The following is a 45,262-nucleotide window of genomic DNA, read 5'->3' as shown; positions in this document are numbered from 1 at the left end:
TAGAGGTAGAAAGGGCTCTGAGGGTACTTGATGGTGCAATCCTTGTGCTTTGTTCTGTTGGTGGTGTGCAATCTCAATCTATTACAGTCGATCGTCAAATGGCGCGTTATAAAGTACCTTGTCTGGCATTTGTAAATAAATGCGATAGAAGTGGCGGCAATCCCCTCCGGGTGGTTGATCAGCTCAAAGAAAAACTCGGTCATAACGCAATCGCCATGCAGATACCTATAGGGGCAGAGGCTGGTTTTGAAGGTGTGGTCGACCTTGTGTCTATGAAGGCCTTATATTTTGATGGTGCAAACGGTGAGATGGTAAGAATAGAAGATATTCCAGCTTCCTTAAGGGCCGAGGCCGAGACAAAAAGAGAGGTATTGATTGATGCGGCATCCATGTTTTCTGATGAGCTCATGGAGGCCGCAATTGAAGGCCATGTAACAGAAGACATGATAAGGGACGCCGTGAGGCGCGGTACCCTTCAAAGAAAGATTACCCCTGTATTTATGGGGTCGGCCTATAAAAACAAAGGGGTTCAACCCCTTTTGGATGCGGTTACTTATTATCTACCCAGCCCGGCCGAGGTGGAAAATGTTGCTCTTGATATGTCTAGGGATGAAGCCCCTGTCATCTTGGAATCTGACCAGGAAAAGCCACTGGTGGCCCTCGCCTTTAAGCTCGAGGAGGGTAGGTATGGCCAGCTTACATATATCAGGGTGTATCAGGGCACCCTTTCAAAGGGCGATATGATTATGAATTCCAGGACGGGTCGCAAGGTAAAGGTTGGCAGAGTGGTGCGTATGCATGCCGATCAAATGGAAGACATAGATTCCATTCCTGCAGGTTATATAGGCGCACTTTTTGGTATAGATTGTGCCTCTGGAGACACCTTTACCTCACCCGATATAAACTATACTATGACCTCTATGAACATACCGGAACCTGTTATTTCCCTTGCTATAGCCGCAAAAGACAGCAAGGCCCAAGCGAATCTATCCAAGGCCTTGGCTAGATTCACAAAAGAAGACCCCACTTTTAAGGCGTATATAAATCACGAAACTGGTGACACTATTATATCTGGTATGGGCGAACTACATCTTGAAGTCTATATAGAACGTATGCGCCGTGAGTATGGAGCCGATGTCACCACTGGAATGCCACAGGTCGCCTATAGAGAAACCATTACCCAACGCGGAGATTTTAATTATACACACAAGAAACAAACAGGTGGTGCAGGTCAATATGGCCGAGTGGCCGGTTATATGGAACCTACAGAAGATGGCGAGGAGTTTGTTTTTGACAACCAGATAGTGGGTGGCGCCATTCCTACCGAATTTATATCTTCATGTGAAAAGGGTTTTAGGGCCGGTATGGAAAAGGGTCCGCTCCTAGGTTTCCCTGTGACTGGAGTTAGGGTGGTTATAAACGATGGTCAATCCCACTCGGTCGATTCGTCCGATATGGCCTTTCAGGCCGCCGCAAAAGGTGCGTTCAAAGAGGGATATATGAAGGCAAAACCTGTAATCCTGGAACCTATAATGAAGGTTGTTGTTGAGACACCGACTGAATTTCAGGGTGCGGTCATGGGTTCCTTAAACCAGAGAAGGGGAATAATACTTGGAACCCAAGATGAGGGCGATATGTGCATCATTGAGGCCGAGGTGCCCCTTGCCGAGATGTTTGGTTATTCCACAATTTTGAGATCGGCTACACAAGGTAAGGCACAATTCACCATGGAATTTTCAACCTATCGCCAGGTGCCGAGGAATATAGCTGAGGAACTCATGAAAAAGGCCGCTGAACAGAAGAAGAAGGCCGCTTAGAATGGTGTGTGCGAATATTATTTATCTAAACAAGAGGTCTGTCGCGATGCTTAAAAAGGACTTGATCATTAGGAACCCATTGAGACTTCTAGGGGAGAGCACAGGACAGATGCTTACAGAAGGCTGGTTCGGTGCAGTGTTGGCAAGGGCTGGTGTAGGTAAGACCTCGTTTCTTGTTCAGCTTGCGCTTGATAGTCTTCTTGGGGGGAAAAATGTCCTTCATATAAGCCTGGGGCAAGCTGTAAAAAAGGTCTGTTTGTGGTATGAAGAGGTATTTCGCAACATAAGCCGTGAGTATCAATTGGAGAATAACAATGAGTTATGGGAAGAGATATTACCTCATCGTTTTATCATGACATTTAATGCCGAACGTTTCAAGGTACCGCGCCTCGAGGAGAGGTTGGCCGATCTTACTGAACAGGGTATATTCTTTCCCCAGGTGGTATTGATAGATGGGTTGCTTTTTGATGATGCGACAAGGGATGTTTTGAGTGAACTGAAATTGGTCGCCAGGGATCATCATTTTCCGGTTTGGTTTGCTGTCAAGACGCATGGAGATGACGAAATTGAACCTGACGGCATCCCGCTGTCTGTCGCCCACACATCAGATCTCTTTGATATCATGATACAGCTTACGTCAAGGGGCAAAGGTGTTCATGTGGAACTTCTTAAGGGCAAAAAGGGTAGGATGGATACACATCTAATTCTGGATCCTGCAACATTTCTCATAAAACAGTCATGAAGTGAACCATTCCATTCTTACAGTAAGTGGGCTGGATATAGAGCTAAAAAGGAGCGGGTGTTTCGTGCCATTGGTGCGGAACACCTCTTTTTTTGTTGGGAGCAGCGAGTCTGTTTGTCTTGTTGGTGAATCAGGAAGTGGCAAGACGGTGACAGCTCTTGCCATTATGGGGCTTTTGCCATTATCTTTTCGAATAAAATCAGGCTCGATCTTATTTGATGGGATTGAGCTTGCACGCCTGGATCAGAATAAATTAAACAGGATTCGTGGGAGGCGTCTGTCTATGGTTTTTCAAGAGCCAATGACCGCACTTAATCCTGTATTTACCATAGGATCACAGATAAAAGAAGGCATAGCCGCCCATGAAAGGCTCACCTCAAAGGAGTTGAACCGCCGGACGCTCGATATACTGGAACGGGTTGGGATGCCAGATCCCCAAACGGCGTTCAATGCCTACCCTCACGAACTCTCCGGGGGGTTGAGGCAGAGGGCGATGATCGCTATGGCGCTTTCTTGCCATCCTGATATGTTGATTGCCGATGAGCCAACCACTGCCCTGGATGTGTCGTTGCAGGCCCACATCCTTGGTCTGCTCTCGGAGTTGAGGCGTGGCTCAGGCCTTGCCCTTCTGTTTATAACCCACAACCTTGGGGTCGTGGCTCAGGTTGCAGAGCGGGTGATTATTGTGTATGCAGGAAAGATTGTGGAAGAGGCCGGGGTTTTTGACCTGTTTGACTCGCCGCTGCATCCTTATACAAAAGGACTCCTGGAATCCATTCCTTATTTTAAAGATGGTAGTGGTGGGGTTGATAGAGAAAGGCGGCTAAAATCCATTCCCGGCAATATCCCACCACTTGAAGCCATACCCCATGGATGTCCGTTCCAAGACAGGTGCGGCGAGGTGATGGATGTCTGCAGGAGGATCGAGCCCACAGAGGTAAGCACTGGGAGGGCCCACAAAGTGGCATGTCATCTCTACGGATAGCTATAGTTCATGACTGGCTTGTTTCAAGAGGCGGGGCGGAAAGGGTCCTTGAGGAGCTTTTGCGCTGTTATTCTGATGCAGACCTCTTTACCTTGGTGGACCAGCTTCCTAATAAGGAGCGAGATTTTATCCAACAAAGATCTGTTACCACCCATTTTATAAACCGTCTGCCGTTTGTAAGGGTCTATTACCGTAAACTTTTGCCCTTTATGCCCTTTGCTGTCGAACAGTTTGACCTCAGCCGGTATGATATTGTTATCTCAAGCTCCCATGCAGTGGCAAAGGGTGTTATCACAGGCCCTAATCAACTTCACATTTCATATTGTTATTCCCCTATGCGTTACGCCTGGGATATGTGGCATCAATATCTTGAGACATCTGGCTTTAAATGGCCCCTATCCCCCATCGCCGGATGGTTTCTGCATAAGATCAGGTTATGGGATGTGTGCGCAGCGAACCGGGTGGATCGATTCATTGCCATATCACATTTCATAAAAAGGCGTATCCAGAAGACGTACCGCAGGGATGCGACGGTGATTTATCCGCCGGTTAATGTGGATGCCTTTTTGCTGAGCGGACAAAGGCAAAAGGAGGGGTTTTATCTCACAGCATCGCGTCTTGTGCCATATAAGAGGGTGGATTTGATTGTCGAGGCATTTTCCGAACTCAGGGACAGAGAGCTTGTGGTAATTGGAGATGGGCCTGAGGCGGCCAGAATCAGGGCAAAAGCCGGCCACAATATAAAGTTTCTTGGCTGGGTGGACCAAGCGGTATTGATTGATTACATGCAGCGCGCCAGGGCCTTTGTCTTTGCCGCCCAAGAGGACTTTGGTATCGTGCCTCTGGAGGCCCAGGCCTGTGGAACACCTGTCATAGCCTTTGGAAGGGGCGGGGTGCGTGAGACCATAAATGGGCTTGACAGCCCAAACCCGACAGGCGTATTTTTTGATGCCCAGGACGCCGGTTCAATCCGTGACGCCGTAATGAGGTTTGAAAGGGAGTCATGCCACATAACCCCTGATGCCTGTAGGGCGAATGCTATGAGGTTTTCGTCCGGGCGTTTCAGGAGGGAATTTACCGCCTTTGTGGACGATGCCTGGATCGAGTTTAAAGGGCATTGGTAAATATATGGCATTGCTTACATGGGTTGGTGGTTTTGTCGGACATTTGTCATGGAGAGGCTTGACCACATCCCCTACTATTTGCCATGATAAAACTCGGTAGCAATAGGGTCTGTTTAGTGAAGGAAGGGTTTGTCAGCGCTGTCTTGTGGAATTGCGGGTCAACATCCCATACATATCCAGACGATACTGGATGGTTGTGGCGCGCAATAGTGTATGGATGATGGATTGACGACCACCCTTCAAGCCTTGTGCTTTGGAATGGTTATCCCATGTTTTTTGATCTTATATCCTATTTGGCGCTGAGTGAGACCTAAGACCCTCGCAGCCTTGGCCTGTATCCAATTGTTTTGTCTGAGGGCCTCTTCAAGCTCGCGGCACTCTATCTCGCACAAGGAAAGCGTCGTCTTCTGAATTTGTTGAATTTGTCTCGGCCCATCGTTCGTTTGTGTCTCAACAGCCTCTGTATTCGGGATCAATCCCGGCGTCCTCAGCATGAATGACGGGATGTCAGACGGCTGAATATAGTTTTCATCAGCCATTATCACCAGGCGCTCTATGAGGTTTTGAAGTTCCCGGACATTTCCTGGCCAGTCATAAGACATGAGTAGGTCCAGTACCTCTTTAGAAAGCCGCACATTGCGGTTGTTTTGTCTATTACTTTCCCGCAAGAAGTGCTCCGCTAGCAGTGGAATATCTTCTTTACGGTTTCTGAGCGGTGGGATGACGATTGGGATGACGTTAAGACGATAGTAGAGATCGGCCCTGAAGCTCCCATTGTCCACGGCCATATTGAGGTCTCTATTTGTGGCGGCTATCAACCTGATGTCTACTGTGATGGTTTGTGTTCCACCCAAGAGTTCGAACTGTTGTTCTTGCAATACCCTTAGGAGTTTTGCCTGCAATGAGAGTGGGAGTTCACCTATCTCGTCAAGGAAGAGGGTCCCGCCATCAGCCAGCTCGAAGCGCCCCTTTTTCCTTGCTGTGGCGCCGGTAAAGGCACCTTTTTCATGGCCAAAGAGCTCGCTTTCAAGTAAGGTCTCTGGCAGGGCTGCACAGTTCACCTTAATGAATGGCCGTTCATGTCTCGGGCTTGCCTGATGGATGGCCCTTGCGATCAGCTCTTTGCCCGTGCCCGATTCGCCAAGAATTAAGACTGTGGCCCTTGTGGGGGCCACTTTTTCTACGGCAAGAAGCACCTCATGCATGGCCTTCGAGCTGCCGACTATGTTGTGGCGGGCGTATCTCCCATGGAGTTCGGCGCGAAGCGAGCGATTTTCCTCCAGGAGGCTTTCCTCTTTTTTATGTATAGCCTGATGTAGGTTTAAAAACTGGGCGACAAGTGTAGCCACAACCGTCAGAAAACGGACGTCTTCTTCAAATGAGATCTCGGGCCCGAAGAGCCTGTCGACCGTAAGCACGCCTACGGGTTTGCCAGCCAGAATTACCGGGACCCCAATGAAGGAGAGTCTTTCCTTTGTGATGATGCGGTCCCTGGCCTTGGTCCTGTTTAGAAATAGTGGTTCTGCTTTTATGTCGGGTACCACAAACGGCGCGCAGGTGCGAAATACTTGCCCAGTTATCCCTTCGCCTAGGCCATAGACCCCTCTTTGCTCCTCTTCCTTTGTCAGGCCGTAGGATGCTTTGATTATTAGGCGTTCGCCGGTATGATCCAGCAGTACCAGGGTGGCTCGCTCCATATGCAGGGTATCGTGAAGCACCCGCAATATCTCCAAGAGCGTCTTGTCAAAAAATACCGCTGAGCCGATGAGAAGCGATATTTCATAGAGTGCCTGGATCTCGATGGCAAGGGTATCTGGATTGCTGTTATGGATAGTATCATCTTGTTTTTTAGGTACGGTAGTCTGCATTTATACGGACATATTCAACCGATAAGTCGGATGTGAGGACCCTAGCCTCGGCCTCTCCGAGGCCGAGGTCGAGCCTTATCTCATATTCTCGACCGGCCATGACCCCTTTCGCTGTAACCTCGGCCTCTTCCCCAATACCCACACCACCCCTTACAATCTCAACCCCACCTATGGTAAGCGCAATTCGGTCTTGATCAAGGGCGAAGCCAGCCCTACCGGCAGCGGCCAATATCCTGCCCCAATTGGGATCGTTGCCGAAAAGGGCGGTCTTTACAAGGGGAGATGTGGCTATGGTCCTTGCTATCACATCCGCCTCTGCATGGTTTCTTGCCCCTTTCACAATAATGGTCACAAGCTTTGTTGCACCCTCGCCGTCGGCTACGATTAGGCGGGCTAGTTCCTGCATGAGGTCTTTTAATATCGCATTGAATGCGTCGCCCCAACGCCCATTTTCTATTGAATGATTCCCAGCTAGACCGTTTGCAAGGAAAAATACCGTGTCGTTTGTACTTGTGTCCCCATCTATAAGTATGCGATTGAAGCTTTCCTTGGTCGCCATGTTTAGGGCTTCGCGGGCAAAGGTCGGCGTAATGTCGGCATCTGTCAGGATGAATGCAAGCATGGTCGCTTGAGGAGGGGCAAGCATTGGGGCTATCATGCCGGCACCTTTCGCCATACCCGCAATCCTCACCTTCACCCCATCTATCTTGATGTCCCTCACGGCAGTTTTTTTCATGCTGTCCGTCGTAAGTATGGCTTGGGCGACAAGATCAAGCCGATCTTCGTCGAGCCCATCTATCAGGGCGTGGATTGCATTTGTGATCCTGTCCATGGGCATTGGTTTCCCGATTACGCCTGTTGAAGATACCAGGATGTCTTCCGGATCGATATTGAGCGCCCGGCCGACAAGCAGCTTTGTGGTTTCTACATCTTGAAGGCCATTCAACCCTGTACATGCGTTTGCATTTCCGCTGTTTACCACGACGGCCCGCACGTAAGGGTTGCCTGTGGCCATACGTCTGATACCGGCGATGACCGGCGCTGCCTTTACTTCGTTCCGCGTAAAGACGGCAGCTGCAACCGCTGGCCTTTCAGAAAGGATCAGTCCGAGGTCAAGCCGCCCTTTGTGTTTTATCCCTGCCTCCACGGCCGAACCAAGAAATCCAGTTACCCGCATAATTAATTTTTATCCCTTCCGCAACATTTTTTGTATTTTTTCCCACTCCCGCAAGGGCATGGATCGTTCCTGCCAACCTTCTTTTCCTTTCGCCTTACTGTTACTGGCTTGTCATCACCTTGGTTGCGGCTGTATGAGAGTTCGGCCTGTTTTTTCTTGCGCTGTGCCTCAAGCTCCTCTACACGGACCTCTTCAACTGGCCTTACCCTGAGCAGGAGGCCTACGGTTTCCTCGCGGAAGGCCTGTATCATGGCCATGAACATATCATAGCCCTCTTTCCTGTATTCCTGGAGCGGGTCTTTCTGGCCGTACCCCCTAAGACCGATCCCTTCGCGCAGATAGTCCATGTTTAAGAGGTGGTCCTTCCAGCGGTTGTCGAGGGTCTGAAGCATGATGAAGCGCTCTATGTGCCCCATCTCTTCCGAACCAAATCGTTCGATTTGTTTTTCATAAGCCGCCTTGAGGGCAGAGGCTATCCTTTCCTCAAGGTTTTTTGTGTCGACAACTTGTCTTTCTTCCTGGGTAAGGCCGAGCTTTATGCCGAATTGGCCAGCGAGTCTCTCTTCTAGCGCAGACCACTCCCACTCGTCCGGAGGTATTTTTTCATTTGTATAGGTTTCGACCAGGGAGGATGCAATTTCTTCCATGAAATCGAGTATGTCATCCCTCAATTCCCGGCCCCCAAGTATCTGCCTCCTCTGACTGTAGATCACCTCCCGTTGCTTGTTCATCACATCGTCGTATTCGAGGAGGTGTTTTCTTATCTCAAAGTTATGGGCCTCAACCTTGCGTTGGGCGTTTTCTATGGCCTTTGTGAGCATAGGGTGTTCGATAGGTTCCCCTTCCTCCATGCCTAGTTTGTCCATAATGCTTGAGATGCGTTCGGCGCCGAATATGCGCAATAGATCATCTTCGAGCGACAGATAGAATCTGGACGAACCTGGGTCACCCTGCCGTCCGGAACGGCCTCGCAGCTGGTTGTCTATGCGTCTCGATTCATGGCGCTCGGTCCCGAGTATGTGCAGACCGCCGAGTTCCGCCACCCCTTGGCCAAGTACTATGTCGGTCCCCCGCCCGGCCATATTTGTGGCGATGGTAACGCGTCCCATCTCGCCGGCATGGGCCACTATTTCAGCTTCGCGCTCATGGTGTTTGGCGTTCAACACCTCGTGCGGTATGCCCATCTTTTTTAAGAGTTGCGAGAGTTGTTCGGATTTCTCGACACTGGTTGTTCCGACCAGTACTGGGCGCCCTTCCTCGTGGAGCCGTTTGATCTCTTTTGCGGCCGCAAGGAATTTTTCTCTCACGGTCTTAAACACCAGGTCAGAATAGTCCTGGCGGATCATTGGCTTGTGGGTGGGTATGACCACCACATCAAGCCTGTATATCTTATAAAACTCGGCGGCCTCGGTCTCGGCTGTACCTGTCATGCCCGCAAGTTTTTCATACATACGGAAATAGTTTTGGAAGGTGATGGATGCAAGGGTCTGGTTTTCGTTCTCGATCTTGACACCTTCCTTGGCCTCGAGGGCCTGATGAAGCCCGTCGCTGTACCGCCTGCCGGGCATTATGCGGCCGGTGAATTCATCTACAATGACAACCTGGCCATCTTTTACTATGTAGTCCTTGTCTATCTGAAACAGGGCGTGCGCCTTGAGCGCCTGCTCGACGTGATGGAGGATCTCTGTCTGCGCCGGGTCATAGAGGTTGTTGACGTGCAGGAGCTTTTCGCACTTGGCTATGCCTTCTTCGGTAAGGATCACGGAACGGGCCTTTTCATCTACTGTATAATGGACATCCCGTTTGAGAGACGGGATGATTTGATTGACCTTGTAGTAGAGATCTGTCGACTCCTCAGAGGGGCCGGAGATGATGAGCGGTGTTCTGGCCTCGTCTATCAGGATGCTGTCTACCTCATCCACAATGGCGTAATGGAAATCGCGCTGGACCATGTCTTCCAGTGAATATTTCATGTTGTCCCTGAGATAGTCGAAGCCGAATTCGTTGTTGGTGCCATAGGTTACGTCGGCCATATAGGCAGCCTTTCTCTGCGCATCGTCCATGTCGTGCACTATGACGCCCACATCGAGCCCAAGAAATCTATAGATGTTGCCCATCCATTCGGAGTCGCGTTTTGCCAGGTAGTCGTTTACAGTCACCACGTGGACGCCACGACCTGTAAGGGCGTTCAGATATACAGGCATGACCGCGACCAGTGTTTTCCCTTCGCCTGTCTTCATCTCTGCGATCTTTCCCTGATGTAGGACAATGCCTCCTATAAGCTGGACATCATAAGGCCGTAGGCCGAGGACCCTCTTTGCAGCCTCGCGTACCACTGCGAATGCCTCTGGCAGGAGACTGTCCAGGGATTCACCGTTTTTGAGTCTTTCTTTGAATGCAGGGGTTTTCGCCTTGAGTTCGTCGTCTGAGAGTGCCGAGATCTCGCGTTCAAGCGAATTTATTTGCTCCACAATGGGCATGAGTCTTTTTATCTCGCGGTCGTGTTTGGTGCCGAAGACCTTGGTAAGTATCTTGTTTATCATTGTTATTCCTTTACAGTTCTATCAACAGCGCTGACTCGTCACAATCTGGAAATTTGGGACACCTCACACAATCCGCCCAGATCTTGTGGGGAAGAATCGTCTTGTCGACCGGCTTGAACCCAAGCTTTTCAAAAAAATCAGGCTGATATGTGAGTGTAAAGACATTGTGTATGCCAAGCGCCTTGGCCTCGGAGAGGCACTGCCTGACAAGTTCGCGTCCGATCCCGTGTTTTTGGTACTCTTCGTCGACCGCCAGCGATCTTACCTCGGCAAGGTCGTCCCATACGATGTGAAGGGCGGCGACGCCTTTGATTGTGCAGTCCTTGGCCTCGAACACGGTATAATCCCTGAGGTGGCTATACAACTCACTCAGAGATCGCGGAAGGAGTAGACTCTTTTCTGCAAAACGGGACAGTAGGGCATGAATCGCCTTTATATCGCCTATCTCAGCCTTTCGTATCATTTAATAATAAAAAGCCGTATTATTCCTTTACGAATATCACATAAGAGTCGATCCCGTCTTTGTCGTGGAGGGTCTTTGCGAAGGCCTTGGCCTCTTCCGGGGTCTTGAAACGACCCAGATACACCCTGTGGAGCGTTCCGTTGGGTGTGCCAGTATCCGTGACCTTGATCCGCGCCTTGTATCCCTTGGCATCGAGGCGCACAAGCTCCAGTTCGGCATTCTTTTTATCCTTGAAGGCCCCTATTTGAAGGGCGTAATATGCCCCCTCAGCTTCTTTTATACCTTTTCCATGGGTAGGTGCCGTGTTTTGCGGCTTGACAAGGGCTGTTTTCACACCAGTTTGAGCCGCCTTGTTTCGTTCATGTGACGTCTCGGCCGCGGCCTTTGTGTGACCATTAGGTCTTGTCGTGGTCTCGATCTTTTTGACCTCATACCCTTGTTTTGCGGCCTTTTCGGGCCGCCGCGTTTCGATCTCTTTAGCCTTTCCAGCCTCTTTAGCCCCTTCGCCGGCCGCTGCCTTTGTGGTGGGTCCGTTCTCCGCCTGGCCGGTTTGGGAAGAGGAGGCCGCCTCCGGTGTCGCGGCTGGTTGCTGCAGTTGTGCCGCGCCTTGAGGTTGACCCTTTTCGGATGCCTGCTGTAGATGTGCGGCTGCATTCAGCCCTTGTGCCTCTTTATTCGCCTGGAACGTTGTAGGCTGTTGTGTTTCAGGTCCGCCAGCTTCCCTGGCTTCCTGTTGTCCCTGCCCCTGCGGTGGCAGATTTTCATTTGCGCGTGCTGCAGGCTGGGCCTGAGCTGTCTGCTTCGGTTGTTGCGCCATAATCAGGGCGGCGTTTTTCTCAGCCACCTTTTTGCCACTCCAGAAGCCCAGTACGAACGCCCAAAGAAGCACACATATGGTGGATATGGCAACTGCAGCCAAACCGCCCCAGCTCAGCTGAAACTGTATCTTTTTCCCAGTCCTTTCTGTCCGCGCCATAATTGCAAATCCCCCTACATCTGTTTTGGGGCCGAGACCCCTATGAGACCCAAGGCCTTTTTCAACACCTGTCTTATAGTGTCAGCCAGGAGAAGCCTTGCGCACGTAAGATGCCTGTCCTCGCCTATGAATCTGTTTTTTGTATAATAATTGTGAAACAGTCCTGCAAGTTCTGTGAGATAGTAGCTGATCCTGTGTGGTTCAAGGGCTAATGCGCCTTCTTTGACCACCTGAGGGAATGCGTCGAGATGTTTCAGGATGTCCAGGTCTTCTTCGGATCCCAGGAGTCTTGGGTCAGCCTCCTCGAGACATGCTGGCCAAAGGCCGAGATCCTCTGCATTTTTAAGGATGCTTGACAATCTCGCATGGGCATATTGTACATAATAAACAGGATTTTCCTGTCCCTGTCTTTTAGCTAGTTCGAGGTCGAAATCCAGTTGGCTGTCTGATTTTCTTGTAAGAAATACAAACCTTGCTGCATCTCTACCTACCTCCTCAAGGACTTCTCTCAGTGTTACGAATTCACCCGACCTTGTGGACATTGACTTGGTCTTGCCGCCTTCGAGCAGACTCACAAACTGGACGAGCAGGACCCTTAACCTGTCTTCAGGATAGCCAAGGGCCATGATTGCTGCCTTTACTCTGGGCACATAGCCGTGATGATCCGCCCCCCAGATGTTGACAAGGAGATCATAACCTCTCTCGAGCTTGTGTAGGTGGTATGCCATATCCGCCGCAAAATAGGTAAGGACCCCGTTTGAACGTCTGACCACCCGGTCCTTTTCGTCGCCGAATGCAGTGGTTTTAAACCACAGTGCCCCATCCTCTTCATATATGTGTCCTGCCTGTTTCAGCTTTTCAATAGTCCTTTCCACAAGCCCTGAGTCATGTATGATCTTTTCGCTGAACCATGTATCAAAACTTACACCGAAGTCATCGAGATCCTTTTTGATGCCTGCCGAGATGTCGTCAACAGCTGTCTTTACAAAAAAAGGCAGGCAAGACTCCATGGGTTGATCAAGGAAATCCTTCCCTCTTGACGCGATAATTTTTTTTGCGATGTCGATGATATAATCCCCCTGATAATATTCCTTGGGGAAGAGGGCCTTTCGCCCTAGAAGTCCTTGATAGCGGAGATATACTGAGGCCCCAAGGGTATTCATTTGATTGCCCACGTCGTTTATGTAGTATTCCTTTTCCACATCGAATCCGGCGGCCTTCATGATCCTTGCGAGCGAATCGCCGACGGCCGCCCCTCTGCCGTGTCCGACATGTAGGGGCCCGGTCGGGTTTGCGCTTACAAATTCGACGAGCACCCTTTTACCCTCTCCGGCATTGGATTCACCAAAGGACTCCCCGGCCCTATGGATATCAAGGAGTCTTTTTTGCCACTGATCAGGTGAGATGAAAAAATTTATAAAACCAGGGCCAGCGACCTCAATTTTTTCAAAAAATAAGTCGCCTTCGAGCTCCTGTACAATAGCCGTGGCTATATCCCTTGGCTTGAGCTTCATGGAGGGCGCTATGGCCAGTGCCAGATTGCTTGCGAAGTCCCCGTACCCCCTTTCTTTGGGCCTTACCACTTGGTGTGAGGCCGGGACTGGGAGGGCGGGCAGTTTCTTTTTTGACTTCAAATTATCAAATGCGCTGATGAGCGCGGATAAGACCTTTTCGCGCATATTTTAGACCTTTGGTATTATGATAACTGTATAAAAATTTTATAATAGTTAATTTGAGGTATTTTAGCAATCGCATTTATGTTGTTTTTTTGGGTTGTCTGTGTGTGTCAAGATCCATATAATTGTCTCCAGACGTTGATTCCATAAACTAAGGAGTAAAAATGGGCCTTACAGTCACCGAAAAGATCATAGCCGGGCATTTGGTTGAAGGCGAAATGACCCCTGGATCTGAGATAGCCGTGCGAATAGATCAGACTCTTACCCAGGATGCCACTGGCACCATGGCGTATCTCGAATTTGAGGCTATAGGCATCCCGCGGGTCAGGACCGATCTCTCTGTGAGTTATGTTGACCACAACCTCCTACAGTCAGACTTTAGAAATGCTGACGACCATCGTTTTCTGCGTACCGTAGCGGCCCGTTTCGGCGTTCTCTTCTCACGGCCTGGAAACGGCATATGTCATCAGGTACACCTTGAGCGTTTTTCCGAACCAGGAAAGACACTCCTTGGTTCAGACAGCCACACACCGACGGCGGGCGGTGCGTCCATGTTGGCTATAGGCGCTGGCGGTCTTGATGTGGCCATGGCCATGGCTGGTCAACCTTTTTATCTGCGCATGCCGAGGGTTGTGGGCGTAAATCTCGTAGGACGACTCCAACCCTGGGTCTCGGCTAGAGACGTAATCTTGGAGCTGTTGCATCGCCTGACTGTAAAAGGTGGTGTAGGTAAGGTGATTGAATACTTTGGTCCGGGGGTTATGACCTTGACTGTTCCTGATAGGGCGGTCATTGCAAATCTGGGTACCGAATTGGGGGCGACTAGTTCGGTTTTTCCTTCTGATGAGATGACAAGGGCCTTCTTGAAGGCCCAGGGTCGTGAAGGGCTCTGGCGGCCGCTCGAGGCGGATGCGGATGCCTGTTATGATGAGGTGATCGAGATGGATCTTGCGAGGCTTGAGCCCATGATCGCCTGTCCTTCATCGCCTGACAATGTGGTGCCAGTGCGCGAAGTGGCGGGCAGGGCTGTTTCGCAGGTGATAATCGGCTCATGTGCCAACTCCTCATACAGAGATCTGGCCCTGGCCTCACTTGTATTGAAGGATCGGGCCATTCATAAAGATGTGAGTTTCGAGGTCAATCCTGGGAGCCTCCAGGTCTTGGAGAACTTGGAGATCAACGGTCTTCTTTTACCGCTCATCCATGCAGGTACAAGGATGCACCAGTCTGGCTGTCTTGGCTGTATAGGCATGGGCCAGGCCCCTGCCACAGGCACCATCTCCCTCCGCACCTTCACCAGGAATTTCCCGGGCAGGAGCGGCACCAAAGATGATCAGGTCTATCTGTGTAGCCCTGAGACAGCTGTGGCGTCTGTGGTCGCCGGGGCCATAACGGACCCGAGGGATCTCGGCGAGATGCCCGACATCCATCTACCTGAGCGATTCGTCGTCAATGACGGCGGCATAATAGTTCCACCCAAAGACGGCTCAAGGGTCGAGGTGCTTCGGGGGCCTAACATAAAACCGCTCCCAGTCTTTGATCCACTTCCTGACACCCTGTCCTGTCGGGTCATCCTCAAGGTGGGCGACAACATCACCACCGACCACATAATGCCTGCAGGGAGCAAGATCCTTCCCCTCAGAAGCAACATTCCGGCCATAAGCGAGTATGTCTTTTCGTCCATCGATCCTTCTTTTGCGATGAGGGCCAGGGAAGTGGGCTCGTGTATGGTGGTCGGTGGTGAGAATTATGGCCAGGGTTCATCAAGGGAACATGCTGCATTGGCCCCTAGATATCTTGGGGTGCGGGTTAAGTTGGTCAAGAGTTTTGCCAGGATTCACAGGGCGAATTTGATAAATTTTGGTATTGTTCCGTTGACCTTCAAGGATCCAGATGATTACGCATATATCGCACAAGACGGCCATGTGGAGATACCTGGGCTTAGAGCGGCCTTGCTAGATGGCATGGATGAGGTGGGGTTGAGGGTCGACGGTCGGTTGATTGTCGCCCGTCTGGAGCTGAGCAGGCGCGATAGGGAAATATTGACTACAGGGGGGCTCTTGAACTGGACGAGGGCGAGGATCCAGGGGGTGTAATGGCAAGGTCTTTTCCCTGGCCTAGCGCGGCTACGGCCCTTTATGGCATTATCGGTCATCCGGTGGCCCATTCGTTGAGTCCTGTCATACACAATCGGGCCTTTGAGGTTATGGGGATCGACGCCGCATATCTGGCATTTGATGTGATCGACCCTGCTTCAGCCTTAAAAGGGGTCAAGGCGCTTGATATAAAGGGTCTTTCGGTCACCATACCCTACAAGGAGGCGGTTTTACCCTTTCTGGACGAAATCGATCCGGCGGCCGAACGGATCGGCGCCGTGAATACCGTGATCAATCATTCCGGCAGGCTCTTTGGCGCAAACACCGATTGGATCGGTGCCATAAGGGCCCTGGAGGAGGTTGTGACCATAGAGGGTAGGAGATTTTTGGTCCTTGGGGCCGGGGGTTCGGCCAGGGCTGTCTGCGCTGGCCTGGTAATGAAGGGGGGTGTTGTTCATGTGGCCAACCGGCGTCCCGAGAAGGCAAGGATATTGGCCGAGGCCGTCGGTGCCGCATGGTCGGGGCTTGATCGGATGGCAGATGTCAGGGCATCCGTGCTCATAAACACTACCTCGGTTGGAATGAGACCCGGAGAGGGTGAATCCATTGTGGATAAGGCCTTGCTGAAGGGGTTCGATGTGGTCATGGACATCGTCTATTCACCGCCTGAAACCAGACTCCTTAAGGAGGCCAAGGAATACGGTTGCAGGGTTGTTAGTGGTCTCAAGATGCTCCTTTATCAGGCCGAGGCGCAATTCGAGCTCTGGACAGGGCAAAAGGCGCCTCACGAGGCCATGAAAGGGGCGTTGAAGGCCATCCTCGATCTGGCTGATTTTTAGTCTTCAGTCAATATCGGAAATCTTTTCAGAAGGCCGCCGAGCCCCCTTAACGTCGGCATTACCTGCTCCTCGCCGTGCGGTTCAAGGGTGAGTAAGGGATGGATTTTATGTGCGGTAAGAAACGAAAAGAGGGCGTCAAAGTCAAGGATGCCAGCCCCTATGGCCAGGTGGTCGTCCTTGCGGCCGAGGTTGTCGTGGAGATGGAGTTGGCCGATGTAGCGCCCAAGTTCGTCCAGCCAGATGGAAAGCCCTGTCTTTGAAAAAACCTGCTGATGCCCCATGTCAAAGCAGAATTTCAGGGCAGGCGAGTCTGCGGCTGAAAAGAGCGCCTTGTGGATGGCTGGTGAGGGTTCGAAGACGTTTTCTAGCATGATGGGAATACCTGCTGATTCTGCCTCGCGGCAAAGGGTCTCAAGGGAGGCCCTGGCGTTTTCCATCCATCGTCCTTCAAAACTCAGGTAGTGTCTCTCGTCAAAGCCGGTATGAAAGACCATTGATCTTGCCTCATAAATGGCCGCTATCTCAAGGCACTGCCTGAGTCTGTCCACCGAGACCCTTCTGATCTTTTTGTCGATGGCGCCTATGGAGAGGTCTGTAAACTGGGCATGAATCGTGCATTTTGTTCCAGAGGCCTTGAATATGCGGGCTATTCGCCTGAAGCTTTGGAACCTGAATTCGTCAAGGACACCACCGTTCAGGCCTATCTCAGGGTTTATATGTTCGGCTATGATCCTTTTCAGATAATCGCTGACAATCAGGTTAAAGGGGCAGCAGACAAAAGCGTTCTTTTTTGCAAGTTCAGCTTCCAATGCCGTTTCTCCTTAAAAGTTCGCATACAGCCTCATATGTGGCGGCCCTGTCAAAGCCGGGGCAGTCGGCCTTGATGGCTTCCCAGGCGTTAGGGTCATTGAGTATGCTTGGATGAAGCGGCCAACGGCGGCAGTGAAACGGCTTGACTGGATGGATGGCGCAGAGGTTGTTAGGGCCCAAGAAGATGCAATGCCCGTTTTTTATCAGCATTTCAACCCTTTTATCTTTTTGTGTGCATAATTTCTGTAAAAAATCCCTGGGTTCCAGGCCAAGATAAGATGCGATCCGTTTTTGTTCCTCTTCTGAGAGCGAGACCGTGCCCTCGCCGCAACAGCAGTGGCCGCACATCTGACAACGGAATACCTCGTTCATGGCCGCACCTCATAAGAAATGGGGTCAATAACGCCTGCGGCCTCAAAGCCCTTAAGCCTCAAAACACAAGAGTCACACCTTCCGCAGGCTGCATCCTCGTTTTTGTAACATGACCAGGTAAGGTGCAGAGGGGCGTTAAGTCTCAGGCCTTCCTCAACCACCTGTCTTTTTGAGTAGCGGATGATTGGTGTGATTACCTCTATTTTGGTCTCAGGCCTGGTCCCTTCCTCTATGAGTCTGTTGAATGCCTCAAAATAGCCCTTCCGGCAATCAGGGTAGCCTGAGCTGTCCACCTCCGTGGCCCCGATGAATATGTAGCGCGCGCCTATTACCTCCGCCCAGGATACGGCGATTGCAAGGAGATGCGTGTTTCTGAATGGAACGTAGGTCATTGGTATCCCAGGCCCATGGGCGTCGAGCGGGACAGGGATCGACGGGTCTGTAAGGGCCGAGCCGCCTATTGATTTAAGGTGTGAAATGTCCACCACAAGGCGGTCTTCAACGCTGAAATAATTAGCAATCCCATTAAAGGCCTCAAGCTCGCGCCGCTCAGTCAATTGGCCATAGTTTACGTGGAGAAATGCAAGCCTGCAAGTCTTCCTGGCGATGGCTGCCGTGACGCAACTGTCAAGCCCGCCGCTTACGAGGCAGACGGCAAGGGGTTTGCCAATAATTTCCACCTGCATTTCACTACCTCTTTGATTTTTTTGCGCCTTTCGCTTGAAAGCCTTTTAATTTACTGGATTAAAATAAGTCCTAAGCTGATTTTTACAAGCCTCAAACGAATGAGGCGGCAGCTGGTGGTTTTGAAGGTTTTTGACATAGTTTGACGCATAGGGAATCAGTCTGTTATTGAACTTTGTCCCCCGCCCTGTTATCTTTGATAGTTAATTTATTTGTCAGGGGGAATCCATAATGGAAAAAGTAGCCGAGGCAACACAGGAACAGGCTCCAACCGCGACCGCCGAACAGGCGGCTGCGCCTACTCAATCAGGACAAATGCAACAAAAAAAAGAAGGGTCTTTTGAGGAAACTGGCGACATGGGCCAGTTTGAAGACCTTTTTGAAGAGAGTCTCAAGACCTTCCAGGCCGGAGAGATCATCGAAGGCAGGGTCGTTCGTATAGACAAAGAGCATGTTATGGTGGATGTTGGTTACAAATCAGAGGGAAGGATACCGGTTTCCGAATTTTTGGGCGAGAATGGAGAGGTTATGGTATCGCCTGGTGATAAGATCGAGATACTCCTCGAAGATTGGGATCCTGTGGATGGGAGGCTTTCCATCTCATATTCTAAGGCCCTCCGTCGCCAGATATGGCAGGATATATTGAAGGCATATGAAAATGGCACACCTGTCAGGGGTATCATATCGTCAAAGGTAAAGGGCGGGCTATCGGTCCAGATCGGGGAGAAGAGGGCGGGTGTCAAGGCCTTTCTTCCGTTTTCTCAGATAGATATCAGACCGGTCAACGATCCTGATGGTTTCATGGGGAAGGCCGTCGACTGCCTGATCTTGAAATGCAACAGAAAGAGAGAAAATATAGTGGCGTCTAGGAGAGCGCTCCTTGAGAAAGAGCGGGATGAAAAAAAGAGGCAGACCCTTTCATCTCTAGCAGAGGGTCAGGTAATCGAAGGGGTCGTAAAGAATGTCACTGATTACGGGGTATTTGTGGATATAGGTGGAATAGACGGCCTCCTGCACATAACGGATATATCATGGGGTCGTATAGAACACCCATCGAAGCAGTTCAAGGCGGGTGATAAGATCAAGGTAAAGGTCTTAAGCTATACGCCCGAGAATGAAAAGGTCTCGTTGGGTATCAAACAGCTCACCGAAGACCCGTGGCTTCGTGTGGCGGAGAAGTATCCTGTCGGCGAAAGGGTCAAGGGCAAGGTGGTGAGTCTTACGGATTATGGTGCGTTTGTCGAGCTTGAAGAGGGGGTTGAAGGCCTCATACATGTCTCTGAGATGTCGTGGGCAAAGCGTATCCGCCATCCATCTCAGATATTAAAGGTAGGCGAAAGGGTCGAGGCAGTCGTGCTTAAGGTGGATCCTGAGGCCAAGCGGATATCCCTGGGTTTGAAACAGATAGAGCCGAATCCATGGGATCTTGTAGAGGAACGCTATCCGGTGGGCACAGTCATCGAAGGTACGGTCAAGAACGTGACCGACTTCGGCGTCTTTATCGGCATAGAAGAAGGGATAGACGGGCTTGTTCATGTATCCGATCTTTCATGGAGCAAAAAGATAAACCATCCGGGGGATCTGTATAGAAAAGGTGACCGCATACAGGCCGTGGTCTTGAATGTCGATAAAGAGAAGGAGCGGTTTTCGCTCGGGGTGAAACAGCTTCAACCGGATCCGTGGACTACTATAACCGAGCGTTTTCCAGTAGGGCGGATCGTTACTGGCAAGGTGACGAACGTGACCGACTTCGGCGTCTTTGTCGAGCTTGAAGAGGGGGTTGAAGGCCTCATACATGTCTCCGAGGTTGCCACAGGCAAGGTGAAGACGCCGATGGGTATGTTTGAGATCGGTTCGGAGGTGTCGGCAAAGGTGATCCATGTAGCCCCGCTTGAAAGGCGCATAGGTCTATCTATAAAGCGCATAAACGAGGACTCTGAGAGATCTTATTTCGAGGAGTATTCATCTGCCACAGCCTCCAAGCGCGGGGCTGCAACCCTCGGCAGCCTTCTTCAGGAAGAACTTGCACAGCAGGGCATCGTCCGTTCCAAGTCAGAGGAACGGAGGGGCTAGGTGGATTTCGGCATGGAAGGCGAGCGGCCCATTCAGACCACTGGCGGTCTACGAAATACCTTGCTCGTGGTCTTGGCCACGATAGGGGGGCTTGCCATATTGTCGATGGTGGGTTTTGTCCTGTTGATATTCTGGTTGGTGAGGCCTGGCGTCACTGTACCTGCAGTCGGTTCGGGAGAAAAGATAGGTGTAGTCGAGATTAAAGGTGTGATCACTGAATCGGAGCCGACGCTTAAATTATTGCGGGAGCTGGGTGCACGTCCTGACATAAAGGCGGTCGTCGTCAGGATAGACAGCCCTGGCGGGGCGGTCGGTGCATCTCAAGAGATATACGAAGAAATAAAAAGGCTCGATAAAAAGAAGCCTGTTGTGGCCTCCCTCGCCACAGTGGCCGCCTCGGGCGGATATTATGTAGCGGTAGGTGCCCGCAGGATCATTGCGAACCCGGGCACCATTACTGGCAGTATAGGCGTCATTATGAAGTTGCCGAACCTTGGTCCTTTGATGGAGAAGTTGGGTATAAAACTTAATGTGGTGCAGAGCGGGGCGCTCAAAGACCTCGGGCCGATAAACCGTGATCCGTCGCCAAAAGAGGTCAAGGTCATCTCTAGCGTCATGGATGACATCCACAAACAGTTCATCGCAGCGGTTGCGGAAGGACGCGGGCTTACAATTGAACAGGTCGAGCCCCTGGCTGACGGGCGTATCTTTTCAGGAAATCAGGCCCTTCAGTATAAACTTGTTGATAAGCTCGGCAATTTCAGTGTAGCTGCGCAGGAGGCTGCGAGGTTGGCTGGGATCAAGGGCGAGCCCAAGCTTGAGTATCCTGCTAAGGACCGTTTGTCTATATTGAGAGAGATGTTTGAAGAAACCGGGGCAAGGGCCCTTTCAGGGGTCATCCAAAGATTTTTTATATCCATCGAGCCCATACCTTTGTATTCCATTGGCATGCCCAATGGCCAGCGATAAGATGCAGCGGGTGTTGTTCAAGGGCGACTTGGCTGCAAGGCTCAAGGAGGCCTTCCCGGATATCCTAAAAAGGGACTTGAACGAGGTGGTTGATACCGTCTTCAACTCCATTGCCGAGGCGTTAAGAGAGGGTCGCAGGGTGGAGTTAAGGGGATTCGGCAGCCTTGTTGTTCATCGACAAAAAGGGCGCCGTTTCCTCAATCCGAAGAATAACATCTTGACTGAATGCCCTGCCAACAGGCGGATCGTCTTTAAGCCAAGCAAGACCATATCCGCCGTCTCTAAGACATTCGATGGTTGAGGCTGTCGATCCGGGCGTCAGCCGATTCGACTTGTCTATTTCGGTCTGTTACACGGATCAGCTAGATCAACCAAACCAGCTCTAAAAGCCTGATATATCACCCTTGCCGACCCTCAAGACCTTGGCCTCGTCGTTTATGAGTGATATTACACTTGAAGGCTCAGGATGTATTATCCCGCTGTCAATGACGATTGCTATATGTCTTCCGATAGCATCCCTTATTTCATAAGGATCGGCCCATATTGGACCTGCGCCCGTGCTTGCAGACGTGCTGATGACCGGATTTCCAAGTGCGGCGGTTATGGCGAGACAGATCTTGTGATCAGGTATCCGGATGCCGGCCGTGCGCCTTTTTGTAAGCATCATCTTGGGCACCTCGCGCGATCCTTCGAGGATAAATGTGTAAGGTCCAGGGAGATATCTCTTCAATATCCTGTAGGCCCAGTCTGTGACATGTGCGTAACGGCTGATGTTGCTCAGATCCGCACACACAAAGCTGAAGGGTGTGTTTCTTGGCGTGCCTTTTATTTGATAGATGCGTTCTATGGCCTTTTTGTTCAAGATATCGGCACCTATCCCATAGCAGGTATCAGTGGGATAGACTACGATTTCGCCGCGCCTTAATGCATCGGCGACTATGTTTATATGTCTGGGGTTAGGCCTTGTCGGGTCTATTTCAAGGATCAATTCGGATCACCTCGGCAGGTTCTGGGCATCTTGATTGCAATTACGGAATTGACAAACAACCCCATATTCAGTTACCAGTAAAAATTACACGGCTCATTAAAGACCGTAAGCTTCAGGCCCTTGGTTTTTGGCCTACAATTCTATACAGGAGGAAGATTTTATGCAACTCGATCCAACAAAGATGAAGGATTGGCAGATAGCCGAGGCAGCGGAAGAAAATATGAAGACCGTTTATGCCCTTGGCGAGGAGATGGGGCTTCAAAAGGATGAGCTTCTGCCATATGGACATTATGTGGCAAAAATAGACTATGCCAAGGTCCTCGATCGGCTCAAGGGCAGGTCTGACGGCAAGTATATAGATGTTACAGCCATAACACCCACCCCGCTCGGCGAGGGCAAGAGCACCTGTTCGGTTGGCCTCATGGAGGGGTTGGGCAAGAGAAAAAAGAATGTAATCGGCGCCCTGAGGCAACCCTCAGGCGGTCCTACATTCAATATAAAAGGCAGTGCGGCGGGCGGCGGTCTGGCGCAGGTGATCCCGCTTTCCAAGTTTTCGCTTGGGCTTACAGGCGACATAAACGCTATAATGAATGCCCACAACTTAGGCATGGTCGCTTTGACCTCCAGGATGCAGCATGAGGCCAATTATACGGACGAGGAGTTGGCGAAGAGGGGGCTTAAGCGTCTTGACATACACCCCAAGATGGTAGAGTTCAGGTGGATTATAGATTTTTGCGCCCAGGCGCTAAGAAATATAACGATAGGCCTTGGCGGCAAAATGGATGGTTTTACCATGCAGAGCGGTTTTAATATAGCTGTAAGCTCAGAGATCATGGCGATTCTGGCCATTGCCAATGATCTCAAAGACTTGAGGGAGCGCATAGGAAGGATCGTACTTGCTTATGATAAGCAGGGTCGGCCGATCACCACAGAAGACCTGGAGGTGGCGGGTGCCATGACGGCATGGATGGTTGAGGCGGTGAATCCCAACCTCATGCAGACTATCGAGGGGCAGCCTTGTTTGATCCATGCAGGGCCGTTCGCCAATATCGCAATCGGCCAGTCATCGGTCATTGCAGACAGGGTTGGGCTCAAACTCGCCGACTACCTTGTTACCGAGAGCGGGTTCGGCGCCGATATCGGTTTTGAGAAGTTTTGGAACCTGAAGTGCCGTTTCAGCGGCCTTAAGCCGAATTGTGCCGTGGTTGTTGCCACTATAAGGGCATTGAAATGCCACGGTGGGGCCCCGATACCGCGGCCAGGCCGTCCGATGCCTGAGGAGTACAACAAGGAGAATGTCGAGTGGGTGGAAAAGGGTTGTGTAAATCTCCTGAAACACATAGAGACTGTTAAGAAGAGCGGCATAAATCCGGTTGTTTGTATAAACGCCTTCTATACCGATACTAAAGACGAGATAGCCGCGGTCAGGAGGTTGTGTGAGTCAGCTGGTGCAAGGGTCGCACTCTCCGAACATTGGCTGAAGGGCGGAGACGGCGCGCTTGAATTTGCTGATGCGGTCATTGATGCCTGCGAGGAGCCAAACAACTTTAAGTTCCTTTACGACCTTGATGTCCCGCTGAGAAAGAGGATTGAACTTATAACCAAAGAGGTCTATGGCGGCGACGGCGTTACATACACCCCGGAGGCGGCAGCTAAGGCCGAGGCCATGGAAAAGGACCCGGAGCTTTCAGGGCTCGGCACCTGCATGGTGAAGACCCATTTGAGCCTGTCGGATAACCCGAACCTTAAGGGCGTGCCGAAGGGCTGGTCACTCCACGTAAGGGATATACTGACTTACAAAGGTGCCGGGTTTGTGGTGCCGGTGGCTGGTGCCATAAGCCTTATGCCAGGCACAGGTTCAGATCCGGCTTATCGCCGCATAGATGTGGATGTGGAGACCGGCAAGGTTAAGGGTCTGTTTTAAGGTCCTTTACAGGGGAAAATGCCCCACCTCTGGGGCATTAGACCCCAGGGGCAGGGCATTGATATTATTTATATCAAAAAAGTAACACTTTCTTTAATAAGAATTCTTTGAATTCAATAAATTATGATTTTTTAAAAAGGCTATGGTCGTCGCATAAAATATGGCATGATTTTGGCATTATTTATGGACATTTGATTCGGAGGATGTATCGCGATGGCAGCAAAGATTATAAGCGGTGTGGAGATAGCTAAACAGATACGCGAAGAGCTCAAGGCCGAGGTGGCCGAGCTCAAGGAAAGACACAAAGTGACCCCAGGGCTTGTGACCATTTTGGTTGGAGAAAATCCAGCGTCGGTTTCGTATGTGATGGCCAAGCAGCGTACGGCTCACGAACTTGGTTTCTATTCGGTGCAGGATAATCAAAAGGCAGATATAAAGGAGACAGATCTTCTTGCCTTGATTGAGAAATACAACAAGGACCCGGCGATCCACGGGATACTTGTTCAGTTGCCGCTGCCTAAGGGCATAAATGAGACCAAGGTGCTCTATGCGATAGATCCTGACAAAGACGTGGACGGCTTTCACCCAGTAAATGTCGGCAAGATGGTTATTGGCGAACAGTGCTTCTTGCCGTGTACCCCGCATGGCATACTTGAGATGTTGGTCCGTTCAGGCATCGATACGAAAGGTGCTGAGGTGGTGGTTGTGGGAAGGAGCAATATCGTTGGTAAGCCCATAGCCAATCTGATGCTTCAGAAGCGGCCTGCCGGCGATGCAACCGTGACCGTATGTCATACAAGGACGAGAGATATGGCCTTTCATACTAGGAGGGCCGATATACTGATCGTGGCTGCAGGGAGACCGAAGGTAATCACCGCCGATATGGTGAAGGATGGTGTAGTTGTGATTGACGTGGGTGTAAACCGCATAGGCCAGACCGCGGAAGGCAAGGCGATCCTCTGTGGGGATGTCGATTTCGATGCAGTCAAGGAAAAGGCTTTTGCGATCACCCCTGTTCCGGGCGGCGTGGGCCCAATGACCATAACGATGCTTATGAAAAATACGGTTCAGGCCGCTAGGCAGGCCGCTGGACTGGCATAGAGCGGACATAAAGGAGAAGTGACTATGGATACCAGTAAGCGATTTGACAAGGGAAACGGCGGATGCCCTAAGATACAATGTGAGGCCAATATAGACGTGCTGTGTCAGTCCTGTGCGTCCGGAGTGGTCACTGCGGCCCACAGGGTGGAGCTCAGGGCCACCGAGCCCTGTCTTTTCGGCAAGGGCGGGACATGCTGCCGCAACTGTAATATGGGGCCATGTCAGATTATAGAGGGCGTTGACCAGATGATAGGGATATGTGGGGCCGACGCATCTACTGTGGCCGCCCGTAACTTTGCCCGTATCGTAGCCGGTGGTGCATCCGCACACATAGATCACAGCCGAGGGGTTGTGATGGCCTTTCTTGCCACTGCAAAGGGTGAGACTCCGTATGCAATAAAAGACGAAGACAAGCTCAGGGAAACTGCCTTGAGGCTTGGCATAGTTCCCAACGGCAAGGACAAAAACGACCTTGCCATAGAGGTTGGCACCTTGCTTATAAATGAATTTGGACAGCAGTCGGGCCGGCTCTTATTTGCCGGGCGTGCGCCCAAACCGCGTCAGGAGCTCTGGGCCAGACTTGGCGTTATGCCGAGAGGGATTGACCGCGAGGTAGTGGAGCTCATGCACAGGACCCACATGGGCGTGGATCAAGACTATAGGAATATCCTGTTTCAGGCAGCACGTTGCTCTATGGCCGACGGATGGGGCGCCTCCATGATAGCGACTGAGCTTTCGGACATCATGTTTGGAAGGCCGGCGCCCATTCGCACAAAGGTCAATATCGGCGTCCTCAAGGAGGACGAGGTCAATGTAACGGTACACGGCCATGAGCCTGTCCTGGCTGAGGCCCTTGCAATGGCTGCAAACGACCCCGAGATCATAGCAGAGGCCAAGAAGGTTGGGGCCAGGGGGATAAACCTGGCAGGTGTATGCTGTACTGGAAATGAGATACTTATGCGCCGCGGCCTTCCTATAGCCGGAAGTTTTATACAACAGGAGGTGGTGCTTGCAACAGGGGCGGTTGAGGTCATGGTAGTTGACGTCCAGTGCATCATGCAGGGGGTCTCTCCTGCAGCCAATAGATACCACACTGAGCTTATAACCACCTCTGAGCGGGCGAAGATGGCCGGGGCCACGCACATCCAGTTCGAGGAGCACAGGGCCCTTGATGTGGCCAGAGAGATACTGAGACGTGCCATAGAGCGCTATCCAAGGAGGGGGGAGCATTATATACCGATTTATCAGGCCGATGTGGTTGCCGGATTCAGTCACGAGACCATAAATTACATACTCGGCGGGCGTTTCCGGGCCTCATACAGGCCGCTTAATGACAACATCGCAAACGGTCGCATCAGAGGCGTGGCGGCTATAGTGGGATGCGACAACTATAGGGTCTTTGATGAAATACATGTCGAACTCGCAAAAGAGCTCATAGCTAACGACGTTTTGGTGGTGGTCACTGGTTGTGCCGCGACTGGCGTCGGCCGCGCAGGGCTTCTCAACCCTACGGCCTTGACGATGGCCGGTCCGGGGCTCAGGGAGGTCCTAGAGGCAGTGGGCTGTCCCCCGGTACTCCATATGGGCTCATGCGTGGACAACAGCCGGATACTTGTTGCCCTTACAGAGATGGCGAAGATAGGGGGATTGGGAAGCGATATAAGCGATCTTCCGGCCATAGGCTGTGCGCCGCAGTGGATGAGCGAGAAGGCTGTTGCGATAGGCCAGTATTTTGTAACAAGCGGCGCAGCCGTTGTCTTTGGTCCCAACTTCCCGACTAGCGGGTCCAGGGTGGTAACGGACTACTGCATGAAAGACATGCAGAACCTTTACGGAGCGACATGGGATGTGGCACAGACCCCTAATGAATTCGCAAACAAGATGATCGACAAGATAAACGAAAAGCGCAGGGCCTTGGGGCTTGACAAGAAAAAAGAACGCGTGCTCTTTGACATGGCCATGAGGCGTGAACTAGGTTCGCCTGGCGCGGCGCTTCATGACGTGGGGTGTCATGGGCCCGGTTAGAGTTAGGTCTTGGCGATTGCCAGGCATGGATGTGTCATCCTTCCAAGGGCATGCGACAAGGCATCCACTGCCAGAAAAGGTCGTTTATGACCTTGTTGTCGGGATAGTGTACTGCGCGCCCTGGTTATATGATTTCGCAGGATAGCTAAAAGACCGGAGTAATTAATGATATGAAAAAATCAGGTGCTGTTTTGGTGCTCGGAGGCGGTGTGGCCGGTGTCCAGTCGGCCATGGACTTGGCTGATCTCGGTTATTATGTCTATCTGGTCGAGAAAAAGGCCTCTATCGGTGGTATGATGGCCCAGCTCGACAAGACCTTTCCCACCAATGATTGTGCACTCTGAATACTTGCGCCCAAGCTGGTGGAGGCCGGTCGGTCTCCCAACATAGAGATACTTACGAATGCAAGGCTCGAGTCCATTGAGGGTGCGCCCGGGAACTTTATGGCGATGGTGCGTCAGGAGCCTCGTTATATAGATGAGGACAAGTGCACAGCCTGTGGGACCTGCACCATGTATTGCCCAAGACCCATACCGGATCTCTACAACGAGAGACTGGAGATGACAAACGCCCCTCACAAAGATTATCCTCAAGCGGTCCCAACCAGTTACTATATAGACCCCATGGCATGTCTGAGGGTCAATTATGAGACCTGTAACCTATGTGCCCAGACATGTACGGCCAAGGCCATAGACTTTACACAAAAGCCGAAGGAGTTGTCGCTTGAGGTAGGGGCTGTAGTACTTGCCCCGGGTTTTGGCAGGGTCGCCCAGGAGGTGCTTGCAAGATTTGGTTATGGCCGTTTCCCGGATGTTGTGACGAGCCTTGAGATGGAGAGGATTATGTGCGCTTCAGGTCCGTCCGAAGGTCATATAGTTAGACTTTCAGATGGACGGGCGCCGAAAAAGATCGCCTTCTTGCAGTGTATTGGTTCAAGAGATGAGACATGTGGAAACGGTTATTGCTCATCCGTGTGCTGTATGTATGCCATAAAAGAAGCCTCAGTCATCAAGGAGCACGAGCCCGATCTGGATATTGCCTTGTTTTTTATTGATATAAGGACCCAGGGAAAGGGTTTTGACGCCTCCAGGGAGAGGGCGGAAAGGAATTATGGGCTCAGGATTATTAGGGCCAAGGTGCCAAGGGTTGATCAGGTTGACGGGCGGCTTGTGCTCACTTGGGTTACGGATGATGGCGAGCACCATTCGGAGGTCTTTGACATGGTGGTGCTTTCCGTCGGGCTCGAGGCCCCGGAGGATGCGGAAGAGATAGCGAAGACTGCGGGGATAGAGCTGAACCACTATGATTTTTGCAAGACGGATATAGGTGCGCCGCTGTCTTCGAGCCGCCCCGGCGTCTTTGTTGCAGGTGCGTTCCAGGGGCCGAAAGATGTACCTGAAAGCGTTACGCAGGCCTCAGGTGCGGCTGCAGCAGTGTCAGAGATGCTGGCTGAAGGCCGCGGCACACAGAGTGTAACCCTGACATATCCGGATGAAGATGAATCTTTGGCCAGAGAGGAGCCGAGGATCGGCGTCTTTGTCTGTCACTGTGGGACAAACATCGCAGGGGTGGTGGATGTCAAGGCAGTTAAGGACTATGCCGGGACATTGCCAAACGTCGTCCTATATGAAGATACTATGTATTCCTGTTCCCAGGATGCCTTGAAGCTGCTCGTTCAAAAGATAAAAAATAACAGACTCAATCGAGTGGTCATCTCGGCCTGTTCTCCGAGGACCCATGAGCCGCTCTTCCAGGAGACATTGAGGACCGCGGGCGTCAATCCTGCGTTCTTCGAGATGGCGAATATCAGGGATCAGTGTTCATGGGTTCATGCCCATGAGCCTGAGGCAGCAACACAGAAGGCAAAGGATTTGGTGAGGATGGCTGTCGCTAAGGCGAGGCTCCTTGAGCCCCTTCCTCAGCAGACCGTATCAGTCACGCCGAGCGCCGTAGTGCTCGGCGGCGGGGCTGCGGGCATGTCAGCAGCCCTTAGTATAGCCGATCAGGGCTATGAGTGCCTGTTGGTGGAAAAGACTGATCAGCTCGGCGGAAACCTGCGCCGCGTGACTTGGACTGTCGATGGCCAGGATGCGGCAAAGATAGTCGGCGGTCTCATAGAAAAGGTCAATTTCCACCCAAGGATACGCGTGCTTTTTGATGCCGAGCTCGAAAGCATTTCCGGATATATAGGCAATTTCACCTCGACTATCAGACACGGCGGACAGGCTGAGCTAATAAACCATGGCGTGCTCGTTGTAGCAACCGGTGCAAGACAGTATACGCCTAAATCCTATCTCTACGGCGAAAGCAATAAGGTTATGACCCAGCTTGAGCTTGAAGAATGGCTCAAAAAAGGCAAGGCCGTGCTGAAGAATGTGAATTCCGTGGTCATGATTCAGTGCGTCGGAAGTCGGGGAGAGGATCTCTCCTATTGCAGCCGGATCTGTTGCGGCCAGGCGGTGAAAAATGCCTTGAAGCTCAAGGAGCTTAAGCCCGGACTGAGGATAATGATACTTTACAGGGACATCCGCACATACGGATTTTCAGAAGACCTGTACCGAGAGGCCCGCAAAAAGGGCGTCATATTTTTGAGATATGAGCCTGACAGAAGACCAGAGGTTATAAAGACGAGGGGCTGGGTTAGCGTCCGTGTCTTTGATAGGCTTCTTGGTGAGGAGATAGAGGTCCCGGCTGGGTTGGTGGTGCTTTCAGCCGGCATAGCCCCAGGGGACAACGAGGCCCTGGCGAGACTTTTAAAGGCCCCGCTTACTGGGGATGGTTTTTTTCTCGAGGCCCATGCAAAGTTGAGGCCTGTAGAGGTGGCTGTAGATGGGGTGTTTTTGTGTGGTCTTGCCCACGGGCCGAAGTCACTTGATGAATCGATATCGCAGGCAAAGGCAGCGGCTGCCAAGGCCGTGATCCCGCTTGCAAAAGGAAGGGTGGCGGTGGCGCCCATTGTATCAAGGGTAGATCAGGCGAAGTGTATAGGCTGTGGCATATGCGAGAGCCTCTGTCCGTTCAGCGCCATACGTCTTCAAAGGGTGGATAAGCGCCGCAAGGCCGAGACTATTACTGCATCCTGTAAAGGCTGCGGCATATGTGCATCGCACTGCCCGACTTTGGCTATAAGCATGGGCGGCTTTACCGATGACGAGATAATGGCCCAGATACATGCCTTTGCCGGGGAGTTCTGTAAAGGCAGCACAATGGATTGATTTTATGAAGTATCAATATGAATGATTGCGCAGCAAAAAGCAGTGGCAGGCCCACATGCCTGCCTAAAGGAGATATATTATGACCCAGACAGAGGGCTTTGATCCCCGCATATTGGGCTTTTTCTGTCACTGGTGCTGTTATGCCGCCGCAGATTCTGCCGGCGTCGGACGGTATCAGTATCCGCCAAATATCAGGGTAATAAGGGTGATGTGCACGGGGCGGATCGATGCGAGGTTTATCCTGGAGGCCTTTAGATGCGGGGCGGATGGTGTGTTTACAGGCGGGTGACACCTGGGCGAGTGTCATTACCAGTCTGGTAATTACGAGGCGTTGATAATGGCCGAGACTGCGCGGCAGGTATTAAGGGCCGCCGGCATGAATCCCGACCGTTTTACCCTTGAATGGGCGTCGGCTGCGGAAGGTCCAAGGTTTGTAGAGCTTGTAACTAGATATGTCGCGAAAATCAGGACGATGGGGCCTTTTGGGCAAGGAGATGGCGAGGTCGATCCGACTACATTGAAAAGGCGGCTTGGGGCCGCATTCAGGGCCGCTCAGGTCCCAAAGGTGCGTACCGCTATTGGGAATCTTGCAAAGAAGATGCATGAACAAGGCGATTATTCAATCTATACGCCAGACGCCATCTCGAGGGATGTGGCGGAGAAGGTCCTGCCGGTCTTTCGCGAAGAGGCGCTGAGGGAAGACCTTTTGTCGGTCATGGCCGATGGCGTCCATCACGACATTTCATCGTTGAGGGGCCTGAGCAGCGCCCCTGATGATTTAATTGATAAGGTCATCCAGGGCCTTGTGAAAAAGGGCGTTGTAAAAGAAGATGGCCAGGGTCTCGTCCTGGTCAGGAATGAGTGAAGGCGGGGCTTGCTATGACCATACAGGCGGCATCTCTGAACGAATCGTTTGAAACCGGAATCGCCGTTTATGACGGCTGTTTAACCTTGGCTCAATGCTTTACCTGCGGCGCATGCAGTGGCGCATGTCCTGTCGAGAAGGTGGTCTCGGCGTTCGACCCTAGGAAGATTGTGCACATGGTAATCCTTGGGATGGAAGACGAGCTCATGACTTCCGACATCATCTGGGCGTGCTCTCAGTGTCAGAGCTGTGTGCCAGTGTGTCCACAAGGGGTGCGTTGTAGCGATGTAATCAAGGCCCTGAGGACAGAGGCGGTGAGGCGAGGGCTGGCGGACAGAGAGAGGCTTAAAAGGCTCGGGCTCTTTGCAGAGGTCGACCCTGGCAAGTGCGTGGCCTGTCTTACTTGTGTAAGGCTCTGTCCATTCGGTGCGCCCGGGATTGTCTCCGAGGGCTATGCCTTTATCGATCCAGATAAGTGTAAGGCCTGTGGCATATGCGTCCTAGAATGCCCGGCTAAGGCTATAGCGCTTTCGCCTTCACAGGAATATAGGGGTATGGTGGAGGGAAGAGATGTCCGATAGCAATCCCAAAATCGTGGGCTTTTGTTGCAATTATACTATTTCTGTATCTGCAGAGGCCATAAAAGAGACTGGGCTCCTGCCGGATGGCGTCCAGATCGAGAGGGTTCCTTGTACTGGTAGGCTTGAGCTCACATCTATTCTGGATGCCTTCAGTGCGGGTGCCGATGCAGTCTTTGTAGCCGGATGTCCGGTCGACGGCTGTCACAATCTGAATGGGAGTCGGATGGCCGCCAAGAGGGTAAAGAAGGCGGGCGAGATATTGAAAGAGCTCGATATGAACCCAGAGCTTGTCGGGATGTTCTTTGTCCCGCGCGGCGAATCAGGCCCTGTTGTGGATGCGGCCCGCGAGATGATAGGCCGTGTGAGGGGTGAAAAGAAATGATAATAGCTGAGAGAAAGCCGTTGAAAGAGATATTGAAGATGCTTGAAGGGGTCTCGAGGCTCCTGATCCTCGGATGTCGGGGCTGTGTTGCGGTATGTTCGGCAGGCGGGGATAAGGAGGTCGCGATCCTGGCCTCGGCCATAAGGCTTGGGCGCAGGAATCTTGGGGCGTCTATCGAGATAGACACGGATACCTATGTAAGACAGTGTGATCCAGAATACCTTGAGCCATTGAAGGAACGCGGCAAGGGCTATGATGCGGTTCTATCAACGGCCTGTGGCGTAGGTGTGAATTTTATAGCCGATCTATGTCCTGGCGTCAGGGTTTTCCCTGCGCTTAATACCTCGTTTTATGGGGCGAATCTCTCGAGCGGCGAGTGGAAGGAGATGTGTGCAGGCTGCGGGGCCTGTGTGTTGCACTTGACAGGCGGGCTTTGTCCTGTAGCAAGGTGCGCCAAGGGGCTTTCAAACGGGCCGTGCGGCGGCTCCCAGGGCGGCAGGTGCGAGATCGATCCTGACACCCCATGCATCTGGCACAGGATTTACGATAGACTTTCCGCGCAGGGTGAGGCCGAAAGACTGACAGAAATAATGCCCATTCGCGATTGGACCGCTGCAGGACACGGCGGACCGCGTCGCAGGGTCAGGGAGGATCTGTTGCCGTGATAGCAGGAAGCAATCTGGAACATATATTGACATCAGGCCAATTTGCAGTCACAGGGGAACTTGGTCCGCCGAAGAACGGGGATCCGGATGTAGTGCGCAGGAAGGCGCGTATACTCAAAGGGCATGTGGACGCTGTAAATATAACAGACTGTCAGACTGCGATCGTGCGCATGTCAAGCCTGACAGCCGGACTTATCGCCCTTTCCGAGGGGCTTGAACCGGTCATGCAGATGACCTGCAGGGACAGAAACCGTATAGGTATGCAGGCAGACATACTAGGTGCATCAGCCCTCGGGATCAAGAATCTCTTGTGTCTTACCGGAGACCATCAGCGTTTTGGCAATCACCCCCAATCCAAGGGTGTCTTTGACATGGACTCTATACAGCTCCTTGGTATGGTCAGAGGTATGCGGGACGATGCGCGGTTTCAATGTGGAGAGGAGATAAAGGGCGCGGCGCCTAGGTTCTTTCTTGGAGCCGCCGCCAATCCGTTTGCAGACCCGTTTGAGTTCAGGCCAAAGAGGCTTGCTAAAAAGGTCGAGGCTGGGGCTAATTTCATACAGACTCAGATCATCTACAATGTCAAGAAGTTTGCAAGGTTCATGGAAATGGTTCGCGACCTCGGTCTCCATGAGAAGGTCTATATCCTTGCTGGCGTCACCCCGCCCAAGTCTTTCGGCATGGCTAAATACATGAAAAACAATGTCCCAGGGCTTGAGGTTACGGACGAGGTGCTCAAGCGATTAAGGGATTCAAAGGATCAGAGGGAGGAAGGGATCGATATAGCTGTCGATATTATCAACCAGGTGCGCGAGATCCCTGGCGTTGCAGGTTGTCATATAATGGCGATCGAGTGGGAAGAGGCTGCACCCGAGATTGTAAAGAGGGCCGGGCTTGGGCCGAGGCCGGAGGTAAGGGGTGTAGAGCCGGTGCTCGTCGGGCAGGAGGCCTTGGATGTATCGTTTGAGAGAGGAAGGTCTGAGGCAGAGGCTGAACTGAAGTCCAAGCTTGAAAAGGCCAGGGCCGAGGCCTTGGCGTCAAGGGAATCGGCAGCGAGGGAAAGGGAAAGGATCGACGTCGAATTGATGGGTCTTAAGAAGGAACTGGAGGCAGCAAAGGCGATGGCTAGTCAGCAAGATATGGAAGCAAGGGCCGCAAGGCTTGAGCTTGAGGAGAATAGACGATCACCTGGACAAGTGCCCATGGCTGATATGGTGCAGACCGGTGGGTCTGTCTGCCATGGCACACCGCTTTCTCCAAGGGAGCAGGTTATACTCAGATCTTTGAATCTAGGTCTTGGGGCGCTCAGAAAGGCGCTGGGCCTCACTGAAGAGCAATTTGAGGCGATCAGACACTTTCTTGAGGCTGAATTCATGCTCCATGGGGGTGGGATGGAGCCAGCGACGGTCATTGAGCCAGCACAGGTCCTTCATGCGGCCCCTCAAGAGACAGACAGGATTGATGCCAAGATAGAAGCGCCGCCCCAAGTCGTGGCCCAAATGCCTGTCAAAGATATGGGTTTGCCCCCCTGCCCCGAGGGATTTACTGAAGAAGAGTGGATACAGAAGCTCGTCATTCGTCTTGTCGGTAAGGGCAATGTTTGTCTGGCCAAGGGGGATGTCGACGGCGCAAGGGATTGTTTCAAAAAGGCGCTTGATCTCAAACCTGGCGACGAAAAGGCTGCCCGCGGCATGAAGGCCGTGGAGGCGGGCGGGGTGGTGGTGCAGACTGCACCGATTCGGCCTATGCCTTCAGAGGTACCAAGACCTCTCGAACCAAGGCCCGAAGAAAAGGCTGGAGAGGCTGCGGCGCCGATCCCCCACGAGATACAGATGCCTGAGCCCAAGCAGGCGCCTAGGGAAAAAGTCAAACAGGCGTCGAAGAAGAAAGAAGAGAGGGAAGTGCCGACTGTTGCAGCGGCCAAGGCCACGGTCTCCAGTCTCAAAAAAGAGGCCAAGTCCCTTATAGAAAGAAGCGCTGGGATACCGCAGGACTTGTTTATAGAAAGGGTGGACTCCTTCATCCGCGAGGTGACCATAGGAGACGACGAAAGGGCGATAACGGTGGGCGGTGAGAGCGCCTTGCCGTTTCATCTCTTTGAGGGCGACATGCCCAATCCACCCAGGGTGGCGCTTGAGGTGCTGGATGTCCCGCCAGAGGATTGGCCTGAATGTCTCTCCGTCTACTATAAAGACGTAATAGGCGACCCTGTTGCCTGGGCGAGGAAATGCGTGAATGAATTCGGTGCAAGAGCGGTATGTCTGTCGCTTGTCAGTACGGATCCGAATGGCCTCAACCGACCGTCATCCGATGCGGCAAAGACCGCAAAGGCCGTCATAGACGAGATCAATGCGCCGGTCATCTTGTGGGGCTGCGGCAATGCCGAAAAGGACACGGAGACCTTAAGGGAGGTCACGGGTCTTATTGGTTCTAAGAAGGTATGTATAGCGCCGCTTACTGATGCGAATTATCGAAACCTCGGGGCAACGGCTATGGCATTTGGATTGCCGGTTGTGGCCTCAACCCCGATCGACGTGAATCTTGCCAAACAGTTGAATATCCTCTTTGAGAACCTCGGGGTGTCCCTAAATCAGATACTAATGGATCCATCCATAGGCGCGGTGGGCTATGGACTCGAGTATACATACTCGGTCATGGAGCGTATCCGCCTTGCAGCCCTTACTCAGCAGGACGACAAGCTGCAGGCGCCTTTTATCTGTCAGCTTGGCAGGGAGGTATGGAAGGCCAAGGAGACAAAGTTGCCCACCGATCCTTATTACGGAGACCAGGAGAAAAGGGGGGTGCTTATGGAGGCTGTAACCGCGTCGGTCCTCATGCTGGCAGGTGGCGAGCTCATGGTTATGAGGCATCCCCATGCGGCATCTTTGGTGGATACGCTGGTCCAGGGGATGATGTAATACAATAATGACTGGAGGAGATTATGTCTAAGATCATCTGTTCATCAGCAATCCGCGGCGCTCACAAGATAGTGGATATGGCTGAAGAAAAATATGAGGAGGCACTTAAAAAATATGGGCCTGAGCGCGAGGTGGCCTTTCCGAATACAGCTTATTACTTGCCGATCATATACAGCATACTCGGCGCCCCTGTCTCGAGACTGGGTGACATGAAAGACATATTCAAGGAGTGTCGCAAGCTCCTTCCGCCACCTGTAAGCGAAGGGGTTTGGCTTCCCTATCTCGCTCCGGCCCTTGATGCAGGGATGGCCACCTTTTTCGCCGAAGAGATGTATGAGGCCATAAGATATATAGACGACCCTGATTTTTATGCAAAGACTGAGGATCCGCCAGAGGGCAGGGTATGGCTCGGTGCAGCGGATGATGTGATATTCAGGAAGCGCGGCGTGGAGTTTGTCGACGGCACCGCTCCTGGTTTCGCCGCCATACTAGGCACGCCATCCGACCCTGAGATGGCCAGCAAAATAGCAACCGAGCTCCAGGAAAAAAATCTCTATATCTTTATGCACGACCAGACGGAAGGCATAACCATGCCTGATCAGCTTAAGAAACAGAAGGTGCAGATCGGTTGGTCGACCCGCCTTGTGCCGTTCGGACCCACATATACCTCGGCTGTTTTTGCCATAGGCTTCGCCTGTCGTGTCGCCTTGGCCTTCGGCGGCATTAAGCCTGGTGATTACAAGGGCAATCTTATATATAACAAAGACAGGACGTTCGCCTTTGTGATGGCCTTCGGCCCTGTATCAGACGAGTGGTATGCAAATGCGGCAGGCGCCATCAATTGGGGTTTCCCAACCATATCTGACTGGGATATCCCGCAGGTGCTCCCGACCGGCATATGTACCTATGAGCATGTCGTGAGCAAGGTGCCGCACGAAGAGATCGTCCAGAAGTCAATAGAGGTGAGAGGGCTCAAGGTCTCCGTTACAAAGATAGACATACCGGTCTCTTACGGTCCTGCCTTTGAGGGCGAGCGGGTCAGGAAAGACGACCTCTTTCTGGAGTGTGGCGGTGGCAGGACGCTTGGTGTAGAGCTCCTGGTCTCAAAGGATATGGAAGAGGTTCAGGATGGCCTTGTGACCGTAGAAGGGCCTGAGATGACGGATATGCAGCTGGGCGCAAAGTTGCCGCTCGCGATACTTGTCGAGGTGGCCGGCCGCCAGATGCAGTCAGACTTCGAGCCGATCCTTGAGCGTCAGTTTCACCACCTTATAAACTACGCCCAAGGCCTAATGCATGTAGGACAGCGGAACATCATGTGGCTAAGGGTCGGCAAGCAGGCCATAGAAAAGGGCTTCAAGTTCGAACATATAGGCCGCATACTTCACGGCAAGCTTCACCAGGAGTTTGGGGCCATTGTGGATAAGGTACAGGTCAAGATATACACAGAGGAGGAAAAGGTAAAAGAGATCCTGGAGCTCGCAAGACAGGTCTATGCCGCCCGGGATGAGCGCCTGGGTTCGATGACAGATGAAACCGAAGAGATATTTTATTCGTGTACCCTCTGTCAGTCGTTCGCCCCGAGTCATGTATGCGTGATTACGCCTGAAAGGATCGGGATGTGCGGGGCCTATAACTGGCTTGATGGAAAGGCGTCTTATGAGATCAACCCGACAGGTCCAAATCAGCCTATAGTAAAAGGTGAGCTTATAGACCCATTGCTTGGTCAATGGGTCGGGGTCAATGAGTTTGTGAAGAAGGCCTCTAGGGGCAAGGTGGAGCGCGTAAGCGCCTATAGCCTTATGGTCGATCCTATGACCGCTTGTGGGTGTTTTGAGGCCATAGCGACTATGTTGCCCATGTGCAACGGCATAATGCTGGTAAACCGCGATTATTTAGGCATGACGCCGAGCGGGATGAAGTTCACCACCCTTGCCGGTATGGTCGGCGGTGGGGCCGTAACCCCAGGTTTCTTGGGCGTATCCAAGCACTATATGTGCAGCCGCAAATTCATGAAGGCCGAGGGGGGATTGAAGCGGGTGGTCTGGATGCCTAAGATGCTCAAGGAGGAGCTCAAGGATCGGCTGCTGATAAGGGCGCAAGAGGAAGGCGTGCCCGATCTCCTTGATATGATTGCAGACGAAGAGGTGGGTGTCACGGAAGATGCGGTCCTTGCCTTCCTGCAGGCAAAGGGTCATCCTGCGCTTTCAATGGAGAGTGCGGTTTAGACAAGAGAGAAAGTGAGGATAAGACATGGCGCTTACAGGGATTCAGATATTAAAGATGCTCCCGAAGACAAACTGTGGGGAGTGCGGCGTGCCTACATGTCTGGCCTTTGCCATGAAGGTGGCGGCTGGGCAGGCTGAGATCGGTGGCTGTCCTTATGTCTCTGAAGAGGCGAAACAGCAGATAGGCGAGGCGTCGGCCCCGCCTATACGTACCATAACCCTCGGCGGCGGAGACGCTGTATTTAAGATGGGCGGAGAGACCTGTATCTACAGACATGAAAAACGCTTTGAAAATCCGACTGGCATAGCCGTTCTCATAAAAACCGATATGTCCGACGCCGAGATCCAGGGCCGTCTCGAGAGGTTCAATGCCTTGAAATATGAGCGGGTCGGTCTTGAGCTCAAGGCGGACATTGTCGCTGTAAAAGACGCCGGCCAGGGGGAAGCCGCATTTGTTTCGCTAGTGGAGAGGGTGAGAAGTCAATGTCCCAACGCCGCGCTTGTGCTTATGAGCAGCGATCCTTCAGCGCTGACCGCGGCCGCTAAGGCATCCGGTGCTTCAAGGTCCCTTTTATATTGCGCCACAGCTGGAAATTTGGACGCCATGGCCGGTGTAGCCAAGGAGACGGGCGCGCCGCTTGCTGTAAAGGGCGAGACCATCGGGGAGGTTGCCTCTTTAACGGAAAGGCTCCTGAGCGCAGGCCTCAAAGACCTTGTCATCGATACCGGGGCGAGGACGATGAAGGCCGTGTTTGAAGACCAAGTCGCCATAAGGAGGGCCAGTATCAGACATAAATTCAAACCATTAGGGTTTCCGACCATCACGTTTCCATGTGAGATCACTGAAGACCTCATGCTTGAAACTCTTGTGGCCTCGGTCCTGATTGCAAAATACGCAGGCATAGTAGTGCTCTCTGATTTGAGGGGGGAGTCGCTGTTTCCTCTTTTGCTCGAACGCCTCAATATATATACCGATCCTCAGCGGCCTATGGTGGTGCAGGAGGATATCTATCCGATAAACGGTCCTGGAGAGGACTCGCCGGTGCTCATAACCTGCAATTTCTCGCTTACCTATTTCATAGTCTCTGGCGAGGTCGAGGGGAGTAAAATACCGTCATGGCTTCTGATAAAAGATACAGAGGGTCTATCTGTTCTTACCGCATGGGCCGCCGGTAAGTTCAGTGCGGATCTGATAGCCGGATTTGTTAAAAAGAGCGGCATTGCAGACAGGGTGAGACACAGAAACCTTATTATCCCTGGTTATCTTGCTTCCATCAAAGGCGAGCTCGAAGAGGAGCTCCAGGGCTGGAATATCCAGATAGGGCCCAGAGAGGCGAGTCATCTGCCAGCCTTTTTGCGGGATTGGCGGGCGGTTGCGGTCTGAGTCGTCAAGCGCCTTGCGCGAATCTATGGATCTCGGAGGATTGAACGATGTACGTCCAGTGTATAGCTGAGAGTATCAACATAATGGGCAAGCGGACTGGCGCCGCCATGAAGGCCAGAGACCCTGCGCCTATCGAGCTTATGGCCAACGAAGAGGTGGCGAACGGCGCGGATTTCCTGGATATGAACATAGGTCCGGCCAGAAAAGACGGCCAGGAGCTCATGCCATGGATAGTCAGGGTGGTTGAGGAGGTTACGGACTGCCCCCTCTCGCTCGACACCACAAATGCAGATGCGCTTATAGCAGGAATCAAGGCCGCAAGGCATCCGAGCCGACATATAATGAATTCCATATCGCTTCAGCCTGAGCGTATGAAAAAGCTTATCCCTGTGGCAGCGGAGATGGGTTGCTATGTCGTTGGGCTGCTCTGGGGCGTGGACGGTATGCCGCGTGATTCAAACGAACGGGCCGCGATGACCGTGGACCTGACGATGGCCATGAACGAAGCCGGCATACCAAACGAGCGGATACTTATAGATCCTATTGCAACGCCAATCACCCTTGGTTCAGATCAGGTAATGAGCGGCATCGGTTTCATGGAGATGCTCTCTGAGATAGCCCCTGGTGTCAAGTCCACGGTCGGGCTTTCAAATGTTTCAAATGGCGTCTCGGCGGAGAAGCGGCATTATCTCAACCGGGCGTATCTTGCCATGTTGATGAAGGTCGGTATCTGGTCGGCGATCGTCGACGCCTACGACGAGGAGCTGATGGCCTTGGCCCATGGTGAGAGGCCGGAGCTGGTAAAGGTCGTTCATGACGTCATGGACGACAACGATCCTGATCCAAAGACCCTTTCCCCGAAGGAGCTCGAATACTATAAGACTACGCGTGTTCTGATGGGAAAGACCATATTTTCAGAATCTTGGTTGGAGCTTTAATATGGACAGCATAACCGTCAAGATCAACGGCCAGACGGCGAGGTTCAAGCCAGGGCTTACCATACTTGAGGCAGCAAGAGACATTGGGGTTTTTATCCCGACCCTGTGTTTCCTTGAAGGTTTGGAGGTATCCAGGAGACCTTGCATGATGTGTCTCGTTGATGTGGAAGGGAGGGGCCGAGTTAGGGCGTGCTCGACCCAGATAGAAGACGGTATGATCGTCATCACGCATTCGAAGGAGATCGAAGAGTTAAGGGCCAAGCGTCTTCAGGCCCTTGCTGAGGTGCATTACGGAGACTGTCGGGCCCCGTGTAATCTGACCTGTCCAGGCGGTATAAACGTCCAGGGCTATGTAAATCTGATAGCCCGCGGCGAGTTTGAAGCGGCCCTCAGACTTATAAAAGAAAGAAATCCTCTTCCTGTATCAGTAGGGAGGGTTTGTCCTAGGTTCTGTGAGACCAGATGCCGCAGGGTGCTTATAGATGAGCCCATAGCCATAAATCATCTCAAGCGTTTTGTGGCTGACCATGCCCTTGAACACGGTCTTTATAGAGATGAGACTGGATCGCCTACGGGTCGTAGGGTTGCGATCATAGGCGGAGGGCCGGCTGGCCTTTCCGCTGCTTACTATCTCAGGAAGTATGGGCACGAGACTACCATATTCGAGGCTGAGGAAGGACTCGGCGGGGCCTTGAGGTACTGGTTGCCCGGCTATAAGCTCCCTAAAAGGCCTTTGGATGCAGAGATAAAGGCGATCTTGAACATGGGTGTCCATGTCAAGACAGGGAGGAGATGGGGAGAGGATTTTACCCTGAAGGATCTCCAGGACCAGGGTTTTGAGGCCGTATTCATTGCGGTCGGTCTCAACAAGCAAAGGGCCCTTGATATCCAAGGAAGCGAATTGACCATGGACGGCCTTAGCTTTTTGAGGAATATAAATATCGGCCGTACACCTAAAATAGGCAATAAGGTGCTTGTTATAGGCGGCGGTGACGTGGCTATTGACTCCGCAAGATCTGCGGTAAGACTCGGGGCGGGCGATGTGACTGTCATATATCCGAGGTCGAGAATGGAGCTCACTGCACAACAGCGCGACGTCCAGGAGGCCGAGAAGGAAGGTGTCCAGTTCTTCTTGATGGCCATGCCCCTCAAGATAGTTAGAGAAGACGGTCAGTTGAGGGTGGAGATGGCAAGGACCGTGCTTGACGAACCTGACGAAAGGGGCCTGAGGCATCCCATTCCAATGCCGGGTTCAAGGTTGTTTTGGGAAGGAGATGTCGTGATAGCCGCCCTTGGCCAGGAAGGCGATCCGAACATATCGACTTATGGGGAGCTCGAGTCGCAGCTTAAGCTGAATCAACGCGGTACGATAAAGGCCAATCCGACTACCATGGCTACAGGCGTTGAAGGCGTTTATGCTGGAGGAGATGCGGTAAGCGGGCCGCGTACCGTGATACAGGCCGTAGCCTCAGGACGCAGGGCGGCTGAGGCCATAAACGAGTTTCTATCAGGCGAAAGGGCCCCTGCAGAGACCAGATTTAATTTTTCAAAAGGAAAACGCTTTGAAGATGTGGATATGCACAATTTTGACGGCTATTCCATCAAGCTGAGCGAGACCATGCCGGCCAGGCCTGCCGACCGCAGGAATAGGGACTTTGACGAGGTGGAGCTCGGTTTTACGGAAGAGATGGCCAAGAGAGAGGCTGGGCGATGTCTAAAGTGCGGCTGTCTAGGTCTTTCAAAGTGCGAATATCGTGAGCTCTCTGCATCGTATAAGGTAAATGCAGCTGGTGCGCTTCAAAGACTTAAGACCGGTATAGACGCCTCCCACCCGTTTATTGTAGTCGATGCCGACAAGTGTATTGGCTGTACAAGATGCGAAAGGAGTTGTAAATATGGTGCACTTGAGCTCTCTATCCAGGAAGACGGCGTTACGACCACCTTCCTTGGTGCATCGATCAAGCTGAACGAAAATTGCGTTTCGTGCGGGGCTTGTGTTGATGCATGTCCTACAGGGGCGCTTATAAAAAAGACCTCTGTGGTGCCGCTGATGCCTGATCAAGTCGAGGAGATAAAGAGCGTCTGCACATATTGCGGGACAGGCTGCAGTGTCAGCATTATCAGGAAACACGGGGCCATACTTGAGATAAGGGCCAACAGGGCTGATCCACCCAATTTCGGCGATCTATGTGTAAAAGGCCGATTTGGTTATACGTTTTATCATAATCAAGAACGCGTATCTACCCCCCTGGCGAGGGAGAGCATAGATGAGCCTTTCAGGGAGGTCTCATGGGATGAGGCCGTAACCCTCATAGCCGGACGACTTTCAATGATAAAAGATCGTTCAGGCGCTGACAGTATAGGGCTTATCTCTTCCTCGAGGTGCACGAACGAAGAAAACTATCTCATTCAGAAGTTGGCGCGTGCGGTGATCGGCACGAACAATGTCGATAACTGCGCGCGGGTCTGACACGCCCCGACGGTCAGCGGTCTGCTGGCCACACTTGGAAGCGGGGCTGCGACGACGCCATTTGAGCAGATAATCGGTACGGATCTGCTCTTGATATGTGGCTCCAACACCACAGAGGCCCATCCGATCGTTGGATTGAAGGTGAAGGAGGCGGCGAGGCATGGGACAAGATTGGTCGTGATCGACCCAAGGCGGACAGAGGTGGCGGTCATGGCCGAGGCGCAGACGGGCGGTCTTTTCCTTCAGCTTAGACCTGGTACTAACATACCGCTTCTGAATGGGATGCTCTACGTCATCTTTGAAGAGGGTCTCGAAAATAAGACCTTTATTGAGGGTCGGACTGAGAACATGGATGCCGTCAGGGCCCATGTTGCAGAATATCCACCCGAAAAGGTTGAAGAGATAACCGGCGTCGAGGCAAGACTTATCCGTGAGGCGGCGAGGGCGTATGCTAAGGCGGAAAATGCCTTGATACTGTATGGTCTTGGAGTTGCGGAGCACAAAGGTGGAACCGCAGGGGTAATGGCATTGGCGAATCTCGTGCTAGCGACTGGGCACGTCGGCAGGCCTTTCAACGGGATAAACCCACTTCGAGGCCAGAACAACGTACAGGGCGCCTGCGATATGGGCACCCTGCCTTATTCATATCCGGGGTATTCCCCGACGGATGACCCGAATGCCCTGGCCCATTTCGCCAGCGTCTGGGGGGTGAAGGAACTGCCCTGTACTGATGGACTTCTTGAGCCCCAGATGTATGACGCCGCCTTGTCTGGTGGGCTCAAGGCGATGTATATAGTCGGCTATGATCCGGCCCAGACACAGGCAAATGTCGGCCACGTGCAGAAGGCCTTATCAAGGCTTGATTTTGTAGTTGTGCAGGACCTTTTTTTGACGGAGACGGCCCGTTTTGCCCATATCTTCCTGCCAGCGGCATGTTTTTATGAAAAGGACGGTACATTTACAAGCGGCGAGCGTCGTGTGAGGCTTGTTCATAAGGCGGTCGAGCCTTTCGGCGGGTCAAGGGCCGATTGGGAGATCATCTGCCTTATAGCCAGGGCGATGGGGCACCCGTTTGTTTACAGACATCCTAAGGATATAATGGAGGAGATTGCAAGGGTAGTTCCGCAATATGCAGGGATATCATATGGAAGATTAGAAGGTGAGGGGCAGGTCTGGCCTTGTCCGTCACCTGGGCACCCGGGTACGCCGTTACTTCATGTCGATCGCTTTCCAATAGGTAGGGGGCGCTTTGTGCCTGTATCCTATGTACTTCCAGAGGAGGATGCGGACAAGGACTATCCGTTTGTCCTTATAACAGGAAGAAGGCTTGTGCACTACAATAATGGTTCGATGACCAGGCGCTCCGAGGGCTTCGAGGCCATTTCGGACCGCGAGGTCGTAGAGATCAATCCGGTGGATGCAAGACGTATCGGGGTGAAAGATGGGGCGGATGTATATGTCGTTTCCAGACGCGGCAGGATAAAAGTGAAGGCCGCCGTAACGGATAGGAGCAGGCAGGGTACGGTGTTTCTTTCGTTCCATTTTCAAGAGGCCCTTGTAAACCTCCTGACGAGTCCGGGTCTCGATTTGAAGACCCTGACACCGGAATACAAGGTCTGTGCAGTGAGAATTGAGCCCGTTGCTTGATCTCAGAAGCCGTATGTCTTAAAATAAAACAAGCGCCGTTTTGACGCTTGTTTGGGGATAGTTTCAACTGGTTGCTGTATTTAGACTGATAGAGCGTTATCTGCGCCTCCAGCCGTTCCAGACTGGAAAGCCGTTTGTGTCGCGGAGCGTCAATACATCATCCCCTCTTTTTACCTCTGAGGCAATAATGGTGGGTTTGCCTTCAAATGTCACTCTCGAACCCTTAACCTCGACCTTGTCCTTTGGCGCAATCTTTATGCTCTGATTTTCAATAAACCAACCGGGGCCAAGGTGGACCGGTATCGTTTCCTTGTTGGTTTTGACTATGAGCTGGATGCCGTAAGACATGCCCTTTTGCGGCATAATTTTATCGACCGCCACGACCTCTCCGCTGATAGTCTCAACAGTCTGCGGGTTATACATGCTGGCGTAATGTGTCCCGGATGAGCACCAGCCGCCCCCGCCTTTCGGCATCATCATTCCCCGCTGCGCCAGTGCTTGAGTAGCAAAAAATAGACCAAATACCGCCATCACAGCAATTAATGTCACAAATCTTTTCATTTTGTTGCCTCCTGTTCTGGCTCAAGTAGGTCGGGTCAGGCGAGAAGGCCTAACCCGGCCAAATTCTGTCGTTATCTATAGAGATCTATAGAGGACCTCTTGCTCCCACAAGGGTTTGGGCGGCCCCTAATGAAGTGGAATAAACAAGGCTGAATC

The 45,262-nt window shown here is 52.1% G+C and carries 33 protein-coding genes and 1 pseudogene; 23 read left to right on the top strand and 11 right to left on the bottom strand.

Annotation, left to right across the window (positions count from 1 at the left end):
- The 4 genes from fusA to ACP5SG_RS01855 all read left to right on the top strand — a co-directional run.
- Positions 1-1,817, top strand: a 1,817-nt coding sequence (gene fusA, locus ACP5SG_RS01870; RefSeq protein WP_428121461.1) for an elongation factor G, incomplete at its 5' end; no start/stop codon positions are given.
- A gap of 1 nt (position 1,818) precedes the next feature.
- A complete protein-coding gene (locus ACP5SG_RS01865; RefSeq protein WP_428121458.1) occupies positions 1,819-2,559 on the top strand; it encodes a cytoplasmic protein in 741 nt (246 codons plus the stop codon).
- 1 nt (position 2,560) lies between these two features.
- Entirely contained in the window at positions 2,561-3,544 is a 984-nt protein-coding gene (locus ACP5SG_RS01860; protein ID WP_237889007.1) for an ABC transporter ATP-binding protein, read from the top strand.
- Positions 3,526-4,668 carry a glycosyltransferase family 4 protein gene (locus tag ACP5SG_RS01855; protein WP_237889006.1) on the top strand — a complete coding sequence of 381 codons (1,143 nt, stop codon included), beginning with the start codon at positions 3,526-3,528 and terminating at the stop codon, positions 4,666-4,668. Before ACP5SG_RS01860 ends, ACP5SG_RS01855 begins: the two co-directional genes overlap by 19 nt.
- Positions 4,669-4,907: 239 nt before the next feature.
- Here ACP5SG_RS01855 and nifA read toward each other — a convergent pair whose 3' ends face one another.
- Genes nifA through argS form a run of 6 tightly spaced genes read right to left on the bottom strand, consistent with a single transcriptional unit; the run spans position 4,908 to position 13,374 of the window.
- Entirely contained in the window at positions 4,908-6,536 is a 1,629-nt protein-coding gene (gene nifA / locus ACP5SG_RS01850; RefSeq protein ID WP_428121453.1) for a nif-specific transcriptional activator NifA, read from the bottom strand.
- Positions 6,517-7,713, bottom strand: coding sequence for a bifunctional glutamate N-acetyltransferase/amino-acid acetyltransferase ArgJ (argJ, locus tag ACP5SG_RS01845; protein WP_424661411.1), 1,197 nt, complete (start codon positions 7,711-7,713; stop codon positions 6,517-6,519). Before argJ ends, nifA begins: the two co-directional genes overlap by 20 nt.
- 2 nt (positions 7,714-7,715) lie before the next feature.
- Positions 7,716-10,256: a preprotein translocase subunit SecA gene (gene secA, locus ACP5SG_RS01840; RefSeq protein ID WP_237889003.1), complete on the bottom strand. Its 2,541-nt coding sequence runs from the start codon at positions 10,254-10,256 to the stop codon at positions 7,716-7,718.
- Between the two features lie 10 nt (positions 10,257-10,266).
- Entirely contained in the window at positions 10,267-10,719 is a 453-nt protein-coding gene (locus ACP5SG_RS01835) for an N-acetyltransferase (protein ID WP_237889002.1), read from the bottom strand.
- Between the two features lie 19 nt (positions 10,720-10,738).
- Positions 10,739-11,695 carry an SPOR domain-containing protein gene (locus tag ACP5SG_RS01830; protein ID WP_237889001.1) on the bottom strand — a complete coding sequence of 319 codons (957 nt, stop codon included), beginning with the start codon at positions 11,693-11,695 and terminating at the stop codon, positions 10,739-10,741.
- Positions 11,696-11,709: 14 nt separating this feature from the next.
- A complete protein-coding gene (gene argS, locus ACP5SG_RS01825) occupies positions 11,710-13,374 on the bottom strand; it encodes an arginine--tRNA ligase (protein ID WP_428121445.1) in 1,665 nt (554 codons plus the stop codon).
- 161 nt (positions 13,375-13,535) lie between these two features.
- Here argS and ACP5SG_RS01820 point away from each other — a divergent pair, with 161 nt between their 5' ends.
- Together ACP5SG_RS01820 and ACP5SG_RS01815 are read left to right on the top strand one after the other, a co-directional pair.
- Complete coding sequence (locus tag ACP5SG_RS01820; RefSeq protein WP_424661409.1) at positions 13,536-15,467, top strand: aconitate hydratase; 1,932 nt, start codon at positions 13,536-13,538, stop codon at positions 15,465-15,467.
- Entirely contained in the window at positions 15,467-16,306 is an 840-nt protein-coding gene (locus ACP5SG_RS01815; protein ID WP_237888998.1) for a shikimate dehydrogenase, read from the top strand. Before ACP5SG_RS01820 ends, ACP5SG_RS01815 begins: the two co-directional genes overlap by 1 nt.
- Here the strand turns inward: ACP5SG_RS01815 and ACP5SG_RS01810 are convergent.
- The 3 genes from ACP5SG_RS01810 to queC are packed head-to-tail and all read right to left on the bottom strand — an operon-like array spanning position 16,303 to position 18,174.
- The gene (locus tag ACP5SG_RS01810) at positions 16,303-17,115 is read right to left on the bottom strand and encodes a sugar phosphate isomerase/epimerase family protein (protein ID WP_237888997.1); all 813 of its coding nucleotides are present in this window, start codon (positions 17,113-17,115) and stop codon (positions 16,303-16,305) included. The two genes, ACP5SG_RS01815 and ACP5SG_RS01810, sit on opposite strands and share 4 nt — an antisense overlap.
- Positions 17,105-17,488, bottom strand: a complete 384-nt coding sequence (locus ACP5SG_RS01805; protein WP_237888996.1) for a YkgJ family cysteine cluster protein — start codon at positions 17,486-17,488, stop codon at positions 17,105-17,107. Before ACP5SG_RS01805 ends, ACP5SG_RS01810 begins: the two co-directional genes overlap by 11 nt.
- The gene (gene queC, locus ACP5SG_RS01800) at positions 17,485-18,174 is read right to left on the bottom strand and encodes a 7-cyano-7-deazaguanine synthase QueC (RefSeq protein ID WP_424661548.1); all 690 of its coding nucleotides are present in this window, start codon (positions 18,172-18,174) and stop codon (positions 17,485-17,487) included. The genes ACP5SG_RS01805 and queC overlap by 4 nt, the downstream gene beginning before the upstream one ends.
- A 229-nt stretch (positions 18,175-18,403) precedes the next feature.
- Between queC and ACP5SG_RS01795 the strand changes: the two genes are divergently transcribed.
- The 3 genes from ACP5SG_RS01795 to ACP5SG_RS01785 are packed head-to-tail and all read left to right on the top strand — an operon-like array spanning position 18,404 to position 21,515.
- Positions 18,404-20,245 carry a 30S ribosomal protein S1 gene (locus ACP5SG_RS01795; RefSeq protein WP_428121436.1) on the top strand — a complete coding sequence of 614 codons (1,842 nt, stop codon included), beginning with the start codon at positions 18,404-18,406 and terminating at the stop codon, positions 20,243-20,245.
- On the top strand, positions 20,246-21,214 hold the full coding sequence (sppA, locus tag ACP5SG_RS01790) for a signal peptide peptidase SppA (RefSeq protein ID WP_428121433.1): 969 nt from the start codon (positions 20,246-20,248) through the stop codon (positions 21,212-21,214).
- Positions 21,201-21,515: an HU family DNA-binding protein gene (locus ACP5SG_RS01785; RefSeq protein WP_237888992.1), complete on the top strand. Its 315-nt coding sequence runs from the start codon at positions 21,201-21,203 to the stop codon at positions 21,513-21,515. Before sppA ends, ACP5SG_RS01785 begins: the two co-directional genes overlap by 14 nt.
- Positions 21,516-21,596: 81 nt before the next feature.
- Here the strand turns inward: ACP5SG_RS01785 and ACP5SG_RS01780 are convergent, their stop codons facing one another.
- Positions 21,597-22,202 carry an L-threonylcarbamoyladenylate synthase gene (locus ACP5SG_RS01780; RefSeq protein WP_237888991.1) on the bottom strand — a complete coding sequence of 202 codons (606 nt, stop codon included), beginning with the start codon at positions 22,200-22,202 and terminating at the stop codon, positions 21,597-21,599.
- Between the two features lie 160 nt (positions 22,203-22,362).
- Between ACP5SG_RS01780 and ACP5SG_RS01775 the strand changes: the two genes are divergently transcribed.
- From ACP5SG_RS01775 to fdhF, 14 genes and pseudogenes are all read left to right on the top strand, one after another.
- The gene (locus tag ACP5SG_RS01775; protein WP_237888990.1) at positions 22,363-24,126 is read left to right on the top strand and encodes a formate--tetrahydrofolate ligase; all 1,764 of its coding nucleotides are present in this window, start codon (positions 22,363-22,365) and stop codon (positions 24,124-24,126) included.
- A 213-nt stretch (positions 24,127-24,339) separates the two neighbouring features.
- The gene (gene folD / locus ACP5SG_RS01770; RefSeq protein WP_237888989.1) at positions 24,340-25,227 is read left to right on the top strand and encodes a bifunctional methylenetetrahydrofolate dehydrogenase/methenyltetrahydrofolate cyclohydrolase FolD; all 888 of its coding nucleotides are present in this window, start codon (positions 24,340-24,342) and stop codon (positions 25,225-25,227) included.
- 24 nt (positions 25,228-25,251) lie between these two features.
- Positions 25,252-27,252: an anaerobic carbon-monoxide dehydrogenase catalytic subunit gene (cooS, locus tag ACP5SG_RS01765; RefSeq protein WP_428121425.1), complete on the top strand. Its 2,001-nt coding sequence runs from the start codon at positions 25,252-25,254 to the stop codon at positions 27,250-27,252.
- A gap of 170 nt (positions 27,253-27,422) precedes the next feature.
- A complete protein-coding gene (locus ACP5SG_RS01760; RefSeq protein ID WP_428121420.1) occupies positions 27,423-30,467 on the top strand; it encodes an FAD-dependent oxidoreductase in 3,045 nt (1,014 codons plus the stop codon).
- A 79-nt stretch (positions 30,468-30,546) separates the two neighbouring features.
- Positions 30,547-31,332, top strand: a complete 786-nt coding sequence (locus ACP5SG_RS01755; RefSeq protein ID WP_424661550.1) for a hydrogenase iron-sulfur subunit — start codon at positions 30,547-30,549, stop codon at positions 31,330-31,332.
- A gap of 14 nt (positions 31,333-31,346) precedes the next feature.
- Positions 31,347-31,913: a 4Fe-4S dicluster domain-containing protein gene (locus ACP5SG_RS01750; RefSeq protein WP_237888985.1), complete on the top strand. Its 567-nt coding sequence runs from the start codon at positions 31,347-31,349 to the stop codon at positions 31,911-31,913.
- Positions 31,903-32,295, top strand: coding sequence for a hydrogenase iron-sulfur subunit (locus ACP5SG_RS01745; RefSeq protein ID WP_237888984.1), 393 nt, complete (start codon positions 31,903-31,905; stop codon positions 32,293-32,295). The genes ACP5SG_RS01750 and ACP5SG_RS01745 overlap by 11 nt, the downstream gene beginning before the upstream one ends.
- Positions 32,292-32,960 (top strand): methylenetetrahydrofolate reductase C-terminal domain-containing protein, encoded by a 669-nt coding sequence (locus ACP5SG_RS01740; RefSeq protein WP_237888983.1) that lies wholly within the window; start codon positions 32,292-32,294, stop codon positions 32,958-32,960. The genes ACP5SG_RS01745 and ACP5SG_RS01740 overlap by 4 nt, the downstream gene beginning before the upstream one ends.
- On the top strand, positions 32,957-35,878 hold the full coding sequence (locus ACP5SG_RS01735; RefSeq protein ID WP_237888982.1) for an acetyl-CoA decarbonylase/synthase complex subunit delta: 2,922 nt from the start codon (positions 32,957-32,959) through the stop codon (positions 35,876-35,878). Before ACP5SG_RS01740 ends, ACP5SG_RS01735 begins: the two co-directional genes overlap by 4 nt.
- A gap of 23 nt (positions 35,879-35,901) precedes the next feature.
- A complete protein-coding gene (acsB, locus tag ACP5SG_RS01730; protein ID WP_424661551.1) occupies positions 35,902-38,106 on the top strand; it encodes an acetyl-CoA decarbonylase/synthase complex subunit alpha/beta in 2,205 nt (734 codons plus the stop codon).
- Between the two features lie 25 nt (positions 38,107-38,131).
- Positions 38,132-39,490: an acetyl-CoA decarbonylase/synthase complex subunit gamma gene (gene acsC / locus ACP5SG_RS01725; RefSeq protein WP_237888980.1), complete on the top strand. Its 1,359-nt coding sequence runs from the start codon at positions 38,132-38,134 to the stop codon at positions 39,488-39,490.
- Between the two features lie 47 nt (positions 39,491-39,537).
- Positions 39,538-40,428, top strand: a complete 891-nt coding sequence (locus tag ACP5SG_RS01720) for a dihydropteroate synthase (RefSeq protein ID WP_237888979.1) — start codon at positions 39,538-39,540, stop codon at positions 40,426-40,428.
- A 1-nt stretch (position 40,429) separates the two neighbouring features.
- A pseudogene (locus ACP5SG_RS01715) lies at positions 40,430-41,890 on the top strand (FAD-dependent oxidoreductase); the annotation flags it as partial.
- A gap of 114 nt (positions 41,891-42,004) precedes the next feature.
- Complete coding sequence (gene fdhF / locus ACP5SG_RS01710; protein ID WP_428121464.1) at positions 42,005-44,545, top strand: formate dehydrogenase subunit alpha; 2,541 nt, start codon at positions 42,005-42,007, stop codon at positions 44,543-44,545.
- 96 nt (positions 44,546-44,641) lie between these two features.
- Here the strand turns inward: fdhF and ACP5SG_RS01705 are convergent, their stop codons facing one another.
- A complete protein-coding gene (locus ACP5SG_RS01705) occupies positions 44,642-45,106 on the bottom strand; it encodes a DNA-binding protein (protein ID WP_424661552.1) in 465 nt (154 codons plus the stop codon).
- Between the last annotated feature and the right edge of the window lie 156 nt (positions 45,107-45,262).

The sequence above is a fragment of the Dissulfurimicrobium sp. genome, assembly GCF_049968175.1.
Classification (GTDB): Bacteria; Desulfobacterota; Dissulfuribacteria; order Dissulfuribacterales; family Sh68; genus Dissulfurimicrobium; species Dissulfurimicrobium hydrothermale.
This window is presented reverse-complemented; position numbering and strand designations above follow the sequence as displayed.

Excerpts from the sequence above, each read along its gene's own strand:
- ACP5SG_RS01865 (WP_428121458.1), top strand. The coding sequence starts at position 1,819 with ATGGTGTGTGCGAATATTATTTATCTAAACAAGAGGTCTGTCGCGATG.
- ACP5SG_RS01855 (WP_237889006.1), top strand. The coding sequence starts at position 3,526 with ATGTCATCTCTACGGATAGCTATAGTTCATGACTGGCTTGTTTCAAGA.
- nifA (WP_428121453.1), bottom strand. The coding sequence starts at position 6,536 with ATGCAGACTACCGTACCTAAAAAACAAGATGATACTATCCATAACAGC.
- argJ (WP_424661411.1), bottom strand. The coding sequence starts at position 7,713 with ATGCGGGTAACTGGATTTCTTGGTTCGGCCGTGGAGGCAGGGATAAAA.
- secA (WP_237889003.1), bottom strand. The coding sequence starts at position 10,256 with ATGATAAACAAGATACTTACCAAGGTCTTCGGCACCAAACACGACCGC.
- ACP5SG_RS01835 (WP_237889002.1), bottom strand. The coding sequence starts at position 10,719 with ATGATACGAAAGGCTGAGATAGGCGATATAAAGGCGATTCATGCCCTA.
- ACP5SG_RS01830 (WP_237889001.1), bottom strand. The coding sequence starts at position 11,695 with ATGGCGCGGACAGAAAGGACTGGGAAAAAGATACAGTTTCAGCTGAGC.
- argS (WP_428121445.1), bottom strand. The coding sequence starts at position 13,374 with ATGCGCGAAAAGGTCTTATCCGCGCTCATCAGCGCATTTGATAATTTG.
- ACP5SG_RS01820 (WP_424661409.1), top strand. The coding sequence starts at position 13,536 with ATGGGCCTTACAGTCACCGAAAAGATCATAGCCGGGCATTTGGTTGAA.
- ACP5SG_RS01815 (WP_237888998.1), top strand. The coding sequence starts at position 15,467 with ATGGCAAGGTCTTTTCCCTGGCCTAGCGCGGCTACGGCCCTTTATGGC.
- ACP5SG_RS01805 (WP_237888996.1), bottom strand. The coding sequence starts at position 17,488 with ATGAACGAGGTATTCCGTTGTCAGATGTGCGGCCACTGCTGTTGCGGC.
- queC (WP_424661548.1), bottom strand. The coding sequence starts at position 18,174 with ATGCAGGTGGAAATTATTGGCAAACCCCTTGCCGTCTGCCTCGTAAGC.
- ACP5SG_RS01795 (WP_428121436.1), top strand. The coding sequence starts at position 18,404 with ATGGAAAAAGTAGCCGAGGCAACACAGGAACAGGCTCCAACCGCGACC.
- ACP5SG_RS01785 (WP_237888992.1), top strand. The coding sequence starts at position 21,201 with ATGGCCAGCGATAAGATGCAGCGGGTGTTGTTCAAGGGCGACTTGGCT.
- ACP5SG_RS01775 (WP_237888990.1), top strand. The coding sequence starts at position 22,363 with ATGCAACTCGATCCAACAAAGATGAAGGATTGGCAGATAGCCGAGGCA.
- folD (WP_237888989.1), top strand. The coding sequence starts at position 24,340 with ATGGCAGCAAAGATTATAAGCGGTGTGGAGATAGCTAAACAGATACGC.
- cooS (WP_428121425.1), top strand. The coding sequence starts at position 25,252 with ATGGATACCAGTAAGCGATTTGACAAGGGAAACGGCGGATGCCCTAAG.
- ACP5SG_RS01750 (WP_237888985.1), top strand. The coding sequence starts at position 31,347 with ATGACCATACAGGCGGCATCTCTGAACGAATCGTTTGAAACCGGAATC.
- ACP5SG_RS01745 (WP_237888984.1), top strand. The coding sequence starts at position 31,903 with ATGTCCGATAGCAATCCCAAAATCGTGGGCTTTTGTTGCAATTATACT.
- ACP5SG_RS01740 (WP_237888983.1), top strand. The coding sequence starts at position 32,292 with ATGATAATAGCTGAGAGAAAGCCGTTGAAAGAGATATTGAAGATGCTT.
- acsB (WP_424661551.1), top strand. The coding sequence starts at position 35,902 with ATGTCTAAGATCATCTGTTCATCAGCAATCCGCGGCGCTCACAAGATA.
- acsC (WP_237888980.1), top strand. The coding sequence starts at position 38,132 with ATGGCGCTTACAGGGATTCAGATATTAAAGATGCTCCCGAAGACAAAC.
- ACP5SG_RS01720 (WP_237888979.1), top strand. The coding sequence starts at position 39,538 with ATGTACGTCCAGTGTATAGCTGAGAGTATCAACATAATGGGCAAGCGG.
- ACP5SG_RS01705 (WP_424661552.1), bottom strand. The coding sequence starts at position 45,106 with ATGAAAAGATTTGTGACATTAATTGCTGTGATGGCGGTATTTGGTCTA.